This window comes from Corynebacterium sp. p3-SID1761 (genome assembly GCF_055862885.1).
Genome location: NZ_JBSQBJ010000014.1, coordinates 1 through 57,671, shown reverse-complemented (window position 1 = coordinate 57,671; position 57,671 = coordinate 1). Strand labels below are relative to the sequence as shown.

The window sequence follows — 57,671 nt, the reverse complement described above, 5'->3', positions numbered from 1 at the left end:
CTAGTCTAGATAGATATCGCAGAGCAGTTCCCGTACCTAAAACTCACTCACGCCTAAGGAGCCAGCTCATCGTGAGCACGCCAGTGACCAATAAGCTTCCCAAAATCGGCCAGCGCAACACCCGCCAGCGACGCGCAGTCGCGGAGATCCTCGAAGGGCTCACAACCTTCAGCAGCGCCCAGGATATCCACCAAAAATTGGTCGACCAGGAACACAAAGTTGGTCTGACCACCGTCTACCGCACGCTGCAGCAAATGGCAGATGCGGGTGCCATCGACACATTGCACGATGATTCCGGTGAGACCCTGTACCGTGCCTGCGCCACTGACGATCACCACCATCACCTGGTGTGCACCTCGTGCCGCCGCACCGTGGAAATCGACGGCGGCCCCGTCGAAGAGTGGGCTGCGGAAACCGCCAGGAAGTTCGGCTACGAAAAGTCCGGCCACACCGCTGAGATCTTCGGCCTGTGCGGCGACTGCCAGAAGAAAGCCGCCCAAAAGAACTAGACGTTAAAAAGCGAGCCGAGCAGGTACGTCGCCCCGGCAGCGCCGAAACCGATCAGCAGCTGACGGAGCGCGCGACGCCCCGGCTCCACGCCAGATAGCAAGCCCACCAAAGACCCGGTGAACATCAGGGCAAGCCCCACCACCACGCAAGCTACGATCGCCGCAGCCGAGCCAGACATGCCGAAGAGATACGGCAGCACTGGGATCAAGGCGCCGACTGCGAAACACAGGAAGCTGGATATCGCGGCGGAAAAGCCCGACCCGCCTTCCTCATGATCGCCGTACACGACGCTAACCTTCTCGGCGTCGAAAGGCTGCTCGCCGACTGGCTTATTCGTCTCCAAAATTGAATCAAAAACCCGGCGCGCACGGGTGGCGGCTTCTTCCTCACTCATGCCGCGCGCCCGGTATACCAGCGCCAGTTCGTTCTGGTTCACGTCCAAGTTCGGCAGTGAACGGCTGGCATTGGGATCCGGAGCATTGGCGCCTAGCAGCTCCTTTTGGGAAGTCACCGAGACGTACTCACCCGCTGCCATCGACAAGGCACCGGCCAACAGACCCGCGATACCCGTGACCAACACCAGGTGAGACGATCCACCTGTACCGACCATGCCCAGCACCAGGGCCAAGTTCGAGACCAGGCCGTCATTGGCACCAAAAATCGCCGCGCGGAAATCACCTGACATGCGGGCGCGACCGCGCGCCGCCAGACCCCGGACGACCTCCGCGTGAATCGCTTCATCTGCAGCCAACTGGTCGGAAGCATCTTTATCGGACACGTACTCATTACGCTGTTCGGACGACTGCATCAGCGCCAACACGAATACAGAGCCGAAGCGCCTGGCCATCCACGCCTTCATGCGTGTATCCAAGCTGGCTTTACGCGGCAGCCCCACGTACTCGCCCAGGCGATTCTTCCAATATGCCTCGTGGCGGGCCTCTGCTTCTGCCAGGCCGAGCAGAATCTCGCGTTCCTCGCCGGTCCGTTTGCGCGCCAATTCGCGGTACACAGCACCCTCGGCGCGCTCGTTGGCTAGGTATTGCTGCCAGCGCGCGATCTGCCGCTTCGTCGGTTGCGGCTGTCCCGCCATTTCTTCACCTGTACCGTTCGCATCACCATTACCGCTCGCATCACCATTACCGTTCACCTCGTTCATGGCGTTCACTTCACTCCCCCGAAGCGTCGGTCGCGCTTGGCGAACTCCAACACCGCCGCACGCAAATGGTTGGGCGTGTAATCGGGGAATAGCACATCCTGGTACACCATCTCTGCGTAGGTGGACTGCCAGGGTAGGAAGTTCGAGGTACGCATCTCCCCCGACGGGCGCAGAAACAGATCCACATCCGGCATGTCGGGTTCGTCCAGATACCGCGCGAATGTCTTCTCGTTAACCTGGCGGGGCTTTAGTTTCCCCGACTTCACGTCTTCAGCGATCAGCCGGGCGGCATCCGCAATCTCCGCACGGCCGCCGTAGTTCACGCACATTCCCAGGGTCATGGTCGTGTTATTCTTCGTCAGCTCCTCAGCCTGTTCCAACTCCGAAATCACCGTGCGCCACAGGCGCGGGCGTCGCCCCACCCAGCGAATCCGCACGCCCAGGCTGTTGAGGTAGTCACGCTGCCTCCGCAGCACATCCCGGTTGAACCCCATCAAGAAACGAACCTCATCGGCCGACCGGCGCCAGTTCTCCGTGGAGAAAGCATAGGCAGACAAATAGTCCACCCCCAGCTCAATGCATTCCTCCACCAGAGACATTAAAACGCCTTCGCCTCGACGATGCCCCTCGGTGCGGGGCATGCCGCGCTCCTGTGCCCAGCGCCCATTGCCGTCCATCACCAATGCGATGTGCTTCGGGCGGAGCTCCTGTGGAATCTCGGAGCGATCGACATGCGGATACTCGGTGCTACTCACCTGTACCATTTTGCCACACAGCTTTCCCCTGCCCTAGCCCCGCAAATCCAATGCGAGCCCCACCCTAGCCGCCCATCTGAGGCGAGCGTTTCTATAGCGCTGCAAATGCCGGGCAGCTGACCTCGAGTTGTTGGCGGACATGAGCCAGCAGCAAACGATGCGATTGTGCGGCGATGTCCTGCGCCTGCTGGTTGCGGATTTCTTGGGCTGCTTGGTCGTGACGCCCCTTTTTCAGTAGCCACAGCAGGTGTACCGCCGCCGAGGGAGGCGTGAACGCGCCTGGAGGTCTGCAGGTCACGCACACCGCGCCTCCTGCCGCAGGATGGAATGCCCGGTGGGGTCCACGCTTCCCGCACTGCGCACAGTCGACCAAGCTGGGTTCCCAACCGGCGATCTCAAGCCCGTGCAAAACGAACTCGTCGGCTACGCAAATTGGAGGTAGATCGGAGGTGGTGAGCTGCTGGAGTGCGGCGTCCAAAAGCACAAAGATCGAGTCTGACGAAGAGGGTTCAGCGGAGAAGACCTGAGCCATCTCCAGCATCGCCGCGCCCGCGTAAAAGCGATCAACATCTGCGACGATCGGCGAAGCATAGGTGGCGACGGTCTCGGCGTCGGTGATGTTTGCCAGCGTGCGCCCGGGGTAAATTTGCACATCAACGCGGGAAAAGCGATCCAGCCGGGCACCGAAACGGGAGCGAGTTTTACGGATTCCCTTCGCTACAGCGCGTACCAGGCCGTGTTCCTTTGTCAGCAGAACGAGGATCAGGTCGGCCTCACCCAATTTGTATGTGCGAAGCACAAAGGCCTCGTCCCGAAAGCTGGGACGAGACCTTCTACTCATGAAGAGCAAGTATAGCGTTAGGCCGGCAGACCCCGCTGCTTGATGCGACCCCAAGCGGCAGCCGTGTTGACCAGTGCGACGACAATCTCCAGCGTCATGCGGATAACCGCAAGGTTGATAACCGCTTGGACGAAAATGATTGCGGTTCTGACGAGATTCTGAACTACGAGAAGCCCGCCGGAATTCTCGGAATCCGTGTCGCCATTCGTGCCAGTATCCTCAAAGTTCATTTCCTGCCCCGCAGTCGAGGAGGGGACAATGTCTGTCCACGTGGTCAGCAGTGCCAACACCACCCACAATACGACAATGACGATTGCGATGATGTACAGAACTCGCATGAACGACTTGGATGCGTATTTAGTAAACCCCAGGTCGAAGAGTGCGGAAAAGAAGGATTCGTTCTTCATCTGCTAGCTCCCGATGGTGGAGTTACGCGCCTGCCGCTCGTCGATGGACTGCACCGACTGTGCAGTACGGATGATGGAAACGGCGACCTCCAGTCCGACGCGGTAGAACGCCAGCCAGGCAATGGCACCAAGGATAACCAGCGGCAGTGCAATGATCACGAGGAGGATCGACGAGGAATCCTGGGCCATAGCGGCCAGGAGACCAATGATGGCCAGCACCACGAACAGGCCGACGACGATCATCAGCAGGGTGTACAGCACCTTCACGACGGATGGGGTGACATAGCGAGTAAAGCTGAAATCAAATAGTGCGGAGAAGAATCCGTCCTTGTCGGCACCTGTCGAGTTCGCGATGGTCTGGTTCGGGTAAGCGGCCCAGTTATTAGCATTCGAGTCCTGGCCGAATCCACCCTGCGGATTTTGCTGACCGTACTGGTCATAGGCGCCCGGTGCGCTCTGCTCGTAGGAACCCTGTGGATATGCCTGGGTGGAATCCTGCCCAAATGGCTGGCCGTAGTCCTGGCCGTAGCTCTGGCCACCCTGGCCAAGATCCTGAGTCTGGTCTTGTCCAGCCGCATTGTAGCCAGCGCCGTTGTTTGCGGCACCGTCCGCGGAGTGCTTGCCGGAGCCTTCAGAGCCGTAGGGGTTAGACGGAGTCGTCACGAGTAGCCTTTCCTCTTAGCGTGCGAGCTGTCTTGGGTAATAGCTCGCAGCGCAAGTCATTCGAAATAGTTTTAAGTCGAGCCCAAAAAATAGATTTCAGCGCTCGGTGGCTTTCACGCTATCGCAAATTTGCTTCTGCCGCTGAGGAACAAGTTGAGGAACGAGCGGGACGCTAGAAGCCCATCCGTCCCAGTTGCTTCGGGTCAGACTGCCAGTTCTTCGCAACCTTGATATGCACGTCCAAGTAGATGTTCTGGTCCAGCATCTTCACGATTTCCAGCCGTGAACGGTGGACGATGCGAGACAGGCGCCGCCCGTCCTTGCCACGCAGGATCGACTTCTGCCCCTCGCGCTCCACGTAAATTACAGCGTGCACATCCAGCACACCTTCACGCTGGGGATTAGGCACGACCTCCTCAATCTGCACCGCCACGGAGTGCGGCAATTCGTCATGCAGCCCTTCCAATGCCGCCTCGCGGATCAGCTCCGCCATGCGAGTATCCCGGTCATCGTCGGTCACGTGATCGTCCGGGTAGAACTTCGGCCCCTCGGGAAGCTTGTCCCGCAGCACATCGAGAAGCACGTCTAGCTGCACCTGCTTGGTGGAGGAAACCGGCACTACGTCCGCCCCATCCAAAAGCTCGTGCAATGCCAACAGTTGGGCACCGACCTGATCCTTGGAGACCTTGTCCAGCTTGGTGACCACACCGATCAGCGGGGTTTTCGGCGCGACATTGCGTACGGCGTCCACAATCCAGCGATCCCCGGGGCCGATCTTCTCGTCCGCGGGTACGCACATCGCAATTACATCGACATCCGAGTACGTCTCCTTAACCACCTCATTCAACCGCTCACCAAGCAGCGTGCGCGGGCGGTGCAAACCGGGGGTGTCCACCAGGATGATCTGTGCGTCGTCGCGGTGCACAATGCCACGGATGGGGTGGCGGGTGGTCTCCGGCTGGTTCGCAGTGATGGCGATCTTCTCTCCCACCAGCGCATTTGTCAGTGTGGACTTGCCAGTATTCGGGCGGCCTACAAAGCTCACAAACCCGGAGCGGAAGCCCTCCGGCGCGCGGTATTCCTCCGGTACCTGCATCTCCTCCGGCGCCACGCTAGCGCCTTCCGGCATGCCCGCAGCCGGGTCGAAGGGGTCTTCGGGGATATAAGGATCGTTCATGGTCATCAAGTATCCCTTATCCCTGGTCTTTATCGCTAACGCTGTCGTCATGGGACGCGTTAAGGTACGACGCCGCCACGGCCATTCCCTCCCCAGCTTCACCAACGCGGCCCTCCGCTCCATCCGGCTGTTCGCGGTAAACCACTGCAGAGCGGATCTTCACACGTCCTCGGCGATTGCGCCCACCCTCATAACGGAAATGCAAACCCGCGGTGGAAATTTCCGCCCCAGGAATCGGCACCCTGCCCAGCTCAAATGCGCCGAGTCCATAGACCGTTTCCACTTCCCCGTGCTGTTCCTCGCTGAACTCCACATCCTCGAAGAGTTCCTCCAGCTCCTCTAAGGAAAGGCGCGCCTGTACCCGGTAGCTGCCGTCCTCCAACGGTTCGATGGGAGCTTGCTCCGTCAGGTCGTACTCGTCGGTGATTTCGCCGACGATCTCTTCCAAAATGTCCTCAATAGAGATCAACCCGGCTACCGCACCGTACTCGTCGATCAGCATGGCGATATGCACCTGATCGCGCTGCATGTCCTCCAGCAGATCATCCAACTTCTTGGAATCGGGCACGAATACTGCCGCTCGCATGCAGTCCTTCACTAGCTTGGAATTACCGCCATCGGACATGTGATAGGTCTCTGCGATGAGGTCTTTGAGGTAAATGACGCCCACAATGTCATCCACGTCCTCGCCCACCACCGGCAGACGGGAAAGCCCGGTGCGCACACACAAACTAGTGGCCTGGCCAGCCGTTTTATCCGCTTCGATCCAGACCATCTCCGGTCGCGGCACCATCACGGAACGCGCCGAGGTGTCGGCGAGATCAAAGACGGATTGGATCATGCGCCGTTCGTCGAGCTCCACCACGCCGCGTTCCGACGCAATGTCCACCATCTCGCGCAGCTCGATTTCCGAGACGAAGGGGCCATCGCGGAAGCCCCGACCGGGCGTCAGCACATTACCGGTCCGCACCAGCAGCTTGGCGATGGGCCCTAGCAGCTTGGATACGCCCAACAAGATCGGAGCGGTGGCCAGGCTGATGGTATACGGGTTTTGACGGCCAAGGGTGCGGGAAAGCACCCCGATCAGGATGAATGTCAGCAGCGTGACAATCAGAATGGCCGTGGAGAAAGCCCAGTTGCGCGATCCCATGAGCGTCACACACGCCGAGGCTGCCAGCACCGCACCAGATACCTCACAGATGGTGCGCAACAGTACGAGCAGGTTGATATGCCCGGCACGCCCCTCCAACACTCGCTCCAGCCTGGGCGCCCCCGCGCGATCCTCCTTCACCAGGTTTTCCACCCGTGCGGGGGAAATAGAAGAAACAGCGGTTTCCACCAGCGACAGCACACCGCCGAGGAAAAGCGCGAGGATTGCGAAGGGGATGGATAAGGGGATGTCGATCATCACTAAAAGTTTCTAGAACTTCCTATTTCTGTGTATCGTCGCGGTCCGCTGCGCTGGGGAACGCCCCAGCACCCGTCGGTTTCGGAGCGAAATGCACCCCACGTTCTTCCTGGGAGTCGTACCAATTCGCCAGGATCTCGTTCTGGAGCGCGAACATTTTCTGTTCCTCGTCGGGAGTGACGTGATCGAAGCCCAGCAGGTGCAGCACGCCGTGGACGGTAAGGAGGTCCAGCTCGTGAGCCAAGGAGTGACCCGCGCGGGTGGCTTGTCCCTCAGCGAAGTCGGGGCACAGCATGATGTCCCCCAGCATCGCCGGGGAGGGTTCCGCGGCATCTTTGCGACCCCAACCTGGCGTCAATTCGTCCATAGGAAAGCTCATCACATCAGTAGGACCGGGCAGGTCCATCCAACGAACGTGCAGGTCCTCGATGGTTTCAAGATCAACTATGTGGATGGATAGCTCGGCAGCTGGGTGGACGTCGAGAGTCCACAGTGCGTAGCGAGCAACGTCGATCAGCTCTTCCTCGTTGACCTCGCCCCGACCGGATTCATTAAAAACTTCGATGCTCATGGATACTTGCCTCTCGGTGGTTGTGTGTCCCGCTGCTAGATTTCATTTTCCATCTCGTAGGTGCCGTAAGCCTCCACGATCTTGGAAACCAACCGGTGGCGCACCACGTCGTCGGAATCCAGGTTAATGATCGATACGCCATCCACGCCGGTGAGCACCTGGCGGGCAACCTTCAAACCAGACTCCTGGCGATTCGGAAGATCCACCTGGCTGAGGTCGCCGGTGATAACCATCTTGGAGCCAAAGCCCAAGCGGGTGAGGAACATCTTCATCTGCGCCGGGGTGGTGTTCTGAGCTTCGTCCAAGACCACGAAGGAATCATTGAGGGTGCGACCACGCATGTAGGCCAGTGGTGCCACCTCAATCACGCCTGTTTCCATCAACCGCGGGATCGTCTCGGGATCCACCATCTCCCGCAGGGCATCGTGCAGTGGTCGCAAGTATGGGTCGATTTTGTCGCTCAGCGTACCGGGCAGAAAACCTAGCTTCTCCCCTGCCTCCACGGCCGGGCGGGTCAGGATAATGCGATTAACGTCCTTAGCCTGCAGGGCCTGCACCGCCTTGGCCATCGCCAGATACGTCTTACCGGTACCGGCTGGGCCGATGCCGAAAACGATGGAGTCCTCATCAATGGCTTCCACATACTCCCGCTGTCCGAGAGTCTTCGGACGCACCGCCTTGCCACGGTAGGAGACGATGGGAGCCATGTCGCCGCTGGAAACCAGCGCCGGAGCCTGTTTTTCCACCAGCGTGATCGCGCGCTTGGTGGCCGCAGGATCCACAACGTGGCCGCGTTCCACCAGGTTGATCATCTCCTGCAGCACTCGACGGGCTTGGGAGACCTCGGAGGCCTCGCCCCGGATGGTCACGCGATTGCCGCGGGTGAGGATGTCTGCTTCAAAGGCGTGCTCCAGCACCCGCAGGTTCTCGTCTGCCGGGCCGGCGACGCCTACGACAGAATCCGGGTCTAGCTCCACGGTGGAGCTGGCTACGCGGGGGCGTGGCGACCTCACGGAGTTTGTAGGAGTCATGTGTATAGATCCTACCGCCAACGCTCAGTAACAGCGCCGATGGCGCCCAGGGCTACTGCTGCGGCTGTTGCGGTGCGCAGAACCTCGGGTCCCAGGCGAACCGGCACCGCACCCAAGTCTGCAAACTCTGTAAGCTCCTCCGGGCTAATACCACCTTCCGGCCCGACAACCAGAGCCAGCTCTGTTACTGCGCCGGTTTCTGTGACGCCAGTTCCAGCGGCGCCGGTTTCAGCCATCGCTGCCTGCACCACAGCTGGCAGCGGTTCGGTGGCCTCTTCATGCAGCACCAACACCCGCGTCGTGGCTGCAGAATCCACGGCAGAGCCCAAGGAAGACTCAGCCAGTCCCAGCAGTTGTGCCAGCTCCTGCGGGCTGCGCACCAGGCCGGTGACCTCTGGAATCTGCAAGCGACGGGACTGCTTCGCCGCTGCGCGCGCAGCATTTTCCCACTTTGCGTGTGCCTTGGCTTCCTTGCCGTCCCACTTGGCAATCGCCCGCCGGGCTGCCCACGGCACAATTCGATCCGCGCCCGCCTGCACCATCAAGTCCACAGCCAGCTCCGCCCGGTCGGATTTGGGAATTGCCTGCACCACCGTCACCCGCGGATGTGGGGAAGGAAAGTCGAGAATGCCGGTGACCTCCACGGTGGCGTCACCAAGAAAAGAACCCTGCACTGCACGGGTGGTGCCATCGGTGACGACCAACCCCTCGCCCACCTCCAGGCGTTTAACGGAGGCGTGCTTTGCCTCCGCACCAGTCAGGCGGAAGCGATCGCCCGTGGCGACGGGCTCCGGGATGGGGTGGATAAACACCGGGTCCGTCATGGGTTAGCGACCAAACTTCGAGCGCAGGCGGGAGAAGAATCCGCTGTCTGATGCGTCCTTGGTGGTCACACCGGCGTGCTGGTTGCTCGCTTCGCGCAGCTTCTCCAGCAGGTCGCGCTGCTTGTGGTTCAGGTCGGTAGGGATCATGACCTCCACGTGGGCGATCAGCGACCCGTGGCCCTCGCGGCGCAGGTGGGGCATGCCCTTGTCCGATAGGCGGATGGTGGCATCCGGTTGGGTGCCGGCTGCGATATCGACGGTGGTAATGGAGTCATCCAGCAGCTTGACCTCCACCGACGTACCCAGCGCAGCTTCCACAGCTGGCACCTGCAGGTTGACGTGCAGGTCATCGGACTCGCGGATGAAGTACGGGTGCTCAGAAGTGTGCACCTCCACGTAGAGATCGCCAGCAGGGCCGCCGCCCGGGCCTACTTCGCCCTTGCCGCTCATGCGCAGGCGCATGCCGTCGGAAATACCAGCGGGAATGGAAACCTTGAGGGTCTGGCGGTCGCGCACGCGGCCGTCCCCCGCACAGTTTTCGCACGGATCCTGGATGATTTCGCCCGTACCGGCGCAGCGGTGGCACGCGCGACGAACCTGCACGCGCCCCAGCATAGAGTTCTGCAGTTCCATCACCTCGCCTGCGCCCTGGCAGGTGGGGCAAGTCACCGGCGCGGACTTGGAGGCCGAACCAGTGCCATCGCAGACATCGCACAGCACAGCGGTCTCCACAGTGATGTCGCGATCAATGCCAGAGTAGATTTCCTCCAACGTGGCCTCGATACGCACCAAAGCATCGTTGCCGCGGCGTACGCGGGACTCGCGTGGCCCGCGCTGGCCACCCCCGCCGAAGAATGCGTCGAAGATGTCCCCCAGGCCACCGCCCCCGAAACCGCCGAATCCGCCGGCACCTGGCTGGCCAAAGCCTTGCTCCTCCGGGTCACCGCCCGCATCCACGATCTGACGCTTCTGCGGGTCCGTCAATACCTCCTGGGCAAGGGAGATCTCACGGAACTTCTCCGCGGCCTCCTCCGAAGGGTTAACGTCCGGGTGGTACTTGCGCGCCAGGCGACGGTACGCCTTTTTAATTTCGGCGTCCGTAGCGTCGCGATCCACACCGAGGATTCCGTAATAATCTCGAGCCACGTTGAGCGGGTCCTTTTCGCGTGTTTACTAAGTCTTTTGTTCTAAACCAACTGCACCAGTCTACTATTCCTACTCCTCGCTCAAAATCCGCGAGACATAGTGCGCCACTGCTGTCACCGAGGAAATCGTGCCCGAGTAGTCCAGGTGTGTCGGCCCCACCACGCCCATGCCACCGAGCACCGCGTTGGCGTTGCCATACCCGGCGGAAACGACCGAAGCGCCACGCAGTTCTTCATCTTCGTTTTCCTCACCGATACTCACCTGAACCTGGAGGTCGCGCACGCTGTTCAGCAGTTTAAGCACCACGACCTGCTCCTCCAGAGCCTCCACTACGGGGCTCAGTTCGGACGTGCGCATAAGGTTCGGGGTACCCGCCAAAATCAGGCGGTCGTTCGGACGCTCCAGCAGCGTCTCCACCAGCACGGTCGTCACCACGAGCGCCACGTCCCGCAGCTCTTCCGGCATACTGTTGCCCTTGGCTTCGCTGGCTAGGGCGGCAATGTTTGTGCATGCATCGTCGAGGGTGCGCCCCACCATCGCGGAGTTCACCAGATCGCGTAAGCGTGGAAGGTCGTCATCACTTATCGGTTGACCCAGGTCGACATTGCGCTGATCCACGCGGCCCGTGTCGGTAATCAGCACCAGCAGAATGCGGTGGCTACCCAATTTCACCAACTCGCAGTGCTTTACCCGCCCGCGCCGTAGATCCGGCATCTGCACCACCGCCACCTGGCGGGTGAGCTGCGAAAGTAGCTGCACACTGCGGCGCAGCACATCCTCCAGGTCCACACCGTGTTCCAAGAAATCCAGAATGGCACGCCTCTCGGGCGTACTCAGCGGCTTGACCTCATGGATGCCGTCGACGAAACGACGGTACCCCTTCACAGTGGGGATGCGCCCGGAGGAGGCATGCTGTTGCGTGATATACCCCTCAGCCTCCAGCACCGCCATATCGTTGCGGATCGTGGCGGAGGAAACCCCCAACTGGTGCCTATCCACCAGCATCTTCGAACCCACCGGCTCGTGCGAGGCGATGAAGTCGCTAACAATCGCCCGCAGCACCTGGTTTCTTCTGTGTTCCGTTCCGCTGGACATGTTCTTCACCCCTTCTGTGAGCTTGTGTGGCGTTTATAGCCCCAGCGCCAGCACGATATCCGTGACGATTCCATCGGCTAGGTAGCGCCCTTTATCCGTCAATATTAGGCGCTCACCGCGTTTATCTAGCAGGCCCAGACCCGTATAGCGCTCGATTACCTGTTCCAGCTCGGCGTTTCCCTGGCTCCCCGCCAGTTCGGTCAGCGCCAGTCCCTCGGCCAGGCGGAGCCGCAGCATCACCTGTTCGGTACGCAGATCTGCGTTGCTTAGGCGCTCGGTGGTCACTACCGACCCGGGCACGGGCAGGCCGTCCTTTGTTGTTGACGCCCCTTCGTTCTCAGCCAGCAACCCTTCCCAATAGGTCGCCGGACGTTTCGCATTCACTAGCCTCACCAAGCCAGATTCGCTGTGCTTCTCCCCGCGCAGCTGCACACATCCGTGGGCGCCGGGGCCTGCACCCCACCACTGTCCGGAACGCCAATAGATCAGGTTGTGCTGGCACTCCCCGCCTGGCTTCGCCCAGTTCGAAACCTCGTACCAGGAAAAGCCGGCCTGCCGCAGACGGGAATCGATGGCGTCATAACGATCCGCAAGGGTGTCCTCGTCCGGGGCGGGCAACTCACCACGGCGCACTTTCCGGGCCATGGCCGTGCCGTCTTCGACGATGAGGGAATAGGCAGAAACGTGGTCAACATCAGCCTCCAGCACCGCGTCGAGGGTACGGCTTAAGTCCTCATCCGTCTCCGTGGGAGTGCCATAGATAACGTCCAGGTTGATGTGCTCAAAGCCCGCCTGTTTAGCCTCCCGTGTGGCCACAATGGGCCGCCCTGGGGTGTGTTGGCGTTCTAGCACTTTCAGTACATGTCCTACGGCGGACTGCATGCCTAAGGAAATGCGGTTGAAGCCAGCCTCCCGCAGCTGCGCGAAGAACTCCGGACTGGTGGATTCCGGGTTGGCTTCTGTAGTGACCTCAGCATCCGCCGCCAATCCGATCGTGCGACGAGCCGCGTCCAGTGCGCGGGTCAGACCCTCGTGCCCCAGCATGGATGGCGTGCCACCACCGAAGAATACGGTCTGTACCTCGCCGGGATAATCCCACACCTCAGCGGCGATCTCTAGCTCGCGTTCCAACGCATTCAAATAGCCGGGGATGGTATTGCCCTCAGCCGCGCCGAGTTCCTGTGGCGTGTAGGTGTTGAAGTCGCAGTAGCCACAGCGGGTGGAGCAAAAAGGAACGTGAATATAAAGGCCGTGCATGTTGTGCGAGTCTACTTGGCTCGCACCAGCGACCACGTGGTCAGGTAAAACTACACAGCAGTGCCGCGCTTGCGGCGCTGTAGACGGCCAACGATCTCCTCGATTCGCGCGCGTTCTTCCAAAAACTCCGGCGGAGCTTCCCCGCGCATCCCCGCAGCCAACTCCGGTTGGCGAGCAATCACTTCACGCCACTTGGCTGCCAGTTCGATCGTGCGCTGTTCCGCCTTTACATACACCTGAGGAAGCAAAACGGACTGCGATTCCAAAGCACACTGGGTCTGGTTGATCACCCACTCTTCCACCTCACGCAGATCCGCGCGGATGTGCTCGGCTCGTTCGCGCAGCCACATGCGCCAGGAAGCGGTAGAGGCCATCGTCGCTGGAGCCTGGTCGGCAGATACCTCGGCATCCTCTGTCCCAAAGGAACGTTGCGCGGCACTGGAGTGGGAGGCGGCGGAGGTGGTGGCGTCATCAAAAGAACGACGAGCCGACGCAGCAGACGTACCGGGCTTTTTGTGCATGAAGCTCAGCGTGCGCCCGGGGTGCGGATAGTCTCCACTAGTAGTGCTGGCGAGGGTACGCGGGGTGCGGGAGCGCGTGATGCCCGACATGCTGCCCGCCCGCACGCCAGAGACGAAAGCCTGACGCAGACCGTTGAGTTCGGAGAGACCAGGGCGGACTTCGGCGCGCCCTTCCGCGACGATCTCTTCCAATTCAAGGAGACAATCCTCGACCAGGTCGGCATCCCAATCGGCTATGGCCTGGGAGACATGGTTGATGTGGTCGGCGATCTCGTCACCGATGTCATAGATACTTTGGGTGAGCTCGCGAACGCGCAGGGCAGCATCGTAGTGCACGCGTTCTCCTCTCCCCGAGCCCGTCAAAGCCCATGTTTCGGTTAATACCGCAGACAACTTTAAAACACGAACACCGACCGCGCGCGGAGGCGTGGCCGGTGTCTTAGGGCGGATTTCTTAACTTATTTTGAGTTGTAGATCCATGCGATATCGTCGGCGAAGTTCTTGGCAACTACGAAACGCTTTAGCTTCAGCGACGGGGTCACTTCGTCCTTGTCCTCGGTGAAGTCACGGTGGACGATGCGGAACTTCTTAATGCCTTCTGCGTGGGAGACGGTGGAGTTAGCCTCGTTGATCGCGTCCTGGATTTCGGAGCGCAGGACCGGGTTCTTTGCCAGCTCGCGGATTGAAACGTTTTCGGCAATGCCGTTGTTTTCCTTCCACTTCTTGACGGCTTCCTCGTCCAAGGAAATCAAGGCGCCAACGAACTTCTGGTCGTCGCCGACAACCATGGCCTGGGAGACCAGCGGAGCGGAGCGCAGGATATCCTCCATCGGGCCGGGCGAGACATTCTTGCCGCCGGCGGTGACGATGATCTCCTTCTTGCGACCCGTGATCTTTAGGTGGCCGGTGGGCAGCAGCTTGCCGAGGTCACCGGTGCGGTAGAAGCCATCCTCGTCGAAGGACTCGGCGGTGGCCTCCTCGTTTTCCCAGTAACCGGCGAAGACCATGTCACCCTTCAGCAAAACCTCGCCATCCTCGGCAATCTTCACTGTGATGCCACCGAGCGGGCGGCCGACGGTGCCGATGATGTTGTCCGGGGCGAAGTTGGTGCAGGCAGCGGCAGTGCACTCGGTCAGGCCGTAGCCCTCGTAAACGTTCAGGCCTACGCCACGGAAGAAGTGCATGAGTTCCGGGTTGAGCGCAGAACCGCCGGAAATGGCGTAGTCCAGCTCGCCGCCCATGGCCTCGCGAACCTTGGAGTAGACCAGCTTGTCGCCAATTGCGCGGTTGATCTTCTGCTTTAGCGTCGGCCCCTCGTCGGTGTCGAGAGCATGCGAGTAGTCGACTGCGGCGCGTTCTGCGAAGTTGAAGATCTTGGCCTTGACGCCACCACCTTCAGTGGCCTTGGACTTCACTCCCGCGTGCACCTTTTCAAAGATGCGCGGCACAGAGCAGATCAGGTTCGGCTTGGTGCGCTGGAACTCCGCAACGAGGGTGCTCATGTCGCTCCAGTGCGTCTGGGTTGCCCCGCCGACGGTGGCAGCGTGTGCCATAGCGCGAGAGAACACGTGAGCCAGCGGCAGGAAGGTCAGCTTGCGGTAACCGAATGCGGCGGCACGACCCACCGGGTGGGTCAGGATAGCGCGGGCTTCTGCCAGCCAATTGTGGTGGGTCAGCTTGCAGCCTTTTGGGCGACCCGTGGTGCCGGAGGTGTAAACGATAGAGGCGACATCCGAATCGCGAGTGTTGGCAATGCGCTCCTCCAACACGTCCTGTTGGATGCCGGCTTCCTTACCGTCGTTCACGAGGATGTCGATGGCACCGCTGTTGATCTCCAGCACGCGGTTAAGGTGCGCGGAGGTATCGCCTTCTGAACGGTCGCCATCCTTGACGAAAGTGGACAGGCGAGTGAAGTGGCCGGACTTTTCTGCAATGGCGAACTTGGCGCCGGAGTTCCCTACGATCCACTCACACTGGGAGGTGGAAGACGAGGGGTAGATCGGCACGGTGATCGCACCGGCGGCCCAGATGGCGTAGTCCAAAACGGTCCACTCATAGCGGGTGTCGGACATGATGACCACGCGATCGCCAACCTCTACGCCGTTGGCAACCAGACCCTTGGCTACGGAGTAAACATCATCCAGGAAGTCGGCGACGGTAACGTCTACCCATTCGAAGTTCAGCGGACGCTTGAAGAGCACCCCATCTGGGGACTGTGTTCCAAGATCACGCACTGCCGAGAGGCAGGTCTCGTGCTCGTCGATCGTATATAGGGCCTCAGAGGTGTACTCCGTCATGCTGCTCCCTTTGCTCATATCCTGACAGTTGCCTGACCTGGGTTTTTACGCGAAACGCGGGCATAATCTCGAGGTGGAGAACCCACGCGCTCTACGTGATTAATACTTCTACAACCATATATGAGTGGTGTGTATCACGCTGAGCCTTTATAAAAATACCCCGTCACACTACAGGCACAACGACGGGTTTACCTACAGGCGCAGTTAGGGGCGCATATAAGCGAACGCGCTTGTTTCCCCTTTAGTGCCTCCAGTTGGTGCCTCCAGGTGCCTCGAGGTGCTCTTACGAAAAAGAGTGGAAGAAGCGCCTCTTACCCTGCACAATGGCAGATGTGACTAGCTCTGTGGAACCCGGCGGAACAAACGCCTCCGACGTCAATGCAATTCTCAACGAATTGGCCGCCGAATGCGGCGTAGCCACCTGGTACATCGGCCAAAACGGCCAGCGAGTGGAGGTGGCGAGCAGCACGGTTCTCTTCGCTCTGCGCGAACTAGGTCTGAATCTGCCCGAGAATGCCTCGGATCTCACCGAAAGTGCAGTTCAAGCCGCCACTGAGGATCTACTGCGATCCCGCTATAGCCGTATGATCGCCCCCACCGTCACCGCCATTGCAGACCGGCCCCGCACCCTACATGTCCACTGCATCGACGGCGAATCCCTACAGGTTCAAATCCACACCGAAGAGGGCGAGACCATTGCCCTCGAACAGCTCAACGAGTGGGTAGATCCCATCACAGTGGGCAGTGAGGCCAACGCGACAACTTTCGGCACCGCCACCTTCCAGATGCCTGCCCTCCCCGCAGGGTGGCACGAAATCACCGCCCAGGCTGAATCCACTCAGGCACGCTCCACCCTGCTGGTTTCGCCTCAATCCCTGGAGCTACCTGAAGCACCGCGAACCGGCGTTATGGCACAGCTATATTCTCTGCGTGACAAGGATGCGTGGGGCGTCGGCGACTACGGCACTCTGGAAGCTTTGGGGGAATCCCTGCAGAAACTCGGCGGAGCGGACTTTGTGCTGGTGAATCCCATGCACGCGGCGGAGGCTGCTCCCCCGGTGGAGGATTCCCCTTACCTGCCTACCACTCGCCGCTACACCAACCCGATCTACATCCGGGTAGAAAACACGCCGGAGTACGCTGCACACCCCGAGCTGCACGCAACAATTGCGGAGCTTGCCGCCCCGCTGAAGAAGCGCAACCACTCCGCTGATCTGTTGGAGCGAGACCCCGTAGTGGCGTCCAAAATCAAGGCCCTGCACCTGCTGTACACCGCAGGCATCGGCGACGACCGTGCTGAACAACTACGCAGCTTCATCGAACGAGAAGGTGAAGGCATAGTCGGCTTTGCGAACTGGTGCGAGCGCGCTGCAAATGATCCAGCCCTAACCAGCGAGTTCTTCGCCTGGATGCAGATGCTTTGCCAGGAGCAGGAACTGCACGCGCAAAATGCCCTCACCGAAAATATGAGCATTGGCCTGATGGCCGATCTGGCCGTGGGCGTGCACCCCGGTGGCGCGGACGCTCAGATCCTGGCGGACGTGCTGGCGCCGGGTGCTAGCGTGGGTGCGCCGCCGGATGGCTACAACCAACAAGGCCAGGACTGGTCCCAGCCACCGTGGCACCCGTGGAAGCTGGCGGAGGAAGGCTACCGCCCCTGGCGCGATATGTTGCGCACCATCCTGCGCACCGCCGGCGGTATCCGCATCGACCACGTTCTGGGGCTTTTCCGCCTGTGGTGGATCCCACGGATGGAATCGCCCACCCTGGGTACCTACGTCACCTACGACCACGAGGCGCTGGTCGGAGCGCTGGTTTTGGAAGCTCACCGCGCCGGCGCTGTAGTCGTGGGTGAGGATCTGGGCACTTTTGAGCCATGGGTGCAGGACTACCTGGCCAGCCGTGGCGTGATGGGCACTTCGATCGTGTGGTTTGAAGGCGACGCCAACGGGGCGAAGTCACCAGACGCTTACCGCCGTACCTGCCTGACCTCCGTGACTACACACGACCTGCCGCCTACCGCCAGCTATCTGCGCGGCGGACACATCGACCTGCGCGAGGAATTAGGCGTGCTAACCCGCAGCTCGGACGACGAGTTTGCGGAGGATGCGGCATGGCAGGTCGACGTACTGGGTACCATCGCCCGCCACGGTGCCTTCCATGGCATGGAGTGCGAGGAATACTTCCTGAACGAGCTGCGCCAGGAGTTGGACGATCCCCGGCACGGTCGGGAACGCCGCCCGGATGTGTCCTATATTCTGCGCGCCATGCACCGCTATATTGCACAGACGCCTTCGCTGTTGCGTTGCGCGGCCTTGGTGGACTTGGTCGGCGATGTGCGTGCACAAAACCAGCCGGGCACTACGCAGGATCTTTACCCGAATTGGCGTGTGCCGCTGTGTGATGGGCAGGGCAGTCCGGTGCTGGTGGAGGATCTGGCGGACATGCCGCTGGCGCGCGAGGTGCTGGCCGCTACGCGCGGTGAAGACTAAAAGAAGCTGGTTGCTAGCCAGGCTACGAGCAGTAGAACCAGCAGCAATGCCAGAGCCTGGCGCACCTTGGAGTGGTGTTTCATAGCTGGTTAATCCTCCTGCCCGCGAGTGTGTTCTTCGTCTGTCGTGCTACCTGCCTCGGTCGGCAGTGGCGCGCTACTGCGGCTTGCCCACAATTCGCTGAGGGAAAGTGCACCGTGCACGCGATCTTCCTCCGCGTTGGAGGGGAAAATCCGCAGCGCAATCATCTGCCATATTAAGGCCAGCACCGCGCAAACAACGAATAGCGCCAGGAAAACCAGCGGTGTTTGGATCCATACCGGCGCGTTGATCAGCCATTCCATCATTTGTGACGCCTACCCCTGGCTCAGTCCGCGGCGCTGCAGAAGCGGCTGCACACTTCGCTGCTGGCCACGGAACATCCAGAATGCATCCTCGAAGTCGAGGCTGGCACCGCGCGAAAGAATGATGCGACGGAAGCGTTCGCCCGCGAAGCGGACATCGTCTGCATCAAGGGCGGTGGTGGCGTCGGCATCACCAGCGCCGTTATCCCCAGCGTTGGACTCCCCGACCGCGGCACCGGTGTCGATGAACGCTTGGAAACCATCCGCGTCCAGCACCTCAGCCCAGAGGTAGCTCCAATAGTCTGCCGAGTAGCCACCAGCGAAAATGTGGTTGAAGTAGGTGGAACGATAGCGCGGGGCAAGGGCTCCGTTGACATCCACCCCGGCGTTTTCCAACGCTTCAGCCTCGAAGGATTCGACCTGTGCAGATGCATCATCGGTGGCGGCAAGCTTTTCCGCCTCCGCTGCGGAGAGCTTGTGCCAAGCCAGATCCAGCCAGCAGGCAGCCAAGAACTCGGTCGTGGCCATGCCCTGCCCCCACTTGGCCTGTGCGCGGATGGCAGCGACGAACTCGTCGCTGATGACCTCCCCGGTGTCCACGTGGCGGGCGTAGTTGCGCAACACGGCAGGCTCCAGAGCCCAGTTCTCGTTGATCTGGCTGGGAAATTCCACAAAGTCGCGGGGCACGTTCGTGCCAGAGAGGGTGGGGTAACGCACGTCGGAAAGCAGACCGTGCAGGGCGTGGCCGAACTCGTGGAACACGGTTTGCACCTCGTCCAGGGTCAGCAGTGCTTGCTCGCCTTCGGCGGGCTCGGCAATGTTCATAACATTGACCACCACCGGAGCCTGGCCAAGCAGGTTGGACTGCTCAACAAAAGAGTTCATCCACGCGCCGCCGCGTTTCGTGGGACGGGCGTACATATCAGTGAGTAGCAAGCCGATGCCAACAGGCGCGTCTGTGCCCTCTGTAACCTCCCACACCCGCACACCCGGCGCGTAACCGGCCAGGTCGGGGCGTTCGCGCACGTCGATGCCGTAGAGACGCTTGGCTGCGAAGAAGGCACCATCCACCAGCACCTGCTCCAGCGGGAAGTACTTCTTCAGCTCCGCTTCGTCCACGGCGAGTTCCTCGGCGCGCAGCTTGGCATCCCAATACGGCCAGTCGGCTCCGCCGAGACCCGTTGTGTTCGCGCTGTGTTCTATGTCTTCCGCTTCGCTGATGGCCATGGTGTCTACAGCCATCTTGTCTGCAGCTCGCTTGAACTCACCCTGAGCATTCGCCACAGCAGCGGGCGTCACTTGGTTGAGCAACTCCTCGACCGCGGCCAGGCTTCCGGCGGTTTCTGCTCCAGCGACGAACTCTGCGTGGTTGGCGAACCCCAATAGTTCGGCACGCTGGGCGCGCAGGCGAACAATCTGCAGTAGCGTCTCTTCGTTACCGCTACCGGCTGCGCGATTCAGTGATGCTTCGTGCACCTTTGCGCGAGCCGCTGGGTTATCGAGAGATTCCAGCACTGGCTGGACACTCGGCAGCCCCAGGCGAATTAGCCAGCCCTCTTCCCCGCGTTCGGCAGCAGCCTTGGCAAAGTACTCCTTATCCGCCGCGCTGAGTCCCGCAACTTCGGCCTCATCTGTCAGCAGCACCGCCCCTGACTCAGTGGCGGTCTGAAGCTGCGCGCCAAAGGAAGTGGTCAGCTCGGCCAGCTTTGTATCAATGTCGCGCAGAGTAGCGCGCTGTTCATCGTCCAGTTCTGCGCCGCCGCGGATAAAGCGCTTTTTCAACTCGCGCAGCAGAGCCTCTTCTTCGCTACCTTCTGGCTGCGTCGGCAAAGCGCACAAGCGCTCCCATAGCTTCCGGTTCAGCCAGATTTCGCTGAAGTGTCGCGCCAACTCGGGGCTGATCGTCGCCTCGATTTCGCGTACCTCGTCGGTGGCATTCGTGCCTGCATAGTTGAATGCGATGGCCAGCACGCGCTGCAGCATCTGGCCAGATGCCTCCCATGCCTCCGCGGTGTTTTCCCACGTGGGTTCCTCGGGGTTATCCGCTATAGCTGCGATTTCCGCCGCATGGTCGTCCAGCGCGGTTCGGAAGGCAGGCACCAGCTCGGCGAGGTTGATGGCTGCAAAGTCCGGCAATTCATATGGCAGTTCGGAAGCGTTTTGGAGGTAATCCATGGTCTCCCACTCTAACCTGGAGGCCATGGATTACGTTGATGTGGCCATCAATCAAGGCACCGTGCGCGGCTATGCCACTGATTCCGGGGTCGGTTCCGTCTTGCGCTTCCAAGCCATCCCCTATGCAGCAAGCGATCGTTTCGCCCCACCGGGTACTGCCCCTTCTTTTTCTTTTTTAGACGCCCATTCCTCCACCACCTCAACCCGCCAATCCTTATCTATCTCCTGTCCGGCCAGCGCCCCTGGTTCCACCGCAAACGCGCCCGTCATCGTGTTTATTCACGGTGGTCGCTACGAGCAGGGGCACGCCGATGACCCGTGGTACCAGGGAATTCGCTTCGCCGAGGGTGGTTGTGTTTTCGTCAGCGTGAACTACCGCTACCGGCTGGAGGGCTTTTTGCCACTACTGGACGAGGATCACCCGGCCGACGTGAATGGCGATGCGAATCCGAATACCGAACCGGAGTACTACCGCGGGGCAGAGGACATCGTCGCAGCCTTGCAGTGGGTGCGTAGCAACATCTCTGCATTCGGGGGCGATCCAAAGCAAGTCACCTTGATGGGACAGTCCGCCGGCGGGGCACTGGCAGCGTGGACCTTATGCAACTCCCGCACGACCAACCTGGTGCATCGCGCCGTAATCCTAAGCCCAGGCTTTCCACGGGTAGGTTGGCCACGCCGCGAACATGTGGCGCGAGCGGTTCTCGGGGGCCCGCTGACCAGGAAGCACCTCGGCGGGCTTTCCTCTGCCCAATTGCAGCGTGCATACCGTAGATATGCCCGGATCTACGGCACGGACTGCGCTGTGGGACCATACCCCTTCCGTCCCGAGGCGATGCGCGATATCCCCCTTTTGATCGGCACCTTGCGCGAGGAGTTTGTGCAAATGCCCACCGCCCGTACGGTCGACAGGAGGTTGCGTTCCAAGAACCCGCTGGTGCGGCAAGCTGCCAAGCTCGTGGCTCTTTATTTTGAGCGAGCGTTGCAGGCACGGGCGCGATGGGCGTCACCGCATCCGATGGGCATGGCCATCGGGGATTCGATGATTAAGCGCTGGGCCGTAGCGATCATGGAGGCGAAGCGCGACACGACCTGGGCCTATGAGTTTCACGGGAGCCAATCGGCATGGCATTGCGCGGATCTGCCTTTGGTTTTTGACGCCCTCAACGTCTCCCCGAAAGCCGTGAAGCATTTCTGCGGCGAATCCGCGCCCGAGCGCTTGCAACCGCTGGCAACGGAGTTTCACGGGATCGTCGCGCGCTTCGCCCGCGGAGAGGATCCGGAGTGGGAGACCTATGGGAAGAAGCGAAACGTGCGGCGCTTCGATACGGATGCGTCTGCTCGCGGCGAGGTGACCTGTGAGGTAGCCGAAGATGCTTACCGGGATATCCGTGAGGATTATCCGGAGCTCTACCCGAACAATTAGCTAGCAAAACAAGTACCACACTAGACAGCTCGGTCTAGAGTGCTAGGGTGGATAGCCATGAACGCTTCCTCCTCAAACACCGATCCCCAGAATGGCTCTCAGGGCTCCCCACACTCCCCCTCCGACGTCACCTTCCACGACGTCGACACTCTCCGCGCCCGCGGCACAATGAAGTGGACCGTCTACGACGAGGACGTACTGCCCCTGTGGGTCGCCGAAACCGATTTCGACACCTGTCCCGCCGTCAAGCAGGCCATCCAGGCGGGCGTGGATCGCGAGTACTTCGGCTACGAGCGCCGCAATGGTTCGGTACAGAAGGCTCTAGCGGGCTTCCTGGATCGCCGCTTCGGTTGGCAGATCGACCCGGCATGGGTGCGACTAGTACCCGATGTCGTTAAAGGCGTGGCAGCGGCCATTGACGAATTGACGCCGCAGGGCTCCGATGTAATCGTCCCCGTGCCGAGCTATCACCCGTTCTTCGACGTGCCAAGTGCCATAAACCGACCGAAGGTCGAGGTCGCGATGACCAAGGTAGAGAAGCAGGGAACTGAAGAGTGGGCATTTGATCTCGCCGCACTGGAGAAGGCCTTTGCCAGCACCGCGAACCCTGCGGGCGTGGGCGCGCTGATCGTGTGCAATCCGTATAACCCACTGGGGCGCGCATGGCGCCCCGAAGAGTTGGAGAAGCTAGTGGAGCTGGCGGACAAATACGACGTTAGGCTGATCTCCGACGAAATCCATGCACCGGTTGTTTATGCACCGCACAAACACACTCCCCTCGCGTCGCTGAGTGATACCGCCGCACGGGTAACGGTGACGGTACTGGCAACGTCGAAAGGCTGGAATACCGCGGGCCTGCACTGCGCCCAGATGATCTTTACAAACCCGGACGACCGCGAAGTGATGGCTAAGGTCAGCCCGCTGCGTACTGGCTCTGCTTCCACCCTGGGGCAGGTGGCCGCCGAGGCTGCTTACACAGACGGCGAGGCTTGGCTGGCCAGCGAACTGGAGTATCTGCAGGGCAACCTCGATCTGCTTGAGCGCCGACTGCCAGAGGTACTTCCCGGCGCGAAGTTCATCCGCCCCGAGGCCAGCTTCCTCCTCTGGGTAGACCTCCGCGATGTTCCAGGACTGAATGAAAACCCAGGCAAGAAGCTGCTGGAAGGGGCGCGGGTGGCCTTCAACGAGGGCTCCATGTTCGGCACGCAAGGTGCAGGCCATGTGCGCATCAATTTCGGTACTTCCCGGGAAATCCTGAACGAGGCTCTAGACCGCATCGGGAATTTCGCTGAGACCGAATTAGCTGAATTAGCTAAGGCCAACGTGAACAATTAACTTGGCAAGGTGTGATTAAAGCTTTTAGCCGCATCCTGCGCTCAACGAAGGAACTCTGGCCTTTCTACATCGTGGTGATGATCACCAGCATCGTCACCGCAGGTCTGGCCTTGGCTACACCTTTCTTGGTGAAGCTGGCCACCGACACCATCGTCGATACCGTCGGGGGCGGCGGGGCTTCCGACGCTGCCATTGAGAATGCGACAAAAACCGTCATCTGGTTGGCCGTCGGTCTGCTGGCTGTGGAGCTGGCCAACACCATCATCCACAACATCGGCGGATGGTTCGGTGATGTTATGGCGATGCGAATGCGGCAGATCCTTTCCAACCGTTATTACGCCAAGCTGCTGGCCTTACCTCAGGGCTACTACGACAAGCAGGTGACGGGCACAATCATCTCCCGGCTGGATCGCTCCATCCTGGGTCTGACGGATTTCATTAAATCCTTCGCCAACAACTTCTTTTCCATGCTGATCACCGTCAGCATGATCCTGGTAATCACCGCACTCTATTACTGGCCACTGGCCTTGCTGCTGGCGTTTATTTTCCCCCTTTATCTGTATCTGACGATGCTGACCTCCAAGAAGTGGATGGTGTGGGAAAAGGAAAAGAACGAGCACATCGACGTCGCCCAAGGGCGCTTCGCCGAGGTCATCGGCCAGGTGAAGGTGGTGAAGTCCTTCGTCTCCGAGCTGCGCGAGCTGCGGCTATTCCAAAAACACTTCGCCGATACGATCCAGCTCACCCGCGAACAATCACGCTGGTGGCACTTTATGGACATTCTGCGCATGGGCGGGATGAACATCATCTTCTTCGCCATCTACCTGATGCTGTTCTGGCGCACTCTCCACGGCAACTTCAGCCTCGGCGACATGGTGCTGCTGCTGCAATACGTAGTGATGGCTCGCCAGCCTGCCGGAATGATGAGCTGGATGGTCGATACTGCCCAGCGCGCTGCCGCCGGTTCTCGCGAGTACTTCAAAACAATGGAGGAGCTGGAGGACCCCTCGGCTACTGCTCCCCTGCTGGAAGCCGCCCGCCCAGGTGGACCCATGCTGGTCTCCCAGGAGGACGTGGATCATGCGGTGCATCCGCAGCTTTCCGCTCCAGCAGATGGCCCGGTAATCGACTTCGATCACGTCAGCTTCGAATACATCAAGGGCGAGCCTGTCATTCACCAGGTCAGCTTCCAGGCAAACAAGGGTGATCAGGTCGCACTTGTCGGTGAATCCGGCGGAGGCAAATCCACCCTCGTTAACCTCCTACTAGGCCTCTACCGCCCCACCGAGGGACAGCTCCGGGTCTGCGGCAAGGACGTCGCCAACATGACGGCAGCCGAACTGCGCAGCTCTGTCGGTGTGGTGTTCCAAGAGCCTGCCCTTTTTTCTGGCACGGTGCGGGAAAACATTGCTTATGCAAAGCCCGACGCCACGGATCAGGAGATCGAGGACGTGGCCAAGCGCGCCTTCGCCCATGACTTCATCATGCACTTCAAGGACGGGTACGACACTCTCATTGGAGAGCGCGGCCTGCGCCTTTCCGGTGGTCAAAAGCAGCGCATCGCCGTTGCCCGAGCCATGCTAAAAGACGCTCCGGTGCTGATCCTCGACGAAGCTACCTCCGCGCTTGATACCAAGGCCGAGCGCGTGGTGCAGGCCGGGCTGAACGAGCTGATGGTCGGACGCACCACCATCGTTATCGCCCACCGCCTGTCCACAATTGCCGACGTTGACAAGATCGTCACCCTAGACAAGGGACATGTCTGCGAAGTCGGCTCCCCCGCGGAACTTGCGACCAGTGGTGGCATCTACAACGAGCTACTGCAACTCACCAGCTCCTCCTCCGCCGCCGACCGGGCACGGTTGAAGCGCTTCGGTTTCAGTGACTTTGCGTCTGAAGACGACGACACGGAGGAGTAGCCTGGGAGAATGACTGAATTCCCCCCTAACATCACCGAGTTCACTACCTTCGACGGCGCACGTGTGAGCGTCGGCACCGAAGAAGCACAAGCCGCAGAACAACAGGTACGCGACAACGACAGTAACTACGTTTTCCACAGCTGGTCAGCGCAAGAGAAGATCAACCCGCAGCCGCTTAGCTATGCCGAAGGCCCGTGGATTTACGATTACCAAGGCAACGGCTACCTGGACCTGGGCAGCCAGCTGGTCAGCGCCAACCTGGGCCACGCCCACCCGAAGCTGGTAGAGGCAATTCAGCAGCAGGCCACCCGCATCACCAACCAGAACCCCGCGTTCTCCAATGACGTGCGCAGCGAGCTGGCCAAGGAAATCGTGGAGCAGGCGCAGGGCGACTTCTCTCACGTGTTCTTCACCAACGGCGGCGCGGACGCTATCGAGCACGCCATCCGCATGGCACGCCTGACCACTGGCAAGTCCAAGATCCTGACGGCTTACCGCAGCTACCACGGCGCTACCGGCTCCGCGATTATGGCCACCGGCGAAGCACGCCGCCACGGCAACCCCACGACCGACGGCGACGTGAAGCACTTCTGGGGTCCATTCCTGTACCGCAGCGCCTTCTACTCCACCACACAGGAGGAAGAATGCGCTCGTGCTCTTCAGTCGCTGGAAGAGACGCTGGTCTACGAGGACAACGTAGCTGCCGTTTTGATCGAGTCCGTTGTGGGCTCTAGTGGCATCATCGTCCCGCCGGAGGGCTTCCTGCAGGGCGTGCGCGAAATCTGCGACCGCCACGGCGCGCTGTACATCGCGGACGAGGTCATGGTCGGCTTTGGCCGTACCGGCAAGATGTTCGCGTACGAGCACGGCGGCTCGGACCTGCAGCCGGATCTTGTTACCTTCGCCAAGGGCGTGAACTCCGGCATGGCACCGCTTGGTGGCGTGATGATGAACGAGGCCGTTTACCAGCGTTTTGCAGAAAAGCCTTACCCGGGCGGGCTGACCTATTCTGGCCACCCACTGGCGGCGGCTCCTGGCCTGGCCGCGCAGAAGGTGTACCGCGAGGAGAAAATCTTCGAGCAGGTCGCCGACCTGGGCGAGCGCGTTATCGCCCCGGCCATGGAAAAGATCGCGGAAAACCACCCAAGCGTGGGCAATGTCCGCGGCAAGGGCTTCTTCTGGGCCATCGAGTTCGTTAGCGACCAAGAGGCCAAGACCCCGATGGGTGCCGAGGCTATGGGTGCATTCGGCGCGGAGCTCAAGAAGGCTGGCATCTGGCCGATGGTTTCCGGGCACCGCCTGCACTTCGCGCCACCGCTGGTTACCACCGAGGAGCAGCTGGACTGGGCGCTGGAGGTTGTCGATCGTGCTGCGTCCGTCGTTGACCAGGCGCTATAAGCACCCCATCACTTCTGCCCCTGACTTTAAAGGGGCATAGCAAAAGTCCCGGCTGAAAGTTTTTCAGCCGGGACTTTAGGCTTTTAGCCTTTAGCTTTTTACTTCTGAGCGTCGCCCAGAACCTTGTTGACAGCGTCCGAAGCCTTGTCCTTCAGCTCGTTGGCCTTGTCCTTGATGTCGGACTTGGTCTGATCCGCACGACCCTCGTTGGCCAGGTCGTTGTTGTCGGTAGCCTCGCCAGCAGCCTCCTTGGCCTTGCCTGCGGCGCCTTCTGCCTTGTTCTTCAGATCGTCGATAGACATATGTTGACCTTTCCTTTCGTCGGGTTTCGCTTGGCTAGGTAGGGCGAAAGTTGTAGCCCTTGTTTACCTATCAAGCGCTGTGCGATTAATTGTACTCGTAAAAGCCCTTGCCCGACTTGCGTCCGGTGTGGCCCGCGGTGACCATACGACGCAGCAGCGGCGGGCAGGCGTAGCTCGGGTCGCCGAACTCCTTGTACATGACGTCAGCGATGAAGGCGCAGGTATCCAAGCCCACCATGTCGGCCAGGGTCAGCGGCCCCATCGGGTGGTTGGCGCCCAGCTTCATGCCGGTATCGATATCCTCCGGGGTTGCCACACCGTTTTCCACCATGCGCACGGCAGAGAGCATGTACGGAACCAGCAGGAAGTTCACGATGAAGCCAGAGCGATCCTTCGCGCGGATGGCCTGCTTGCCCAGCTTCTCGGTGGCGTAGGTCTGCGCGATCTCAACAGCGTCCTCGTCGGTGGTCAGCGCTGGGATGACCTCCACCAGTGGCAGCACCGGAACGGGGTTGAAGAAGTGCAGCCCCAGTACGCGGCCCGGGTTCTTGGTGGCACTGGCGATCGTCTGGATCGGCAGAGAGGACGTGTTGGAGCACAGCGGTGCCTTCTTGTCCTCGACGATCTCGTCCAGCTTTGCGAAGACATCCTTCTTGATGTCTTCGTTTTCAATGATCGCTTCCATGACCAGCTCGCGGTCTGCGAAGTCCTCTAGCTTGGTGGTAAAGGTCAGGCGGCTCAGCGCAGCGTCACGATCCTCCTCGGATAGCTTGCCACGGCTCACGGCCTTCTCCAGGGACTTTTCGATGCGTGCCTTACCCGCATCGGCAAACTCCTGCTTAGCCTCCCACACCAGCACGTCGCTGCCGGCCTTGGCGGCGACCTCTGCAATGCCAGATCCCATCAGACCTGCACCGATAACACCTACACGCTGAACCATGGTCACTCCTTTTTTATAGGTTTATTCGTACTTGATCCAGCCTACCGATGTTGCTCGTACGGATGTGCCCAATGCCATTCCTCGGCTCTGTTCTTATTGCCTACTGCCGATTGACGCCCTTATCCTCCGCTGCGTCATCGTCAGCAACTGGCTCTTCCGTGATCAACTCGCCTTCCTGGTCGTACATCGGGCGGGCGGGAGAGCTTTCCGCATCATGATCTACATCGCCCACAACTCCCAGGTCACCTTCGATACGCACATTGCCAGGGATAATGAGGTTTCCTTCCGCATCATATTCGAAGCGTGCATGCTCCTTACCCTCGTTGTCGTAACCAGGGGCAGGACGCGACTCGTGCTCGGCCAGCTTCTCCGCCGAGTCAGTCTTACCCCACTGGCGTGACGGCGGTTCGGGGCGTGCCGCGGCATCGTCATTCATGCCTTTAACGAGCGAGTACATCATGACGAAGTTAAAGAGTACGAATGGGAAGCCAATGATGATGACGGTTTGCTGGAGCGCATCGATTCCCGCATCGGGCGCCATGATCAGGATGGAGCCTGCGACTGCACCGATCATGATGCACCACAGCAGTCGGTAGATCAGCGGAGTCTTGCCCTCTTCACCGGCAGCGAACATGTCGTTGATCAGTGCTGCAGAGTCGATGGAAGTGACGAAGAAGATGGTGATCACGAAGAGCGCCAGGATGCTGGTGGCCAGCGTCCACGGGAAGTGTTCCAAGAAGACAAACAATGCCGTAGCTGGGTCACCCTGTTCCACAATGGGGTTGGTCAGTACGCCCGGCTCTTTCTTTTCAATATCCAGACCCGAGTAACCGAAGACAGCGAACCAAAGAATCGTGAAGGCCGTCGGAAGCAGCAAAACGCCACCGATGAACTCGCGGACAGTGCGACCACGGGAGATGCGGGCAACGAACATGCCCACGAACGGGGACCAGCAAATCGTCCATGCCCAGTAGAAGACCGTCCACTTACCCTGCCAGCCAGGATTCACCTGCTGAGAATCGGACCAGAACATGATCTTCGGCAGATATTCCGCATACAGGCTGGTGGCATCCATCGTGCCGCGCAAAAGCAGCAGCGTCGGGCCGGTCAAAAGCACAAAAACCATCAGCAGAGTCGCAGCGAGAATATTGATATTCGACAGCCACTTAATGCCCTTAGACAGACCGGTGGATACTGAGATTGACGACGCCACAACAATGACCACCAGAATAAGAATCTGTACCCATGCGACAGTCTGTGCGCCGAAAACCTTGGACAGACCAGAGTTAATCTGCAACGTACCGAGGCCGACCGACACCGCGATGCCGAAAACGGTACCGATGATAGACAGGGCGTCGATTAGCTTTCCGGGCCAAGAGTAGATACGGGCGCCGAGGATCGGTGCGAAGATACTGGATACACGCGGCGGTAGGTGACGCTTGTAGATGAAATACCCCAGGGCAAGGCCGGGCAGGGCGAAGATAACCCACATGTGCAGGCCAAAGTGATACAGAGTGAAGCCCATCGCCTCACCGATAGCTTCGGAGCTCATCGGTTCAGCATCCTGCATGGGCACGTTGACAACGTGGTTCATGGGTTCAGCCACACCGTAGAACATCAGCACAGCACCGAGGCCACCGGCGAAGAGCATGGCGAACCACGAAAGGGTTCGGAAGGCTGGTTCTTCTCCCTCAACGCCAAGCCTCATGCGACCGAAGCGCGAAACGAACAGCACCATGAGGAAGAGGAAAGCCAGCGAGATGCTGCCGATGTAGAGCCAATTGAAGTTTTCCAACAACCAGTTCGACCCCGTCGACAGGCTCGCAGCAGCCTTGTCCTTGAAGATGATGGCGTAGGCCACGAAGCCCACGATGAAGCCACAGGCGACCCAGAAGATCAGTGGATCAACTTTGACCTTTTCTGCATTCGCCACTTTGGCTGCGTCGGAATCCTTGCTTGTGCTGCCTGCCGAACCTGCAGCCGTAGAAGTAGACTTTGCGCCTTCCATTGCGGGATCACACCCCATTTTCTTTTCTGTCGTATGTAGAGGAAGCTCGAGCCTCAACCCTAGCGTCTTGACCAGACTCATTTGCTCGCAACGTACCTTTAGCCGAAAAGAGAGGCCTTCAAAGAGCGTTTTTATGCTCTCGAGCCTGTCGGCGAAACAATAAACAATGCGTAGAAAGCTAGCAGATCACACACAGGTAGTTTCCAGGAAGGCTGTTTAGATTAGTTACCAGTGGTCGACAGAAAGGATCCAAATACGAACGGTCATTCTCCTCTTGAAACGTCAGCAAGAAACCCCCAGGTTGTAAGTTCGCCTGGGGGTTTCTTGTGTTCGTTTTTGCCGATCGTTTGCCAGTTACTAGACGGGCTGGAGCTAGCTCGGGATTCCCGAAGGCTCGATGGGATTCTCGCTGAGGCTGCTCATCAGATCCTCGAGGTCACTTAAGTTGTCGTCCAGCATGTCCTCAAATTCCGAAAGATCAGTGCCGTACGTCGGACTGTATTCGGTCGGCAACGGAAGGTTAGGCGCCGATGTCTTCTGCTCTGGCGAATCGGAGTCACCGTTGTCGCCCTCCCCTGTCGTGTTCGTGGGCTGGGACTCCGATGTGCTTGGCTTTTTCTCTCCCCCTTCATCGTCGCCGGAGACTGCGTTATAAATCAGCACACCGCCAACCACGAGAGCTATGAGGACTAAGAGGCCGATCACGATTTTGGCTACGCCACCGTTGCCGCCCTGTGGGTTGGGGTTGCCCTGTCCATAAGGCTGGCCAAATGGCTGCGCAGCCGGGCCAAATCCCTGCTGGCCTGGCTGCCCGTAGGCACTCTGTCCGTAACCTTGCTGACCATAACCCTGCTGGACATAGCCTTGCTGGCCATACCCTTGCTGGCCGTAACTCTGCTGGCCACTGCCGACCTGGGGGTTATATCCCTGGTTACCGTAAGGATCATTTCCAAATGTATTGCCCGGCGCGCCTGCCTGGGCACTCCCCTGTGCCCCAGCGCCATTCTGCGTGCCGAACGAACCTGCGTACTGGCCACCCTGCCCATTGTTGGTTCCAGAGGATCCAAACACCTGAGTGCTCTGGTCATCCTGGCGCCGATACTGCGGCGGCTCAGGCGCATTTGCCCCGTTGCTATCTGCGGTACTGCCACCGTTGGGCGCAGAGTACGGAGATGCGTTTGCTGCGCCCATGTATTCGGTACGGTCATTCGGGTTGTTCCCGTTCGTTCCGCCACCGCCACTATTAAAAGGATTGTTGTCCTGTGGTGCCATTCTTCTTAAAAACCTTTCGTCAACCGTTTGCGATCAGCCCGAGACAAGAGCTCTCTCAGGCCGATCTATACGGCCTCTAGGCTTCGAGCCTTAAGACTAGCGTAGGTAACGCGCCGCTGCGCGAGTATCTGCGTTCTGTACTGCACGGTCGCCCCAGGAGAAAGAAGCGACGGTATAGCCATTACCGAACGATGCTGAGGCCCGGGTCTGCGGACCGTAATCGGACCATCCCCATTTTGTGCCATTGACGCCCGGCAGGTGCACCGTGCCCCAGTCTTGGCGAGTGCCATCTGCTGCTACCGGGCTGGCGGTGCGCATCCAGTGCAGTACCAAAGATCGCGGGTGGCGGATGCGAAGCTTGTGGAGGAAGTTCGCGGTATCAGTAGCAGACGTGTAGGAATTACCCCAGTGTGCGGCCGCTCGGGTATTACGTAGGCCGTATTCACGGGCGATAGTGCTAATTGCTCGCGGGTACTTCCGGTTGATCTTGGAAGCAGCTCCATCATCGGAGAAGCGGATCATACGCTCGGCCAGGTAGCGATCCGAGTTGCTGTGGTCGCCGTAGCGCAGTACGTAGTCAGCCATATACAGCTTCACAATAGATAGGCCTGGTCGTGCCTGGTCTGCGTTCGGAGTCTTTGCGATGCCATTGTTAGTGACAACAGCCAATGAGGTGCGAGCTGGAACGTTGTGGATCGTGCGCACCTGGTAACCGCGGTTCGGGCCTGGCGCGGGGCGGTGCGGAGCTGGTGCCGGGCGGTGCGGAGCCGAGGAACCTGGGATCTGATTAGCCGACATGCCCAGCTTGTTCAGGGCATCTTCCACAGCCTGCGGAACCGGCGGCAGCTTTGGCGCCGGTGGAAGCGGCGGCAGAGCCGGCATCTGAGAACCCGCGGGCGGGCCAGCGGGGGCAGCGTTAGCTGGAGCGGCGATTCCCGCCATGCTCACGGTTGCCGTGAGGGCGGCGGTAGCAACCCCTTTAGTTAGGTGAGAGCGAGAATCCTTGGCCGCATGCCGTGGCCGATAGGTGTACTGGGAAAAGTTGAATGTCATAACCTCTAGTCCCGATTGTTCGTTTCGTCGTGCGCTGACGAGTGGGCGTCATAAAAATCCACCTAGGACACCTAGGCGAGAAAACACAATATGAATATACATAAGCGACGACTTATGCACGGGTTAAAGGCTATGCGTCGCGGTAAAGCAGCTCCATTACCTCCTCATAGGGGGCGGGCTGCAGATTCCATGCATCGACGCCAACGTCAACCTGCCCAGGGCCAGTAATTGGAGTAGCGGAATGCAGATGCCCGTGAATTACATATGGCACATCGAGTCGTAGATAGTCGTAGCGGGATTCCATCCCCTCGTGATCCTGGCCGGGGCGCGGGAAATGGCACAACCAGGCAACCTCGGTGTCTGCCTTCTTGGCAAGGTCCTCGTTGTCCGCCACTCCGTCGCCGTCCGGGTCCCATGGCACCACACACTGATAGGGCTGAACGGAATCGAACACCTCAAGGAACCTCCGCTGACGTCGGGCACTGTTGGCATGCAGCGGATGGCATGTGTCGTGATTGCCCGCGATGAGGTGAGCAGTTATGTCCAGGTCAGAAAAAGCGTCCCGTAGCAGGTCTAGCGCCCTTTCCTCCTGTGGACCCCACCCGGAGGAAATATCTCCGAGTACCCAGAGCGTATCGCCAGAGCGCAGTGCGGCTGTGAGATTGGCGAGGATCGTGTCGTCATGCCGGGCGACTTCTTCCTCTTTCTCGCCGAAGCCACGCAGCCCAGCGACGAACGGATGGCCAAGGTGTAGGTCGCTGGTAAACCAAGTGCGGGGTTGGCTCATGGTCACTCCTTCGGGGCGATGCAAGGTCTCGGTATCTGTGTATAACCACTGTAACCCGTCCGCTTGCTTGCCTCTTATAGCCACCAATACCAGCAAATTTCATATTTTGAGACTTCTATCCCATATAGTGGATGTATGACGGTCAAAGAGAAGCAGAGAAGCAACACAACCAACTCATCCGAGGAACGCTCCGCAACCATTGCCGTATGGGCTTTCCCCGCGTTTATCTTGATCGGCGCAGGCCTAGCACTGGCCAGCCCGGGCACCTTCACTCCCCTGGCAGCGCACATCTCCACGATGATCGCCATCATCATGCTGTGCATGGGACTGACCCTGAGGCTGCCTGACTTCGCGCTGGTTGCGAAACGTCCCATGCCAATCGTCATCGGTGTGATCGCCCAGTTCGTCATCATGCCGCTGGGTGCTGTGGCCGTAGCCAAGCTGCTGGGGCTGAACCCAATGCTGGCGATTGGCCTGCTGATGCTGGGATCCGTACCCGGCGGCACCACCTCCAACGTGGTCGCCTATTTGGCTAAGGGCGACGTTGCACTGTCCGTGACCATGACCTCCGTCTCCACTATCCTGTCCCCGCTGGTCACCCCGGTTATCATGCTGCTACTCGCGGGTGAGGAAACTCCGGTGGATGGTAAGTCCATGGCGTGGAGTCTGGTTCAGACCGTGCTGCTGCCCGTCATCGGCGGCCTGGTCATCCGTGTGATTTTCGATCGCATCGTCACGTTTCTGCTGCCGGTTCTGCCGTGGTTGTCCATTGTCGCTATCGGCGGAGTCGTCTTCCCTGCCGTCGCTAAGTCTTCGGACACCCTGATGAACATCGGCGTCACCGTGCTTGTCGCCGTCATCATCCACAACCTCATCGGCTATGTCCTGGGCTACTTCGCTGCCCGCGCCACCGGCGAATCCCCCACTGTCTGCCGCACCACCGCCATCGAGGTCGCCACACAGTCCGCAGGCCTGGCCTCCGGAATGTCGGGGAAGTATTGGAGCCCGGAAGCCGCCATCCCCGGCGCTGTCGCCGCCGTGTGGCACAACATTTCCGGCGCACTATTTGCTTTCCTCATGCGCCGCTTGGCCAAAAACTAGGCCCCTCACTCTCCCCTGAGCCCCTACGATGGGGCTCATGCGTATTTTCGGCTTCGATTCCTTTGGCGGCCCCGAGGTCACTCGTTTCCTCGATGTCGCCGACTACACCTGGCAGCCCGGCAGCGTTTTGATCCGCCCCACCGCAATCAGCCTCAATCCCGGCGATATTAAAGTGCGTAATGGCCAACGCCAGGGCTTCTTCCCCGTCACCTTCCCCATGGCCATGGGCCGTGAGGCCGCGGGCACAGTCGTAGAAGCCGACCCCTCCACCGATTTTTCGCCGGGCGATCGCGTCTTTGGGTCTGCTTTCTCCGGCACTGGCACTGCCAGTGATTCTCTTGTTCTTTTGGACGCCACCTCGACCGCAGCTATCCCCAGCGGTGTAGAGTCCGCCGACGCGGCCTGCCTGCCCGCGGCTGCTGGAACCGCCTACGATGCCCTGGCCGAGCTTCACGAATTGGGTACCTGGCCGGACGAGGGAGCTCGCCTTCTGGTAATTGGCGCAGGCGGTGGCGTGGGCACGCACGCCCTTCAACTGGCGCAACATTTCGACATCGAGGTCATCGGCATCGCCAGCGCCCGCAAGAAGATGTTGGTAGAGCGTCTGGGCGCGCGTTTTATGGATACCGCAGAGCTGGGCAAGACCGGTTCCCACGTCACCGTCCCGCCAGTGGACGGCATTCTGGACCTGGTCGGTGGCGATGTCCTGGAAGGGCTGGTGCATCTTGCGCCGGAGGGCGCGATCCGCAGCGCCGCGGACAAGCAGCTTGCTGCCCGTCTAGGCGGAAGCGGCATCACTCGGATTCGTACCGAGGAACGCTTCGCGGAACTCGCTCGCCTGGTAGCCGAAGGCGCGATGCGTCCCGTGATCGGCAAAGAGCTACCTTTCAGTGCCGCAGCCGAAGCCTACGAGGAGGTCGAGTCAGGCCACGCACTAGGAAAGGTCGTACTGACGGTGGACGACTAGCGGAAGCGCTAGGCTTCCAAGAAATCCCCCCCACCACCCAACAATTCTGGCGACAGCTAAGCGGGGGTCAGTGTGCCCACGGCGGTGATAAGTACGAACTCCGCAATCCAAATCCACAGCCAAGGACGTTTCGGCAACAGAGGCAACTCTTCGGCCTGAGCCGGCCGGGCGAAAGCGGACTTTGTTGCAGGGTCGAAGGATTCCCACACCTCTCGGTAGTTCCCTTCCGTAGCGGCCCATTCCCGCACCGCCTCCGTATCGCGTTTGTTCGCATACATCCAGTACAGCGCCGGGCCAGCGAATATGAGGAAGTACAACACGGCGAAGATTACTCTTAGACCCCCACTGGCTTCCTCCAAGGAGCCGAAGAGGATCCCGAAGAGCATCATCACTCCCAGGATCAAAGCCAGCCACGCCGCAATCTTCTTTGCAGCGTTCGGACGGTACCTTGACAACCGAATACGACGAGCTTCCAGGTCCTGCTCATCAGAAGTACGCGCAACCTGCCCATCGTGTGGATCAGCATCCGGCATCCAGCCAGCGAGGTAATCCTTGTTCTCCCGGCTACCCCGGCTATCCCACTCGCCATAGCGTTGCGGCTCTTTGTAGCTCATGCAATTAAGTGTAAACACCGCTCTGGACATCCCACAGCTCATCGTTCGATTACGGGGTTTACACTGTGAATGTCTTTATTCGCAGCCTCAGACAAGGAAAACCACCACCGCAGTGAATCAAACCAGCCCCCACAAGCAACCCACCCCGCTCAACCCAAAGCCCCCACAGAACCCCGCGGAATTCCCCATCCCCCATCGCCCAAGTGCGTGGGAGCTGTTTACCACCTTCAACTCGAAGGCGGCGGGCTGGGCTGGTGGACTGCGAGCGGCACTGTCACTGCTGATTCCCGGCACGATCGCCTGGTCACTAGGGTTAAGCGATGCAATGCTGCTGGTCGCTGGCGGTGCATTTACCGTGATCTACGGCGGTAATCTGCCCTATCGCACACGCCTAAAGGTGATGCTTTTCTCCGCCACGCTGCTAGCTGCCTGCCCCACCATCGCTGCTTGGCTGGGCAAGATGATGTGGGAGCACCTGGATTCCGGTGGCTCACACTGGTGGCTGATGATCGCGGGCCTGTACTGCACCTTCCTTTCGGGCGTGTTCACCTACACTCAGAACGCACTGCGCCTGCCACCACCGGGCGGATTCTTCATTGTCATGGTCTCCGGCGGCGCGACGATGATTGCCCGCAGCGACCTAAACCCCCTGGCCATTGGCGGCTGGAGTTTGTTTGGTGCGTTCGTCGCCGTGATCGTGGGCATGTTCCCTGCCCTATTCAATCCTCACGGCCCAGAGCAGCAGGCCATCCGTACGCTCAACAGCGCGGTGGCGGATTTCGACCAAGACCCGACCCCTGGCAACTACTACCTTGCCCGCACTTCCCTTTCCGAGGCCTGGTCGGCACTGATGGGCGCAGGCATTGTCTCCGCGGGCAAGGTGATCCGGGAATCACAACGTGACCTGGTGGTACAAGTCCAACGTGCCCGTCAACAGCTCATGGCCATCAGCGCCCGGACCGGCTACGTAGATACGGACGAAGACTTCTCCGATACCAACGGCATGGTCGACCCCACCCGCATTGCCATCCCACACCACCAGCCATCTGTGAAATACCGCTTCGGCCGGTCGCTAAACATCCATAGCCAGGCAGAGCTCAGCATGGAAAAGGTTGTGCTCGCCAGCCTCACCTCCTGCGCCGCCACAATCTGGCTGGGGCTAGACCGCCCTGACTGGGGTGTAATCACTGCCCTATTGATCCTGCAATGGGGACCCGAGAAGGTCCCCGGCACCATCCGCGGACTGCATCGCCTGCTCGGCTCCGTGCTGGGCATTGGGCTGTTCTCCATCGCCCACGCCTTCCACATCGACGGCCTATTGCTGCTCTTCCTGCTGGCCATCTGCCAATTCGCCGCCGAGTTCTTCATTGCCAAGAACTATGCCTTCACCGTCATCTTCACCACCCCCATGGCACTGATGATGGGCAACTCAATGGAACGCCCGCTCGGCGACGTGGTCGTCGATCGCCTCGCCGAAGTGTGCGTTGCGGTTATCTGCTCGTTTATCTTCCTGTGGCTCTGGCGCACTACATCTGACGCCCACTATCACCGCCGCCTGGTAGGCCATTGCGAAGCGGCAATGGGTGCACTGCTGGGCGCGTTGCTGATCACCCCGCCAGATCGCGCGCTCTACGCACGCCGTGATCTGCAATTCGAGCTGCTCAGCGAACGCAAGCACATGATGAAGATGATTAACAACAACTCCACCTATGCGCGGCAATTGTGGGCTAAGCACAACCAGCTACAGCTCACCGGGTACACTCTGTTGGATTATTGCAATGCGCATGGGGACGAAGATCTCTCCCTCAACGAGCTGAACCGCCTGGCCGCGGCGGTACGGCAGCTGGACTGAGCCTAGTCGGCGTCGGTAGACAGCGCAGCAACGAAGGCCTCCTGCGGCACAGAGACCGAACCGATGGCCTTCATGCGCTTCTTGCCTTCCTTTTGCTTTTCCAGCAGCTTGCGCTTACGCGACACATCGCCGCCATAGCACTTGGACAGCACGTCCTTGCGCAGGGCACGGATGTTCTCGCGGGCGATAATCTTGGAACCGATAGCGGCCTGCACCGGCACCTCGAACTGCTGGCGCGGGATCAGTTCCTTCAGCTTCACCGTCATCTTGTTGCCGTACCAGTGCGCGTTGTCGCGGTGCACGATTGCGCTGAACGCATCCACGGGGTCGCCTTGCAGCAGGATGTCCACCTTCACCAGGTCGGCCAGCTGCTCGCCGGCTTCTTCATAGTTCAGCGAGGCATAGCCCTTCGTGCGGGACTTCAGCTGGTCAAAGAAATCAAAGATAATCTCGCCCAGCGGCATGGTGTAACGCAGCTCCACGCGGTCCTCGGACAGGTAGTCCATGCCGCCCATTTGGCCGCGCTTCGACTGACACAGTTCCATGGTGGAGCCCAAGAACTCCGAGGGCACGATCACGGTCATCTTCACGATCGGCTCATATACCTCGCGCATCTTGCCACCCGGCCAATCCGAGGGGTTGCGAACGTACACTTCCTTGCCGTCTTCCTTCACCACGCGGTAGACCACTGACGGCGCAGTGGAGATCAGATCCAGGCCGAACTCGCGTTCCAGGCGTGTGCGGGTGATTTCCATGTGCAGCAGCCCGAGGAAGCCACAGCGGAAACCAAATCCCAGGGCTACCGACGTCTCTGGCTCAAAGGTTAGGGATGCATCGTTGAGCTGCAGCTTTTCGATGGCTTCGCGCAGATCCGGGTACTGATCGGCGCTGATCGGGAACAGACCGGAGTACACCATCGGGGTTGGCTCCTGGTAACCCTTCAGCGGCACCTCGGCACCGTTGGTGGCCCAGGTAATCGTGTCACCGACCTTGGACTGACGGACGTCCTTCACACCAGTGATGATGTAACCGACCTCGCCCACGCCCAGGCCCTTGGTCTTCGTCGGCTCCGGGGAAACCACGCCGATCTCTAGCGTCTCGTGGGTCGCGCCAGTGCTCATCATCTGGATTTTCTGGCGCGATTCCAGCCGACCGTCCATCATGCGTACATACGTCACCACACCGCGGTAGATGTCGTACACACTGTCGAAGATCATGGCACGGGCCGGGGCATCGGCATCACCCACTGGCGGTGGCACCAGTTCACATACCTTGTCCAGGAGCTCCGGCACGCCCTCGCCAGTCTTGCCGGATACGCGCAGCACTTCTTCTGGCTCGCAGCCGATGATGTGGGCAAGTTCCAGGGAGTACTTTTCTGGATCTGCTGCTGGCAGGTCAATCTTGTTCAGAACCGGAATGATTTCCAGATCGTTTTCCATCGCCAGGTACAGGTTCGCCAGCGTCTGTGCCTCGATACCCTGGGCCGCATCGACCAGCAGGATGCATCCCTCACACGCTTCGAGGGCGCGGGAGACCTCATAGGTAAAGTCCACGTGGCCGGGCGTATCGATCAGGTGCATCACTAGCTCTTCGCCCGCGTGCGCACCGGTCTTCGGCACCCACGGCAGGCGTACGTTCTGTGCCTTGATAGTGATGCCACGCTCGCGCTCAATATCCATGTTGTCCAGGTACTGGTCGCGCATATCGCGATCTTCGACCACGCCGGACATCTGCAGGATACGGTCGGCCAGGGTCGACTTGCCATGGTCAATGTGGGCAATGATGCAGAAGTTACGAATCCTCTCGGGATCCGTAAACGTCTGTGTGGCGTAATTCTTCTGCTTGGCTGCCATTTGCCCTCCTCTTTCGCTTACGCGTAACCCTACTATGTATCTACCCAGAAGTAGCAGACGGGGTTTAGCTGCCACCTGGCTACCTGGAAGTGTTTTGTTCAGGTAATCTTTTATCCATGTCTGGTTCGGAAGCAAGTGATATGAAAGTGACGCCCCCACGTGGGAAATCACACAATCTCTTCGGGGCCATCGCAGAATTCTTCCAACAGTTTTATATTCACCACTTCACGCGCAAGAAGGCGCTGAAACGTGGCATCGGGGAGCTCCATACCCACCTGGGCATGGGTGGACAGTTCGCGGCGGCGATGAATTCGCGCGAAGAGACCATCAAAACCCCCAGCCGGGACCTTGCCCGTGCAGTAACTTATGTCCCCGATATGGACGGTCAGGCCGACGCAGGCGAAGTCGTCTGGGCAAATATTCGACCAAAGAAGGGCATGATCCCGGAGCTGCGTGCGGTGCTGGTGGTAGGACGCAACCACCACCGTCTACTCACCCTTCTGATTTCCTCCCGAGACGACTACGGTAACCAAGCCAACTGGATCCCCGTAGGCACCGGCCCGTGGAGCTCGGATGCAGATAGGGATAGCTGGGTTCGTATGGATAAGGTGCTGGAAGTGCCGGAAACACTAATCCAACGCCGGGGCATTCCACTGCCCGCCCGCCGCTTTGAACGTGTCGCCAATGAGCTGCGGCAAGTTTATGGCTGGAGCTAACTGGCGGGATTTTGTCTTTTCCAATCACCAACTGCTAACATTTTTCGAGTTCACGGTGCTATCCAGAGTAACTCCGCTACTGGGCGCCTAGCGTCTGCACTGCAGGCCACGCCGCATCCCGCAGGACCTTGGGTGGGATGTTAGAGATCGCGAGGCCGTTGAGGGAGCCCGTTTCCCTGATGAACAGAACATTTTTACCGAAGACTTTTTGAAAGAAGAGGCACGCCACCATGGCAAACATCAAGCAGCAGAAGAAGCGCGTTCTCACCAACGAGATCGCTCGCAAGCGCAACCAGGCTATCCGCTCCCGTCTGCGCACCGAGACTCGCAAGTTCAACGCCGCCGTTGAGGCTGGCGACAAGGAAGCCGCAGAGGCACAGCTGCGCGTCGCTTCCCGCTTCTACGACAAGGCTGTCACCAAGGGCACCATCCACCGCAACAACGCGGCTAACAAGAAGTCCGGCATGGCCGCTCGCTTCAACAAGATGGCTTAAGGATCCTTTTCAAAGGTTTCCACCCGCTCTTTGCGTAAAAATAACCCGCATCTTCTACACGGGGTTGAGATGTTGCGTCACAAAGCTGCAACAGCAACCACCTTGCCTGGGTGCGGGTTTTCATTATGCCCTAAGCTAGTGATCTAGCTATCCAGGATTGTGAGCCTTAAGTTTTAGTTTTCGAAGGAGTTCGACAAAGGGATGAAGGATCGCTTCCGCTCAGCCCTGCTCGGCACCGCTTTGGGCGATGCATGGGGCTACCCGTACCAAAACCCACCGCAGCCGGATCGCACCCCGCTGCCGGAGCAGCTGGTTATCAGCGACGATACGCAAATGACGCTGGCTCTCTGCGCCGCGATGCTGGACATCGACCGGGACAACCTGGATCGTGAGGAAGGCATGCAGGCCATCGGTCAGCAGTTCATCAACTATCACGCCGACCCGGACTACGATCGCTCCCCCGGCGCTTCGACGACCGAATCGCTGGATCGTCTAAGCCAACTCGGTGCCGAGCACTGGGACGATGTGGCTTCGCACTCCGGAGGCGCAGGTGCCGTGATGCGTGTGGCCGCAAGCGCACTGCTAGCCCCGTCGGATCAGGGCGTCGGCTGGTCGGTGCTCCAGGGCGTGATTACCCATGATTCGGGTGTGGCTCGCGCTGCGTGTGCAGTAATGGCCTGCCTGATGTCTGCCCGAAAAGGCACCAATCTCTTGGACGTGGCCGGGGGTCTGGCCGGTGATGAAAACTTCGACAACGACAATCTGCTGACAAACGAGGAAAAATCCGACATCCTCAAGGATCTGGATACGGCACTTATTACGGATCTGACCGGTCCTGATGTGCCGCTAAGCGAGTTGATTTCCCGCGTGGATGCTGTGTGTGAGCATCTGCATCCGTTCCTGGAGCAGGGAGATTTTGAGGAGCTGTACCGGCACCGCAGGAAGTTTGTGCAAATCCTCGGCCAGGGGTGGGACGCAGGTTCCTGCACGGCTTCTGCCCTGCTGCTGACGCAGTTGTACTTGGATCACCGAGAACAGTACGCCCCGCATGATTTCCTGCATGTGGCAGTTAACTGGCCGGGAAACCGCAATACCCGCACGTCGCTGACTGGTGCGCTAATCGGCTCCCACCTGGAAGGCGGAGTGGACGACTGGGAGAGTTCGCGCGAGTACCATTTTGAAACCCGCTATGATGACGCGGTTCACTGTGGCTTGTGGAAGGGCTTTAACCTGCGCTAATCCCCAGGCACACCTGCGCTAACGTCGCCCTGCAATGTGTGCGATCTGGCGCACGGCGTCCTCCACGGCATAGTCGGGGTCGGCGCTATGGCCTTTCACACCTGCATCCAGGTTTGCTGTGATTTGCACCGCCTGGGCGATCATGGGGGTGGTCCAGCGCCGCGCAGTGCGGATAGTCTTGTCCAACTTCCACGGTGCCATGCCAAACTTCGCCGCATCGCGGCGGGAGTTAATATTTCCGACACCCGCTACCTTCGCAATATCCGCCACGGCGGAGCTTAGCGCGCTCGCAAGAAGGACCGGAGCCACTCCCAACTGAAGCGCCCGGCGCGCCAAAGCCACGGCGGCTCGGACGTTTCCGGCAATGGCATAATCGGCAACCTCAAACCCACTGACCTCGGCTTTCCCTTGGTAGTACCGCTTCACTGCGGTTGCATCGACCTGCCCGTCGGTATCAGCGATGAGCTGGCTGATGGCGCTGGCCAACTGCCGCAGGTCACTTCCAACCACGTCAAGCAAAAGTTCACATGTTTCGCGGGTCACGCGCGCACCCTGAGAGCGGAATTCCTGGTCGATAAATGCCAGCTGCTCGCGGCCTTTTAGCTCCCCGGCTTGGAATACCACGGCACCAAGCTTCGGCCAGCTGTCCACGAGTTTCTTGTTGCGTCCCTTGCCGGTGTGCACGATGATCAACACCACGCCATCTGCCGGGTCTTTAATGGCCTGCTCAAGCAGTCCGATGATCTCCTTCCCCGTGTCTTCTACGCCGGTGACCACCACGATGCGGTCTTCGGCGAACAGACTGGGGCTGAGCAGTTCGGCCAGCTCAGGGGCACTGAGTTCCGAGGCTTTACGCATCTCTACTGGTAAGTTCGGATCCCCGCTGGCTGCCCGTGCCTGTTCTACAATGCCTTGCCTGCGCCGTTCGGCGAGGAAGTCGTCGCCCCCGACGATCATGTTGATGGATGCGGGGTGCTCAGGGGCGGGCGCAGCGGCGGGCACATTCATAGGTTCGATCTTGCCAGATCCCCGCCCATGGATCCCTAACGGATCTCTAGGTTGTCTGTGCATGGGTAGTACACCGGTACCCCATTGGGCATAAAACTTGGTCTGTCGTGGGGTTTGCCACACTGCGTTACTATCACCGCGACCTTTCCTGTTCCGCCGGCTCTCCCCACTGCCACCTCTATTTCTTGCTGTTGCCGCAATGCCTGCGCATCATCGCGCACCCGAATCACGATTTTGTCGCCAAGTTCTATCGGCCCACTCACAAGCGCTGCGGGTGTTTCTGGTCTTTCTAGCTTTAGGACGCCCCCTCGTCCCCATGCCCCCAATATCACTAGGCCCCATAGCACCGTTGCCCAGCACCACCGAAGTCTGCGCCAGTGCCGAAAGAAACGCACGCTGAGCAACAGCAATGCAAGCAATCCGGTAGCCACACCTGCCCACGTCCATCCACCTGGGGTGGCGAGCATCGGGACACTGGAGCCAATGCTTGCCACCCGTAGAATCCAGGCTGCACAAGGCACGGCTGGGGCAATGATGATCGTGGCCAACGGTGCCGTCACCGGCGGGTAGATCGCGGCCACGAGCGCGGCCGCCAGACCCAGCACAGTAATGATGGGAACCGCCGCTGTCACCGCCAAATTGCATGCCACGGCTACCAACGAAACTTTGCCTGTCATGTGAATGATGATCGGTATGGTTACAAGATCCGCAGCGATGGCCACCAACACCATGCGCACCAGCATCGCCTGCAACTGTGTGGGATGGCCGTTTATGGAAAACCATGGAATCAGTGGCATACGTGCCAGTACGGCTTTTGACCACCATGGCAACACCACAACAATTCCCGCCGTCGCTGCACCAGACAGCACGAAGGCATAGCTGATTGACATCTCCGGAAAGATCACCATCAGCAGAATCACCGCCGCGCAGAGAGAGGCGATCACATCCGTCCACCGGGCGGAGGCTACGGCGACCAGCCCAACACTGCCCATAATGGCCGCCCGCAGAACACTTGCTTCCGGCCCGACCAGCAGCACGAAAGCCACCAGGGCCACCCCAGCTACCGCCAGCCGAGTAAGCCGTCCCGCTTTACATGCCGTTGCTAGAACCAGGGCGGCGCCAGTAACCACTGCGACATTGGAGCCAGAAACCGCGCTGAGGTGACTTAGCCCAGTGACGGTGAATTGATTGCGCAATGTGGAATCTTGCATGCTGACATCCCCCATCACCATGCCAGGCAGAATCTTTCCGGTATCCCACGGCAAATCAGCGCACAATCCATGAAAGCTGGAGCGCAACCAGCTGGTGATGCGCCACAGCTCTTCCGGACCAGTGATATTCTCCGGTGCACGCGTGGCCGAGAGGGTGATGGGAAGCATCTCCGCGCCTTGGCTGGGGCGTGCGGTGGCTGCGATGTCGAAGCTCATTCCGGGTTGCAGCTCAGTGAAATCGCTGAGTGTTCCGTTACCCGCCTCAGCCAAATCCGGGCGTAGGAAGAGCGGCACCTCGCCTAGACCATGCACGTTCACGGGAACCATCACCGTTCCCTCCGCCACCTGTTTCGGTAATCCGGCCACAGACACGCTCTCCCGCACACTGCCTGTGCCTGAGGAGAGGTTTCGCAGTTGCAGTTGAGCGTCAATAAGTAGGATCCGCAACCACGTACCCAGCCCGACTGTGCTGGCGGTGGCACCGACAACAGCAACGCTTCGCGGGAGCATCCGCCACGGTCGCCCGCGCAAGCTCCTGCGAAGATAAAGCCACCCTGCAACGCTCATGACCGTGACTACGCTGCCAAACGCGAGAGGCCAAGAGCTGCGGGTCAGGATGATCGCGGCGGCCATCAGCCAGCACGCAAGGGCAACCGGCACGAGCCGCAAATCCATACCCCGAGCTTTGGTGACCGCCTCCGGAGTGAATGGCTCTGGAGTGAAAGGATCTGGAGTAGCTGACCTCGGCAGAAACAGCTCAGCGCCTGCGGATCCCTGGGATCGACGGAACGCCGGGGATGTCGACTTTCTAGAGGGTAACGGCATCGCGCATTGCCTCGAACTTCGCAGGTCCGATCCCTCGGACCTCCAAAAGCTGCTCCACGCTGGTAAAAGGGCCATTGGAATCGCGCCAGGCGATGATGGCCTCGGCTGTTGCTGGGCCGATACCGCTGATTGTTTCCAGCTGTGTGGAATCCGCGGTGTTGAGGTTCACCTTGCCCTCTGCACCCTCCGCGCCCGCTGTGCCACCTCTACCCCCTGCGTTCCCCGTATTTCCAGCAGTGCCCGCATTACCGGCGCTAGCGCCCTTCGCCCCGGCGCCTCCCGGTGCGGAGACGGCTCCGCCTGCGTAGACCACTCGCGAACCGCGATCATCCACCACGATCTGCATACCATCGCCGACGGGTTCAGCGAGGTTGATGCCTAACACCACCGACTTTGGCAGTCCTCCACCGGCGGCCTCAATCGCTTCCCCTACGCGCGTACTGGACTTCAACCTCAGCAGGCCAGGACGGCGCACCATCCCCTGCACGCTGACTACAACATCCTGTTCGTCGCCCTTGTCATCTGCTCCAGCTCCCCCAGCGCTTCCTTGGCCATCGCCCATGCCACCGGGGACATGTTCCGACTGTTCAACACCTTGTACCACAGGGGCGGGTGAGGTTCCTGAAGCACCAACAGCCGGCCCACTAGTGCCTGCAAGAAGTTCGGTTCCGCTCGCTTCCGACGCACCATTCTCACCCCCGCGCTGGCAGGCGAACAGCGTCACGCAAATCAGTACCGCCACTACAACGAGCCCGATCAGTGCCCGGGAGGCTCTTCCGCCAATGACTGCATGGGTGTCCAAATCGACATTGGAGAGTTCATGCTCAGGCATTGGCTGGGCCAACGCTTCAGCGCGTGCGCGTACTTTTTCTACGGAACTCTGCCGCATTCGTCGTGTAGACATGCGCCGAGCACACCATACGAGTTAGGCATCGTGGCCTTGCATGACAGCTTGCCAACAGCAAAAGCCCAGAGGGCTGTGGAAAACGTGCAGCCTGTGGAAAACAGTGACCGACGCACTACGCTTTCGCTAAGGGGTCAGTCCGCTTTCTTCTTGTCTGTGCTCTTCTTGTCAGTGTTCGTCTTGTCTGCGGGCTCGTTAGCCTCAGCAGACTCAGTTAGTTCGGCCTTTCCCTGCATGGTCGCCGCCACCCCCAGTGCGCCTTGCCCCACGTGCAACTGCAGCACTTCGGGGATGTTAACAATGCGTACCTCTACCTGCGGTAACGACTTCCAGGTCTCTATGCGAACCTGCCTGCGCAGACCATGCGGGCGCGGCTCTGGTTGCTCAGTTGGTGCCTTGAGCTGGTTGAGATCCTCCACCATCTCCCCGATCCGCGCCGATAGATCCACGGCCTGCTCCTCGGCATCGCTATGGTGCACGGCGATGTGAACGGCCCGAGGGTTCCCACTGGCCTGTACTGCCTCGTCTATCACTAGTCGGCGAACGAAATTCACCACCCGATCCATGGCCTTGGCCTGGGTGCGGGTTTTAGCTGCCAGCGTCAATTTTCCCTCGGCCAGCTGCAGGATCGGCTTAATCGCGAGCGTAGAGGTCAGGAGCGCCTGCCCCACCGACAGTCGTCCACCCTTGCGGAGCACGTCCAATTGATGGACGTATAACCACAGCGAAGAATTCTGCAGTGACTCCTCGGCCACCGCCACCACAGCATCCAGATCCGCCCCCTGTTGCGCAGCCTCGGCGGCATTTAAAGCGGCAAAGCCCAACACCATGCCGATATTCTTCGTATCCAGAACCCGTACCTGACCGTCGAACACTCCTGCAGCAACGCAAGCATTGGCATAGGTTGCGGAAAGCTGCTTGGAAAGGTGCAGCGCCAGCACGCCTTCATCCCCGCCGCGCTCCAAAAGCCGGGCATAGCTCGCGGTCAGCTCCAAGGAGCTGAGACTCGAGGTGGTTTGTTCTTCACCCTCGCCCTCAACATGAAGATCCAGGACCGTTATGCCGGCCTTTTTAGCTACATCCTCCGGCAGACAGCAAGAGGAATCAGTGACAATCTGGACAGTCACTTCCTACCTACCTTCGCTGGAATCGCGCACAGAGGAAGTGGTGGCGTCGCTACCCAAAGAACTAGAAGAACCACCTGGCAGCGCCCCCTCATCCGGGCTTGCGTCGGTGGCTACGCCAAGGTTCCACCCCTCCAGATGCCACTGCGGAAGCACCCACCAGTCCTCACGGGTGGAAGCAACCAGAGGCACCGTTGAACCGTCGACGGCCACCGGAGTAGTGCCCTTGGCCTCGCCGGTAAAACGCGGGCGAGCCAGCAACTGTGACCAGCAAGCATTTCCCAGGCCAGTGAATACCGGGTAGTAACGCACCGGCAGATCCAGCAGGCGTGCGGTCAAAGCACCGATCGTCCCACCATGGGCAACGATCATCACATCGCCTTCATCAAACGTGTCTGTAGCCATGATCTCCTCGATCACGGCATTTGCTCGCTCCGCAACCTCCAAGCGCGTCTCGCCTCCCGGCGGTGCCCACTGTGGATCATGGCGCCAATAAGCCCGTTGCCCTGGAAACTCACGGTCAACGTCCTCGCGCGAGGCGCCCTGCCATTGCCCCAGATCCGTCTCCCGCAAACGCACGTCGGTCGTAACCTCGCAACCGAAAGGCTCAGCAAGGATCAGCGCAGTATCGTAGGCGCGGCGCAAGTCGCTGGAGATGACCCGCGCAATCCGCTTGTCCCCTAGCATCTGCGCCGTCACCTTGGCCTGCTGTACTCCCACTTGAGAAAGATCGGTGTCCAGCTGTCCCTGCATACGCCCCGTGGCGTTATATTCCGTCTGCCCGTGACGGACCAAGTAGACCCTGCGCTCACGCATGAACGGCCTGGCGCTTAGAGTTCGTCCGCGTCCGGGGCAGGCCCGGCCAACGGAAGGTCGTCAATGCTAGTGGCTTCCAGCACGTCCACGTCTACGTCGGCATCCCAGTTGCCGCCGCGATCCAGCTGCTCCACGCCTTCCACCTCGATCTGTGGGGCGTCTCGCCACAGACGATCCAGTGCGTAGAATTCGCGCTCTTGCTTGCGCTGCACATGCACTACAACATTGCCATAATCCAACAACACCCAATGCCCTTCGCCGCGACCTTCGCGGCGAGTCGGCTTTGGCCCGTCTTGGCCCACTTCGTACTCCACCTCGTCGACGATGGAGTTAACCATGCGCTCATTATCGCCACTGACGATGACGAATACGTCGGTGATGGCCAAGCGATCCGAGACATCGAGAACCAGGATGTCCTCCCCCAGCTTCTCAGCCGCTGCGCGCGCCGCCACTCCGGCGAGCGCGATAGATTCTGCGGTGGCAGTCAAAAAATCAGCCCTTCATTATTGGTTAAAAACAAATCCAGTTTAGCAACCCACCAGCTATTCGCTGGAAACGTACATGCCGTGCTTGGCGATGTACTGCACCACGCCATCGGGCACCAAGTACCACACTGGGCGTCCACTGGTAGCCCGCTCCCGCACGTCGGTGGAGCTAATGGCCATCGCAGGAATCTCGACCAAGGACAGGCGCCCCGCCGATACTTCCTTCGACAGCGGGTCATCGCTATCGTCATCACCCTTGGGTAGTTCGTAGCCGGGGCGAGTCACTCCCACGAAGTGCGCTAGATCGAAGATCTTCTCCCAGTCCCGCCATGTGACGATCTTCTGCAGCGCATCTGCACCGGTAATAAAGAACAGCTCGGCTTCAGGGTATTGGGCGCGAATATCAGCAAGGGTGTCCACGGTGTACGTATCCCCGCCACGGTCGATATCCACACGGGATACCAGGAAGCGCGGGTTGGAGGCCGTCGCAATGACGGTCATGAGGTATCGGTCCTCGGCCGCAGATACCCGCTTGTGCCTTTTCTGCCATGGCTGTCCGGTCGGTACAAAAACCACCACATCCAGGTCGAAAAGGTCCGCAACCTCGCTACCAGCAACCAGGTGCCCATTGTGGATCGGGTCGAACGTGCCACCCATGATGCCGACCCGGGTGGGCTGTGTGGTGGTCTTTTGCACTGTTGTTTCTACCTTCTCAACTTCCTTCACCAGGTCTTTTTCTTTCCGTTCGGAAGATTCTAATCTGGAGGGGTACGGGCGAACGATTGCCCAAAATTATAGGTCAAAGCGCAAGGAGTGTCCGATCTAGCGATGAGAACCAATCCTTGGGTTCCGAACCAGCACGGCGCGTGGGCAATGCTTTTCCTTCCTATTGTCACGGGGCTAATCACCGCTGACGTCATTGCACCGTCCTATGGCAATCCCGTCCAGTGGTTGGCGCTAACTTTCATGCCACTGGCCTGGATCTTCGGGTACTTCACCTATTTCGCCTTTGGTTTGTGGTTCAAGACTCGCAACCCGACGCGACGTCGTGCTTATCTGTGGCCGACTCTGACCTACGGCGCGCTGACGGCCACGTTCGCCGCAATCGTTCTCTATCTGCAGCCACGGCTGCTGTGGTGGACAGTTGCCTTCGTGCCGTTGATCGCCATTGCCCTCATGGAGGTTTTTCGACGGCGCCCCCGCAGCCTCATGTCCGGCATAGCCACCACGATCGCGAGCGCATTGATGTACATCGTTGCAGTCTCTGCCAGTGGCTTTTCCATCCTGCCGTGGTTCTTCAGCGAAGCTCCAGTGGCGGTCTGGGTAACCACATTGACCATTGGCCTTTATTTCACTGGCACGATCTTCTACGTCAAGACGATCATCCGCGAGCGCGATAATGCCCCCTTCGAGCGCATTTCCCTGCGCTATCACCGTATCGCGTTGCTGGTCACGCTGATCACTGCCACCGCAGCGGCGTTGGACGGTGGCTATACGGCCAGCGCACCGCTGATGATCCTGCTCATGGCCGCAGCTACCCTACGCGCCAAGCTTGTGCCACCGATCGCGAAGGCTAACCCCCGCGAGTGGACGCCTAAGAAGGTTGGCATGTGGGAGGTTCCGCTGTGTCTGGTTCTGGCTCTCGGTGCGAGCTTAACGCTCGTGGTGTAGCTGTCTTTTTTGTGACGCCCACTTCTCAAACGGAAAAGTAGGCGTCACAACCAGACGGCTATGGGCGTACCTGGCCTTCGCCGTTGATGATCCACTTGGTGCTCGTGAGTTCCGGCAGCCCCATCGGACCGCGGGCGTGCAGCTTTTGGGTGGAAATGCCGATCTCCGCGCCGAAGCCGAACATCTCTCCATCCGTCCAGGCGGTAGAAGTGTTGATAGAAACAGCAGCTGCGTCGACGTACTGCTCGAAGTAGCAGGTGGTCTTGTAATCGCGGGCAGCAATGCCCTCCGTGTGGCTGGTACCGAAGCGATTGATGTGCGTTACGGCTTCCTCTACACCATCGACGATGGCAACGGCGATATCGAAGCTGAGGTATTCGTCGGTCCAGTCGCTCTCCTCGGCCTGGACAACATCGTTGATCAACGGATCCAGCTGCTTCTTCTCGCCGTGCAGGGTTACGCCTGCCTTCTGCAGCTCTTCCAGAACATAGATCTTATCCGGATCCGGCAGGGCGGAATCCAGCAGCAGAACCTCGGTGGCGTTGCACACGGAGCAGCGACGGGTCTTGCCGTTGATGACGAGCTTCGTCGCCTCCTCGATATCCGCCGAGGAGTCGATGTAGAAGTGGCAGTTTCCGGTGCCGGTTTCAATGGTCGGGACTGTCGCACCCAGCACAACCGCGTTAATTAGCCCGGCTCCACCACGCGGAATGACGAGATCCACCAGACCCCGAGCGGTAATGAGATCCTGCACCGAATCGTGAGTGTCACACGGCAGCAGCTGCACCAGCTCGCGAGGCAGGTCGTGGGCCTCTGCGACGTCCTGCAGGATCTGCACCAGCTTTTCATTGGTGTGGCGAGCAGACTTGGAGCCGCGCAGCAGTGGCACGTTACCGGACTTGATGGCCAGGCCGAAAGCATCAACGGTGACGTTGGGGCGAGCCTCGTAGACCATGCCCATCACGCCGAGAGGTACGCGCACCTGCTTCATACGCAGGCCGTTGGGGCGGGTGTGTCCGCGGACGATCTCGCCCACCGGGTCGGACAAGCCGATGACCTGTCGCAATCCTCCGGCGATGCCGGCAATACGCTCGGTATCCAGAGCCAGACGATCCAGCAGGGAGTCGGCAAAGCCGCGCTCCTTGCCGGCTTCGATGTCCTTCTCGTTGGCGGCGATGATATCCGCCGCGTTGGCCTCCAGCGCGTCAGCAGCTGCGGCCAGCAGATCGTTCTTCTGCTGGGTATTGAGCAGCAGCTGGGAGCTAACCTCCTTGGCCTTCTTGGCCTTGGCTAGAACTTCGTCACGTTCTGCCTGACGTTCCGGGGACAGAGTGTTCTCTTTAGCGTCGTTGGAGTTTGTCATACCAACCCATGCTAGCGAACTAGCCCTTGAGCTGCGCTCGGTTCGAATAATGGGACATGTAGTCGGCGTGTACCACCGGCCTGCGGGCGAACTCCGGCAGGTCGGAGGTTGACTGGCCGATCAAGTCGTGCAGCATGGCGGAATCGTAGGCAACTTCGCCACGGCCAACGATCTTGCCGTCCGGGCCGACCAGATCCACCACATCCCGCTGCGAGAAGTCACCATCGACCTTGGTAATTCCCACGGAAAGCAGGGACTTGTGGCGCTCTGTTACGGCACGTACCGCGCCGGCGTCCAGGTGTAGCTGACCATGGGAATCCGCTGCGTAGAGCACCCAGAACTTCCAGGCACTCAGGCGATCCTGATCCGGCCAGAAGCAAGTTCCAACCTCTGCAGTATCCAGTGCGGCACCGATGTTTTCCGTCGAGGTTAGCAACACAGGCACGCCTGCGCGGGAGGCAAGGCGAGCTGCAGATACCTTCGCGGCCATACCGCCGGTTCCCAGTCGCCCACCATCGCCAGCCGCTACGCCTTTAAGATCCTTGGAAGTCCTCACTTCAGCGATAAACTGCGCGCCTGGCTCGGCTGGGTTGCGATCATAAAGGCCATCCACATCGGATAGCAGAACGCAGGCATCCGCGAAGGCCAAGTGGCTCACGAGCGCAGCCAGGCGGTCGTTATCGCCGAAGCGCATTTCGGACGTCGCAACCGTATCGTTCTCGTTGACAATCGGCACAGCCTTGAGCTGGCGCAAGCGGTCAATGGTGCGCTGGGCATTACGGGCACGGTCGCGCTCTGCGGCGTCGGAAGCAGTAAGAAGAACCTGGCCGATAGTTCGGCCGTAACGGGCGAAGCTTCGCGCCCATTCCTGAGCCAGCAGCACTTGGCCGACGGATGCGGCTGCCTGTTTTGTAGCCAAGTCGGTGGGGCGTTGTGAGAGTTCCAGCGGCCCCATTCCGCAGGCCACCGCGCCAGAGGATACGACAATGACGTCCGTATCGCGCGCCATTCGCGCTTCCAGTGCATCGGCGATCATGTCGATCTGATTCGGGTCAACCCGACCCTCATCATCGGTCAGCGAGGAGGAGCCAATCTTTACCACGAGGCGGCGGGCATGAGCGATGTCGCTACGGACATCGGAATTGTGGCCCATCGCCGGGTCATCTTCATCGGCCTCTGGCTCGGGAAACTCGATCGACGTCGCAGGAACCACCGGCCCCGGTTCGTGCACCGGCCTCTGACCGTAGGTGGGCACAGGCGCCACGGGTTCGGGGGTCACCTCCCCCGGTCCGGCGTAGCTAAACGCGGACTGGGCTGAACTGAACTCTTTTTCGGCTTCAAAGTCGGAATCGGAGGATGACATACAACCCAGTATGCCAGCCCCCGCTCGCACCTTGTGCGGATTAGCGCAAGGCGACTACCCCTGCCAACGCTCGCGCTCTGCGACTTCCCCATCACCAAAATCATTCTCATCGATGAGGCCACGACGGGCCTGGGAAGCACGCTTGCGCTCTTCCGGAGTAGCGCGGGTGGTCTGCTCAAGGCGTGCATCGGTGCCACGCCCACTGCGCATAACGTCCACACCAGCGGCGGTCTGCGGATCCCATTCGAACGTGATCTCGCCGATCGTGACCTCGCTGCCGGCATCGGCGCCAGCCTTGTAGAGTTCCTGCTCCACTCCTGCCTTCGCCAAACGGTCGGCAAGGTAGCCGACGGCTTCGTCGTTTTCGAAGTCGGTTTGGCGGATCCACCGCTCAATCTTCTCGCCGCGCACAATGTAGGCATCTTCGGAGGATGGATCGACTTCGACCTCGAACTCGGCAAAGCGTCCACCGCTGCGCTTTCGCAGCCCCTTCGGGGTAATGACCTGTGCCGGCTTCTCCTCCACGGGATGCGCCTTGCGATGGGCCTTCACAATATCCATCAGCGCATACTTCAGTGCATCAAGTCCTTGATGCGCAACGGTGGAAATGCGGAAGATCGGCCAACCGAACTCTTTAAGCTCTTCTTCCTGTAGGTCGGCCATGTCCGAAGCATCTGGCACGTCCATCTTGTTGAGGATGATGACGCGGGGACGCTCACGCAGGTCACCCAACCCGGAGTCGCTCGCCAGCTCCTCCTGATAGTTCGCCAGTTCTTTTTCCAGCGCCTTGATGTCAGCTACGGGATTGCGGTCTGCTTCGAGCGAGGCGGCGTCGACAACATGAGCCAGAACCGCGGTGCGCTCGATGTGGCGCAAGAAGTCCAGCCCCAGTCCCTTGCCTTCGCTGGCGCCGGGGATAAGGCCCGGAACGTCGGCGATGGTGAAAACCTCGTGGCCGAGGTTCACCACACCCAGGTTGGGAACCAGAGTCGTAAATGGGTAGTCCGCGATCTTTGGCTTAGCTGCGGAGAGCACGGAAATCAGTGAACTCTTACCCGCCGAGGGAAAACCCACCAGTCCGACGTCGGCCATGGACTTAAGCTCTAGGGTGATGTCTTTGGTCTCGCCAGGCTCACCGAGTAGCGCGAATCCTGGGGCTTTTCTGCTTTTGGACGCCAACGCCGCGTTTCCCAGTCCACCGTGCCCACCCGCGGCGACGATCATCCGCGTTCCCTTGCCAGTCAGGTCCGCAATTGCTTCACCATTTGAGTTCAGTACGACTGTTCCCTCGGGAACCTGGAGCACAAGATCTTCACCGCGGGCGCCGTGGCGGTGATCACCGGCGCCGTTGTTTCCGCGCGGAGCCTTGATATGGGGGTGGAAGTGAAAGTCCAGGAGGGTATGGACCTGGGGAGAGACTTCCAAAATGATGTCCCCGCCGTGGCCACCGTTGCCGCCATCGGGGCCTCCGAGGGGTACGAACTTTTCACGGTGAACGGAGGCACAGCCGTGGCCACCGTCACCGGCCTGCAGGTGCAGCACTACGCGATCAACGAATTGTGGCATGACGTTCCTTTCACCCCAATTGAATCTTCGAGCTCCGAGTCTATAGGGGATTTCAACATCAACCTAAAGAACAGCTTCCGCGGCTCTTTATTTTTCCTTGCCACGATCATGATTTATAGTTAGCCTACCCTTGCATTCAGTAAGGGTTGGCTAGCTTTATGTTCTTGTTGGCCTACTCACCCCCACGTAAAGGACTCACTATGCGTTTTTCTCCTCTGCGCAAGCTCTGCGCAGGAGTCATTGGAGCTACCCTCGCACTGGGACTCGCAGCCTGCGGTGCGTCAGGAGTAGTTGATTCTAACTCTGACGCGAATGGAGCTGGTGGATCAGTCACGGTCACTGACGTCACTGGCCGCCAGGTCAGCTTCGACCACAAACCAGAAAGAATCCTTCTCGCAGAAGGCCGCGGCCTGTTCGCCACCTCCATCCTCAATAAGGAGGATCCCATGGAAAAAGTCGTGGCGATCGGCTCCGACCTGCACAAGGCTGCCCCCTCCTATGAGGAGAAACTTGCTGCAACACATAAAGATTTAAAGGATCTACCGACGGTGGGCAATATCGCACAGGGCGACGTGAGCGTAGAAAGTCTGCTATCCCACAAACCAGATGTCACCGTGCTCACCCTGGATCACAAGAAAGCTGCCGAAGAATCCGGCCTGCTGACAAAAATGGACCAGGCCGGCCTGAAGTATGTGTTCACCGACTTCCGCCAAAAGCCACTGGAGAACACCACGAAGACTATGGATCTCTACGGTCAGCTCTTTGGCAAGGAAGACAAGGCCAAGGAGTTCAACGACTTCTACAGCGCCAAGGTCAAGGACATCACCGACCGCGCCAGCGCCGCAAAGAACAAACCAAAGACACTGGTGTGGCAGGCGGCAGGAATGAAGGATTGCTGCGCCACGGTGAAGGAATCCAACCTCGGCGACCTCGTGAACGCCGCCGGTGGCGAAAACCTGGGCGACAGCCTGCTGGAGTCCGAATCTGGTGACCTGACCGCAGAGAAGATCATTTCTGAACAGCCCGAGCAGATCATCGCCACCGGCGGCGCCTGGGCTAAGGACCCGGAGAAGCCGGAGGTCCTCCCCCACGTGGAGCTCGGCTACAAAGCTAAGCCCAACGTCTCCGAGAAGACGCTCCAAGGTCTTCTGGAAACTCCAGGCTTCACAGCTCTAAAGGCTCCTAAGGAAGGCAAGCTACACGGGGTTTATCACCAGTTCTACGATTCTCCGCTGAACGTGTTCGCTCTCGAGCAATTCGCCAAGTGGCTCCAGCCGGAGACCTTCAAGGATCTCGATCCACAGCGCGACTTCGCTGACTTCCACAAGGAGTGGCTCCCGTTTGAATATTCCGGAACGTTCTTCACGTCAATCAAGAGCTAACGCCATGTCTCACCTTGTTACCTCAGAAGAAGAAACGGCAGCGCAAGCCGCCCAAGCCACCGAATCGTCAGACGTAACCCCGGTTGTAAGCGCAAACGGCGATGCGGAATCCGGCGCTGCTCCCGCAGCCAGCGAGGTTATCCAGCACTATCGCCGTCAGTCCCGGCGCAAAATTCTAGCGATCGTCGCGTTGACGATCGCAGCGCTGGTGGCTTTTGCCATCGCCACCATTGTTGGCCCAATCGACCTCAGCCTCTCCGAGCTGTGGAATGGGCTTTTTAATCCCGATGGCGTAGACGAGACCACCTGCACAGTGCTGTGGAACCTACGACTGCCAGCTGCAGTTATGGCAGTGCTCATCGGAGCTTCACTGTCGCTTTCTGGAGCACATATGCAGACCATTCTGGATAACCCTCTTGCCGAGCCGTTCACCCTGGGAATCTCCGCGGCGGCGGCTTTTGGTGGTGCGGCATCGATCGTTATGGGCTGGACCGTACTGGCAAACCCGCAATTCAACCTCGCCGCCGTGGCGTGGGTAACTTCGCTGATCGCGGTCTTCGTCGTAGCTGGCGCCGCCGTCTGGCGCGGAGCCAGCGCCGAATCGATGATCCTCTTAGGCATTGCCCTTGTTTTCCTGTTCCAGGCACTGCTCTCCTTAATGCAGTACCGCGCGACCACTGAGGCTTTGCAGCAGATCGTTTTTTGGACAATGGGCTCTTTGCAGCGCGCTACTTGGACCTCTAACGCGATCATCCTGGGATCCCTGGCAATTGCAATCCCGTTCACAATCTTTAACTCGTGGAAGCTCACCGCATTGCGGTTGGGCGACGACCGAGCGGCTGCACTGGGAATCAACGTCCAGCGCCTGCGCGTCTCCACCCTGGTCGTGTCTTCACTGTTGGCAGCCAGCGCGGTGGCTTTTGCTGGCGTGATCGGCTTCATCGGCCTGGTTGGCCCACACGTAGCACGCATGCTTGTAGGCGAGGATCAGCGTTACTTCGCTCCTGCCTCTATGGCCGCCGGTGCTCTACTGCTGGCAGCCGCCCACGCAGTCTCCATTACGATCGTTCCGGGTGTTGCCGTACCGATCGGGATCATCACTTCCCTGGTTGGCGTGCCCTTCTTCCTCGTGCTGATCTTTGCTCGCCGACGCACTCTCTGGGGGTCTTAATTCATGCTCACTCTCGACGACATTCATGTCCGTTATGGCAAACGCCCTGTTCTGAAGGGAGTATCGGCTTCCGGCTTCGAGCCGGGAACGATTACGGGCCTCTTGGGGCCTAACGCCGCTGGCAAGTCCACCCTGGTGAAAACGATCGCAGGGATACAGAAGGCGTCACAAGGCACCTGTAGCATCACCGTCGACGGCGAAGAACTCACTGGCGGCGCGCGGCGCGAGGCGATCGGCTATGTGCCGCAGGACTTGCTGTCCAGCGCCACCCTGACGGCTTTCGAGTCGATCCTCGTGGCCACTCGCCGTTCGTCGCGCGCGTTTGCACACAGCGGCGCTGGAAGCAGCTCTGCCGCTCGTGCCCAGGAGCTCGCAGCCTCGGTGATGGAGCGCCTCGGCATTACACACCTGGCATCACGCCATGTTCATGAGCTCTCTGGCGGTCAGCGGCAGCTGGTTGCCGTCGGGCAGATGCTGGTGCGCGAGCCTGAGGTGCTTCTTCTTGACGAGCCAACGTCCGCATTGGATCTGCGGCACCAGGTGGAGCTGTTGAAGCTCATCCGCCGTGAAGTAAGCCAGAATGATTCCGTGGCTCTGATTGCGATTCACGACCTCAACCTCGCCGCACGCTACTGTGATCGTCTAATCGTGCTCCACCAGGGACGTCTCATGGCGCAGGGCCGGCCTTCCGAGGTGCTTACCCCAGGTTTGCTAGAGGAAGTATACGGGCTGCGGGCGAAGGTGCTGGATGATGACAGCACGCCCGTCATTTGCCCCGTCGAAGAGTAATACCGCCCTGCCTAGCGGCTCCCCATACCTAACCCTCAAACGCCCCG

51 protein-coding genes are annotated in these 57,671 nt (G+C 59.8%); 16 read left to right on the top strand and 35 right to left on the bottom strand.

The window, feature by feature from the left end:
- Positions 1-71 precede the first annotated feature (71 nt).
- Entirely contained in the window at positions 72-509 is a 438-nt protein-coding gene (locus ACWXWJ_RS07845; RefSeq protein ID WP_293791376.1) for a Fur family transcriptional regulator, read from the top strand.
- Here the strand turns inward: ACWXWJ_RS07845 and ACWXWJ_RS07840 are convergent.
- The 15 genes from ACWXWJ_RS07840 to ACWXWJ_RS07770 all read right to left on the bottom strand — a co-directional run bounded on the left by ACWXWJ_RS07840 (position 506) and on the right by ACWXWJ_RS07770 (position 15,659).
- Entirely contained in the window at positions 506-1,666 is a 1,161-nt protein-coding gene (locus tag ACWXWJ_RS07840; protein ID WP_473964059.1) for a VIT1/CCC1 transporter family protein, read from the bottom strand. The two genes, ACWXWJ_RS07845 and ACWXWJ_RS07840, sit on opposite strands and share 4 nt — an antisense overlap.
- A 5-nt stretch (positions 1,667-1,671) precedes the next feature.
- Positions 1,672-2,430, bottom strand: coding sequence for an isoprenyl transferase (locus ACWXWJ_RS07835; RefSeq protein ID WP_473964058.1), 759 nt, complete (start codon positions 2,428-2,430; stop codon positions 1,672-1,674).
- A gap of 82 nt (positions 2,431-2,512) precedes the next feature.
- Positions 2,513-3,262 (bottom strand): DNA repair protein RecO, encoded by a 750-nt coding sequence (recO, locus tag ACWXWJ_RS07830; protein ID WP_448307275.1) that lies wholly within the window; start codon positions 3,260-3,262, stop codon positions 2,513-2,515.
- A 17-nt stretch (positions 3,263-3,279) separates the two neighbouring features.
- On the bottom strand, positions 3,280-3,669 hold the full coding sequence (locus ACWXWJ_RS07825) for a DUF4282 domain-containing protein (RefSeq protein WP_293791380.1): 390 nt from the start codon (positions 3,667-3,669) through the stop codon (positions 3,280-3,282).
- Positions 3,670-3,672: 3 nt separating this feature from the next.
- Positions 3,673-4,332 (bottom strand): DUF4282 domain-containing protein, encoded by a 660-nt coding sequence (locus ACWXWJ_RS07820; RefSeq protein ID WP_293791381.1) that lies wholly within the window; start codon positions 4,330-4,332, stop codon positions 3,673-3,675.
- Between the two features lie 172 nt (positions 4,333-4,504).
- Entirely contained in the window at positions 4,505-5,461 is a 957-nt protein-coding gene (gene era, locus ACWXWJ_RS07815; RefSeq protein WP_293791465.1) for a GTPase Era, read from the bottom strand.
- A gap of 64 nt (positions 5,462-5,525) precedes the next feature.
- Positions 5,526-6,917 (bottom strand): hemolysin family protein, encoded by a 1,392-nt coding sequence (locus ACWXWJ_RS07810; RefSeq protein ID WP_293791382.1) that lies wholly within the window; start codon positions 6,915-6,917, stop codon positions 5,526-5,528.
- Between the two features lie 22 nt (positions 6,918-6,939).
- Positions 6,940-7,488, bottom strand: coding sequence for an rRNA maturation RNase YbeY (gene ybeY / locus ACWXWJ_RS07805; protein WP_293791383.1), 549 nt, complete (start codon positions 7,486-7,488; stop codon positions 6,940-6,942).
- Positions 7,489-7,523: 35 nt separating this feature from the next.
- A complete protein-coding gene (locus ACWXWJ_RS07800; protein WP_473964057.1) occupies positions 7,524-8,519 on the bottom strand; it encodes a PhoH family protein in 996 nt (331 codons plus the stop codon).
- An 11-nt stretch (positions 8,520-8,530) separates the two neighbouring features.
- Positions 8,531-9,343, bottom strand: coding sequence for a 16S rRNA (uracil(1498)-N(3))-methyltransferase (locus tag ACWXWJ_RS07795; RefSeq protein WP_473964056.1), 813 nt, complete (start codon positions 9,341-9,343; stop codon positions 8,531-8,533).
- A 3-nt stretch (positions 9,344-9,346) separates the two neighbouring features.
- Positions 9,347-10,489 (bottom strand): molecular chaperone DnaJ, encoded by a 1,143-nt coding sequence (dnaJ, locus tag ACWXWJ_RS07790; protein ID WP_473964055.1) that lies wholly within the window; start codon positions 10,487-10,489, stop codon positions 9,347-9,349.
- A 69-nt stretch (positions 10,490-10,558) separates the two neighbouring features.
- Positions 10,559-11,584 (bottom strand): heat-inducible transcriptional repressor HrcA, encoded by a 1,026-nt coding sequence (hrcA, locus tag ACWXWJ_RS07785; protein ID WP_293791387.1) that lies wholly within the window; start codon positions 11,582-11,584, stop codon positions 10,559-10,561.
- 33 nt (positions 11,585-11,617) lie between these two features.
- Positions 11,618-12,841: a radical SAM family heme chaperone HemW gene (gene hemW / locus ACWXWJ_RS07780; protein WP_473964054.1), complete on the bottom strand. Its 1,224-nt coding sequence runs from the start codon at positions 12,839-12,841 to the stop codon at positions 11,618-11,620.
- Positions 12,842-12,891: 50 nt separating this feature from the next.
- Positions 12,892-13,698 (bottom strand): hypothetical protein, encoded by an 807-nt coding sequence (locus ACWXWJ_RS07775; protein WP_293791389.1) that lies wholly within the window; start codon positions 13,696-13,698, stop codon positions 12,892-12,894.
- A 122-nt stretch (positions 13,699-13,820) separates the two neighbouring features.
- Positions 13,821-15,659, bottom strand: coding sequence for an AMP-dependent synthetase/ligase (locus tag ACWXWJ_RS07770; protein WP_473964053.1), 1,839 nt, complete (start codon positions 15,657-15,659; stop codon positions 13,821-13,823).
- Positions 15,660-15,982: 323 nt separating this feature from the next.
- Here ACWXWJ_RS07770 and ACWXWJ_RS07765 point away from each other — a divergent pair, with 323 nt between their 5' ends.
- Complete coding sequence (locus ACWXWJ_RS07765; protein WP_293791391.1) at positions 15,983-18,151, top strand: 4-alpha-glucanotransferase; 2,169 nt, start codon at positions 15,983-15,985, stop codon at positions 18,149-18,151.
- Positions 18,152-18,240: 89 nt separating this feature from the next.
- Here ACWXWJ_RS07765 and ACWXWJ_RS07760 read toward each other — a convergent pair whose 3' ends face one another.
- Positions 18,241-18,498, bottom strand: a complete 258-nt coding sequence (locus ACWXWJ_RS07760) for a hypothetical protein (protein ID WP_293791392.1) — start codon at positions 18,496-18,498, stop codon at positions 18,241-18,243.
- 9 nt (positions 18,499-18,507) lie between these two features.
- A complete protein-coding gene (locus ACWXWJ_RS07755) occupies positions 18,508-20,670 on the bottom strand; it encodes a M3 family metallopeptidase (protein WP_293791393.1) in 2,163 nt (720 codons plus the stop codon).
- On the opposite strand from ACWXWJ_RS07755, the gene ACWXWJ_RS07750 reads away from it, so the two are divergent.
- From ACWXWJ_RS07750 to ACWXWJ_RS07735, 4 genes are all read left to right on the top strand, one after another.
- Complete coding sequence (locus ACWXWJ_RS07750) at positions 20,669-22,096, top strand: carboxylesterase family protein (protein ID WP_293791394.1); 1,428 nt, start codon at positions 20,669-20,671, stop codon at positions 22,094-22,096. The genes ACWXWJ_RS07755 and ACWXWJ_RS07750 overlap by 2 nt on opposite strands.
- Positions 22,097-22,264: 168 nt before the next feature.
- Positions 22,265-23,431, top strand: a complete 1,167-nt coding sequence (locus ACWXWJ_RS07745) for a MalY/PatB family protein (protein ID WP_448307477.1) — start codon at positions 22,265-22,267, stop codon at positions 23,429-23,431.
- 11 nt (positions 23,432-23,442) lie between these two features.
- Positions 23,443-25,350 (top strand): ABC transporter ATP-binding protein, encoded by a 1,908-nt coding sequence (locus tag ACWXWJ_RS07740; protein ID WP_473964052.1) that lies wholly within the window; start codon positions 23,443-23,445, stop codon positions 25,348-25,350.
- Between the two features lie 9 nt (positions 25,351-25,359).
- Complete coding sequence (locus ACWXWJ_RS07735) at positions 25,360-26,748, top strand: aminotransferase class III-fold pyridoxal phosphate-dependent enzyme (RefSeq protein WP_473964051.1); 1,389 nt, start codon at positions 25,360-25,362, stop codon at positions 26,746-26,748.
- A 98-nt stretch (positions 26,749-26,846) separates the two neighbouring features.
- On the opposite strand, the gene ACWXWJ_RS07730 is transcribed toward ACWXWJ_RS07735, so the two are convergent.
- The 6 genes from ACWXWJ_RS07730 to ACWXWJ_RS07705 form a co-directional block, all read right to left on the bottom strand.
- Positions 26,847-27,044 carry a CsbD family protein gene (locus ACWXWJ_RS07730; RefSeq protein WP_448307478.1) on the bottom strand — a complete coding sequence of 66 codons (198 nt, stop codon included), beginning with the start codon at positions 27,042-27,044 and terminating at the stop codon, positions 26,847-26,849.
- A gap of 91 nt (positions 27,045-27,135) precedes the next feature.
- Positions 27,136-27,990, bottom strand: coding sequence for a 3-hydroxybutyryl-CoA dehydrogenase (locus ACWXWJ_RS07725; RefSeq protein WP_293791398.1), 855 nt, complete (start codon positions 27,988-27,990; stop codon positions 27,136-27,138).
- Between the two features lie 100 nt (positions 27,991-28,090).
- Positions 28,091-29,998: a BCCT family transporter gene (locus tag ACWXWJ_RS07720; RefSeq protein WP_473964050.1), complete on the bottom strand. Its 1,908-nt coding sequence runs from the start codon at positions 29,996-29,998 to the stop codon at positions 28,091-28,093.
- A gap of 372 nt (positions 29,999-30,370) precedes the next feature.
- Complete coding sequence (locus ACWXWJ_RS07715) at positions 30,371-31,270, bottom strand: hypothetical protein (RefSeq protein ID WP_293791400.1); 900 nt, start codon at positions 31,268-31,270, stop codon at positions 30,371-30,373.
- A gap of 96 nt (positions 31,271-31,366) precedes the next feature.
- Positions 31,367-32,323 (bottom strand): hypothetical protein, encoded by a 957-nt coding sequence (locus tag ACWXWJ_RS07710; RefSeq protein WP_293791401.1) that lies wholly within the window; start codon positions 32,321-32,323, stop codon positions 31,367-31,369.
- A gap of 130 nt (positions 32,324-32,453) precedes the next feature.
- Positions 32,454-33,110: a metallophosphoesterase gene (locus ACWXWJ_RS07705; protein ID WP_293791402.1), complete on the bottom strand. Its 657-nt coding sequence runs from the start codon at positions 33,108-33,110 to the stop codon at positions 32,454-32,456.
- Positions 33,111-33,245: 135 nt separating this feature from the next.
- Between ACWXWJ_RS07705 and ACWXWJ_RS07700 the strand changes: the two genes are divergently transcribed.
- Positions 33,246-34,211: a bile acid:sodium symporter family protein gene (locus tag ACWXWJ_RS07700; RefSeq protein WP_473964049.1), complete on the top strand. Its 966-nt coding sequence runs from the start codon at positions 33,246-33,248 to the stop codon at positions 34,209-34,211.
- 37 nt (positions 34,212-34,248) lie between these two features.
- Complete coding sequence (locus ACWXWJ_RS07695; protein WP_473964048.1) at positions 34,249-35,178, top strand: NADP-dependent oxidoreductase; 930 nt, start codon at positions 34,249-34,251, stop codon at positions 35,176-35,178.
- 56 nt (positions 35,179-35,234) lie between these two features.
- Here the strand turns inward: ACWXWJ_RS07695 and ACWXWJ_RS07690 are convergent, their stop codons facing one another.
- The gene (locus ACWXWJ_RS07690) at positions 35,235-35,792 is read right to left on the bottom strand and encodes a hypothetical protein (RefSeq protein WP_473964047.1); all 558 of its coding nucleotides are present in this window, start codon (positions 35,790-35,792) and stop codon (positions 35,235-35,237) included.
- 112 nt (positions 35,793-35,904) lie between these two features.
- On the opposite strand from ACWXWJ_RS07690, the gene ACWXWJ_RS07685 reads away from it, so the two are divergent.
- Positions 35,905-37,644, top strand: a complete 1,740-nt coding sequence (locus tag ACWXWJ_RS07685) for an FUSC family protein (protein WP_473964046.1) — start codon at positions 35,905-35,907, stop codon at positions 37,642-37,644.
- A gap of 2 nt (positions 37,645-37,646) precedes the next feature.
- Here ACWXWJ_RS07685 and lepA read toward each other — a convergent pair whose 3' ends face one another.
- Entirely contained in the window at positions 37,647-39,497 is a 1,851-nt protein-coding gene (gene lepA, locus ACWXWJ_RS07680) for a translation elongation factor 4 (protein WP_293791407.1), read from the bottom strand.
- Between the two features lie 116 nt (positions 39,498-39,613).
- Here lepA and ACWXWJ_RS07675 point away from each other — a divergent pair, with 116 nt between their 5' ends.
- The 3 genes from ACWXWJ_RS07675 to ACWXWJ_RS07665 all read left to right on the top strand — a co-directional run bounded on the left by ACWXWJ_RS07675 (position 39,614) and on the right by ACWXWJ_RS07665 (position 41,946).
- On the top strand, positions 39,614-40,213 hold the full coding sequence (locus tag ACWXWJ_RS07675) for a type II toxin-antitoxin system PemK/MazF family toxin (protein ID WP_293791408.1): 600 nt from the start codon (positions 39,614-39,616) through the stop codon (positions 40,211-40,213).
- A 230-nt stretch (positions 40,214-40,443) separates the two neighbouring features.
- A complete protein-coding gene (gene rpsT / locus ACWXWJ_RS07670; RefSeq protein ID WP_005296442.1) occupies positions 40,444-40,707 on the top strand; it encodes a 30S ribosomal protein S20 in 264 nt (87 codons plus the stop codon).
- A gap of 201 nt (positions 40,708-40,908) precedes the next feature.
- Entirely contained in the window at positions 40,909-41,946 is a 1,038-nt protein-coding gene (locus tag ACWXWJ_RS07665) for an ADP-ribosylglycohydrolase family protein (RefSeq protein WP_473964045.1), read from the top strand.
- A gap of 18 nt (positions 41,947-41,964) precedes the next feature.
- Here the strand turns inward: ACWXWJ_RS07665 and holA are convergent, their stop codons facing one another.
- From holA to nadD, 7 genes are all read right to left on the bottom strand, one after another.
- On the bottom strand, positions 41,965-42,954 hold the full coding sequence (gene holA / locus ACWXWJ_RS07660) for a DNA polymerase III subunit delta (RefSeq protein ID WP_473964044.1): 990 nt from the start codon (positions 42,952-42,954) through the stop codon (positions 41,965-41,967).
- A gap of 35 nt (positions 42,955-42,989) precedes the next feature.
- Positions 42,990-44,840, bottom strand: a complete 1,851-nt coding sequence (locus ACWXWJ_RS07655; RefSeq protein WP_473964043.1) for a ComEC/Rec2 family competence protein — start codon at positions 44,838-44,840, stop codon at positions 42,990-42,992.
- 133 nt (positions 44,841-44,973) lie between these two features.
- Positions 44,974-45,894 (bottom strand): ComEA family DNA-binding protein, encoded by a 921-nt coding sequence (locus ACWXWJ_RS07650; RefSeq protein ID WP_293791412.1) that lies wholly within the window; start codon positions 45,892-45,894, stop codon positions 44,974-44,976.
- Between the two features lie 134 nt (positions 45,895-46,028).
- Positions 46,029-47,021: a DegV family protein gene (locus tag ACWXWJ_RS07645; protein WP_293791413.1), complete on the bottom strand. Its 993-nt coding sequence runs from the start codon at positions 47,019-47,021 to the stop codon at positions 46,029-46,031.
- Between the two features lie 3 nt (positions 47,022-47,024).
- Complete coding sequence (locus ACWXWJ_RS07640; RefSeq protein WP_293791414.1) at positions 47,025-47,834, bottom strand: histidine phosphatase family protein; 810 nt, start codon at positions 47,832-47,834, stop codon at positions 47,025-47,027.
- Between the two features lie 14 nt (positions 47,835-47,848).
- A complete protein-coding gene (rsfS, locus tag ACWXWJ_RS07635) occupies positions 47,849-48,322 on the bottom strand; it encodes a ribosome silencing factor (RefSeq protein WP_293791415.1) in 474 nt (157 codons plus the stop codon).
- Between the two features lie 54 nt (positions 48,323-48,376).
- Complete coding sequence (nadD, locus tag ACWXWJ_RS07630) at positions 48,377-49,015, bottom strand: nicotinate-nucleotide adenylyltransferase (RefSeq protein WP_293791467.1); 639 nt, start codon at positions 49,013-49,015, stop codon at positions 48,377-48,379.
- Between the two features lie 132 nt (positions 49,016-49,147).
- On the opposite strand from nadD, the gene ACWXWJ_RS07625 reads away from it, so the two are divergent.
- Positions 49,148-49,990, top strand: coding sequence for a YwiC-like family protein (locus ACWXWJ_RS07625; RefSeq protein ID WP_448307338.1), 843 nt, complete (start codon positions 49,148-49,150; stop codon positions 49,988-49,990).
- Positions 49,991-50,048: 58 nt separating this feature from the next.
- On the opposite strand, the gene ACWXWJ_RS07620 is transcribed toward ACWXWJ_RS07625, so the two are convergent.
- The 3 genes from ACWXWJ_RS07620 to obgE are packed head-to-tail and all read right to left on the bottom strand — an operon-like array spanning position 50,049 to position 54,282.
- Positions 50,049-51,353 carry a glutamate-5-semialdehyde dehydrogenase gene (locus ACWXWJ_RS07620; protein ID WP_473964042.1) on the bottom strand — a complete coding sequence of 435 codons (1,305 nt, stop codon included), beginning with the start codon at positions 51,351-51,353 and terminating at the stop codon, positions 50,049-50,051.
- A gap of 19 nt (positions 51,354-51,372) precedes the next feature.
- Complete coding sequence (gene proB, locus ACWXWJ_RS07615) at positions 51,373-52,716, bottom strand: glutamate 5-kinase (protein WP_293791418.1); 1,344 nt, start codon at positions 52,714-52,716, stop codon at positions 51,373-51,375.
- Between the two features lie 54 nt (positions 52,717-52,770).
- Positions 52,771-54,282: a GTPase ObgE gene (gene obgE / locus ACWXWJ_RS07610; protein WP_473964041.1), complete on the bottom strand. Its 1,512-nt coding sequence runs from the start codon at positions 54,280-54,282 to the stop codon at positions 52,771-52,773.
- Positions 54,283-54,482: 200 nt separating this feature from the next.
- Between obgE and ACWXWJ_RS07605 the strand changes: the two genes are divergently transcribed.
- Genes ACWXWJ_RS07605 through ACWXWJ_RS07595 form a run of 3 tightly spaced genes read left to right on the top strand, consistent with a single transcriptional unit; the run spans position 54,483 to position 57,624 of the window.
- A complete protein-coding gene (locus ACWXWJ_RS07605) occupies positions 54,483-55,664 on the top strand; it encodes an ABC transporter substrate-binding protein (RefSeq protein ID WP_273353725.1) in 1,182 nt (393 codons plus the stop codon).
- Between the two features lie 4 nt (positions 55,665-55,668).
- Positions 55,669-56,835 carry a FecCD family ABC transporter permease gene (locus ACWXWJ_RS07600; RefSeq protein WP_473964040.1) on the top strand — a complete coding sequence of 389 codons (1,167 nt, stop codon included), beginning with the start codon at positions 55,669-55,671 and terminating at the stop codon, positions 56,833-56,835.
- 3 nt (positions 56,836-56,838) lie between these two features.
- The gene (locus ACWXWJ_RS07595) at positions 56,839-57,624 is read left to right on the top strand and encodes an ABC transporter ATP-binding protein (RefSeq protein WP_293791424.1); all 786 of its coding nucleotides are present in this window, start codon (positions 56,839-56,841) and stop codon (positions 57,622-57,624) included.
- The last annotated feature ends 47 nt before the right edge of the window (positions 57,625-57,671 follow it).

What these genes read in the sequence shown, in the direction of transcription:
- lepA (WP_293791407.1), bottom strand. Translation starts at nt 39,497, where the DNA reads ATGGCAGCCAAGCAGAAGAATTACGCCACACAGACGTTTACGGATCCC.
- ACWXWJ_RS07715 (WP_293791400.1), bottom strand. Translation starts at nt 31,270, where the DNA reads ATGGCACCACAGGACAACAATCCTTTTAATAGTGGCGGTGGCGGAACG.
- ACWXWJ_RS07745 (WP_448307477.1), top strand. Translation starts at nt 22,265, where the DNA reads ATGAAGTGGACCGTCTACGACGAGGACGTACTGCCCCTGTGGGTCGCC.
- rpsT (WP_005296442.1), top strand. Translation starts at nt 40,444, where the DNA reads ATGGCAAACATCAAGCAGCAGAAGAAGCGCGTTCTCACCAACGAGATC.
- ACWXWJ_RS07695 (WP_473964048.1), top strand. Translation starts at nt 34,249, where the DNA reads ATGCGTATTTTCGGCTTCGATTCCTTTGGCGGCCCCGAGGTCACTCGT.
- ACWXWJ_RS07795 (WP_473964056.1), bottom strand. Translation starts at nt 9,343, where the DNA reads ATGACGGACCCGGTGTTTATCCACCCCATCCCGGAGCCCGTCGCCACG.
- ACWXWJ_RS07620 (WP_473964042.1), bottom strand. Translation starts at nt 51,353, where the DNA reads ATGACAAACTCCAACGACGCTAAAGAGAACACTCTGTCCCCGGAACGT.
- ACWXWJ_RS07770 (WP_473964053.1), bottom strand. Translation starts at nt 15,659, where the DNA reads ATGACGGAGTACACCTCTGAGGCCCTATATACGATCGACGAGCACGAG.
- ACWXWJ_RS07760 (WP_293791392.1), bottom strand. Translation starts at nt 18,498, where the DNA reads ATGATGGAATGGCTGATCAACGCGCCGGTATGGATCCAAACACCGCTG.
- ACWXWJ_RS07735 (WP_473964051.1), top strand. Translation starts at nt 25,360, where the DNA reads ATGACTGAATTCCCCCCTAACATCACCGAGTTCACTACCTTCGACGGC.
- ACWXWJ_RS07625 (WP_448307338.1), top strand. Translation starts at nt 49,148, where the DNA reads ATGAGAACCAATCCTTGGGTTCCGAACCAGCACGGCGCGTGGGCAATG.
- ACWXWJ_RS07810 (WP_293791382.1), bottom strand. Translation starts at nt 6,917, where the DNA reads ATGATCGACATCCCCTTATCCATCCCCTTCGCAATCCTCGCGCTTTTC.
- ACWXWJ_RS07690 (WP_473964047.1), bottom strand. Translation starts at nt 35,792, where the DNA reads ATGAGCTACAAAGAGCCGCAACGCTATGGCGAGTGGGATAGCCGGGGT.
- ACWXWJ_RS07705 (WP_293791402.1), bottom strand. Translation starts at nt 33,110, where the DNA reads ATGAGCCAACCCCGCACTTGGTTTACCAGCGACCTACACCTTGGCCAT.
- proB (WP_293791418.1), bottom strand. Translation starts at nt 52,716, where the DNA reads ATGTCATCCTCCGATTCCGACTTTGAAGCCGAAAAAGAGTTCAGTTCA.
- ACWXWJ_RS07765 (WP_293791391.1), top strand. Translation starts at nt 15,983, where the DNA reads ATGGCAGATGTGACTAGCTCTGTGGAACCCGGCGGAACAAACGCCTCC.
- ACWXWJ_RS07595 (WP_293791424.1), top strand. Translation starts at nt 56,839, where the DNA reads ATGCTCACTCTCGACGACATTCATGTCCGTTATGGCAAACGCCCTGTT.
- ACWXWJ_RS07700 (WP_473964049.1), top strand. Translation starts at nt 33,246, where the DNA reads ATGACGGTCAAAGAGAAGCAGAGAAGCAACACAACCAACTCATCCGAG.
- ACWXWJ_RS07640 (WP_293791414.1), bottom strand. Translation starts at nt 47,834, where the DNA reads ATGCGTGAGCGCAGGGTCTACTTGGTCCGTCACGGGCAGACGGAATAT.
- hrcA (WP_293791387.1), bottom strand. Translation starts at nt 11,584, where the DNA reads ATGTCCAGCGGAACGGAACACAGAAGAAACCAGGTGCTGCGGGCGATT.
- ACWXWJ_RS07675 (WP_293791408.1), top strand. Translation starts at nt 39,614, where the DNA reads ATGTCTGGTTCGGAAGCAAGTGATATGAAAGTGACGCCCCCACGTGGG.
- ACWXWJ_RS07725 (WP_293791398.1), bottom strand. Translation starts at nt 27,990, where the DNA reads ATGGTTCAGCGTGTAGGTGTTATCGGTGCAGGTCTGATGGGATCTGGC.
- ACWXWJ_RS07755 (WP_293791393.1), bottom strand. Translation starts at nt 20,670, where the DNA reads ATGGATTACCTCCAAAACGCTTCCGAACTGCCATATGAATTGCCGGAC.
- ACWXWJ_RS07840 (WP_473964059.1), bottom strand. Translation starts at nt 1,666, where the DNA reads ATGAACGAGGTGAACGGTAATGGTGATGCGAGCGGTAATGGTGATGCG.
- ACWXWJ_RS07750 (WP_293791394.1), top strand. Translation starts at nt 20,669, where the DNA reads ATGGTCTCCCACTCTAACCTGGAGGCCATGGATTACGTTGATGTGGCC.
- ACWXWJ_RS07605 (WP_273353725.1), top strand. Translation starts at nt 54,483, where the DNA reads ATGCGTTTTTCTCCTCTGCGCAAGCTCTGCGCAGGAGTCATTGGAGCT.
- era (WP_293791465.1), bottom strand. Translation starts at nt 5,461, where the DNA reads ATGCCGGAAGGCGCTAGCGTGGCGCCGGAGGAGATGCAGGTACCGGAG.
- ACWXWJ_RS07825 (WP_293791380.1), bottom strand. Translation starts at nt 3,669, where the DNA reads ATGAAGAACGAATCCTTCTTTTCCGCACTCTTCGACCTGGGGTTTACT.
- ybeY (WP_293791383.1), bottom strand. Translation starts at nt 7,488, where the DNA reads ATGAGCATCGAAGTTTTTAATGAATCCGGTCGGGGCGAGGTCAACGAG.
- ACWXWJ_RS07720 (WP_473964050.1), bottom strand. Translation starts at nt 29,998, where the DNA reads ATGGAAGGCGCAAAGTCTACTTCTACGGCTGCAGGTTCGGCAGGCAGC.
- holA (WP_473964044.1), bottom strand. Translation starts at nt 42,954, where the DNA reads ATGAATGTGCCCGCCGCTGCGCCCGCCCCTGAGCACCCCGCATCCATC.
- ACWXWJ_RS07665 (WP_473964045.1), top strand. Translation starts at nt 40,909, where the DNA reads ATGAAGGATCGCTTCCGCTCAGCCCTGCTCGGCACCGCTTTGGGCGAT.
- ACWXWJ_RS07600 (WP_473964040.1), top strand. Translation starts at nt 55,669, where the DNA reads ATGTCTCACCTTGTTACCTCAGAAGAAGAAACGGCAGCGCAAGCCGCC.
- obgE (WP_473964041.1), bottom strand. Translation starts at nt 54,282, where the DNA reads ATGCCACAATTCGTTGATCGCGTAGTGCTGCACCTGCAGGCCGGTGAC.
- ACWXWJ_RS07835 (WP_473964058.1), bottom strand. Translation starts at nt 2,430, where the DNA reads ATGGTACAGGTGAGTAGCACCGAGTATCCGCATGTCGATCGCTCCGAG.
- hemW (WP_473964054.1), bottom strand. Translation starts at nt 12,841, where the DNA reads ATGCACGGCCTTTATATTCACGTTCCTTTTTGCTCCACCCGCTGTGGC.
- ACWXWJ_RS07710 (WP_293791401.1), bottom strand. Translation starts at nt 32,323, where the DNA reads ATGACATTCAACTTTTCCCAGTACACCTATCGGCCACGGCATGCGGCC.
- ACWXWJ_RS07650 (WP_293791412.1), bottom strand. Translation starts at nt 45,894, where the DNA reads ATGTCTACACGACGAATGCGGCAGAGTTCCGTAGAAAAAGTACGCGCA.
- recO (WP_448307275.1), bottom strand. Translation starts at nt 3,262, where the DNA reads ATGAGTAGAAGGTCTCGTCCCAGCTTTCGGGACGAGGCCTTTGTGCTT.
- ACWXWJ_RS07800 (WP_473964057.1), bottom strand. Translation starts at nt 8,519, where the DNA reads ATGACTCCTACAAACTCCGTGAGGTCGCCACGCCCCCGCGTAGCCAGC.
- ACWXWJ_RS07655 (WP_473964043.1), bottom strand. Translation starts at nt 44,840, where the DNA reads ATGGATTTGCGGCTCGTGCCGGTTGCCCTTGCGTGCTGGCTGATGGCC.